The following is a 52,817-nucleotide window of genomic DNA, read 5'->3' on the forward strand; positions in this document are numbered from 1 at the left end:
GCTCGTAAGTCTCGTTGCCGGCGTTCTTGACGCCGCGCGCCCGCGTGCTGCGGCCGTTGTAGGCGGTTTTCAGCTCGTTCCAGTCGAAGCCCTTGACCTTGGCGCCATCCTCGCCCCGGTCGCCTTCGATCAGCACCACCGGCAGATTGGACACCTGGGCGAAGTTGCGCGCCCGTGCCGCCAGCGAGGACTTGGACGGGTCGAAGCCCTCGTAGTCTCGCCGCCCGCACAGCTTCCACAGGAATTCGATCAGCGTCGATTTGCCGGCGCCGGGTTCCCCCACGACCTCGAGGAACGGGAAGCTCTTCTGCTTGACCCCTTCGCCCTCCCGGATCTGCTCGGCGAACAGGCTGCCCAGCCAGAAGGCGAGGGCCACGATGGCCTTGGCGCCGAAGGCACGCCACAGCAGCTCTAGCCAGTCGTGGCGGAATGCCTTAAGGTCTGTGTTCAGCGAGAGCCCAGCCGAGCCGCCGATGGTCTTGATGGACAGGCGCCCCACGTCGAAGAAGTCCTCGTCGTTGAGCGCGTGGAGCTTGCCGCCCTTGACTGCTACGTCCGCGTAGACATAGCAGCCGTGCTCCTTGGTGTACCCCACGAAGTCGATGGTCTGCACGCTCTTGATGCGGTGCATCTGCTCCTTCAGATAGCTGTCCAGCTGCCCGTTGGAACCGGTGTAGAAGGCGCCCGGTGCCACGGCCAGCAGCCGCTTCTTGAACTCGGTGGCGGACGCGACCTGGGAGCTGGTGAAGGTGTTCTTCACCGGTTGCGAGTCGTGGGGGAACGCGACGCGGAAGTAGTACCAGGCTTCGTCGGTCACGGCGTTTGCCTGGTAGTAGAGAACGGTCGGCAGGCATGTGGCGATGTTGGTGACCACGCCGGCCTTGAGCATGGCCTCGTCGCGCAGTTCCGCCTCGCTCATGTCGGCGTGCGCGCTGCGCACGGCGTCCATCTCACGGTTCAGCGCTTCCAGATCGACCTTGAACCAGTACAGCTTGCTGTCGAAGTCGAAAGCGAATTGGCTCATGCCGGTGCGACCGTAGATGAGCCGCGCCTTCTCGGCCGCGCTGGGGGCGGCCAGCAGGTCGCCCAGGTAGCGGTACTCTTCCAGGTCCTGCGCGGATAGCTTGCCGAGCTGGTGCAGATCGTTCCAGTCGCGCTTCTTCGCGCCGACCTGTTTGGGTAGCGCGATAGAAGCTTCCCAGCCGGCGTCGCGGCTGCGCTTGAGCCACTGCCTGGCGTACCGCGTCCCAGCATGGTCCGCATCCAGGGCCCACACCAGCTTCGGGCGTGCGCGGCCAGCGGCGGCACACTGCTCGGCCAGCGCGGCCAGTGCTGTGCCCGGGTAGTTGTTGCAGGACAGCGCCGCCACCGCCGGCACGCCGTGGTGCCCGAGCGCGATCGCGTCGAAGATGCCCTCCACGATCCACAGCTCGGCTGCGCCGGATGTTTCCAGCACCGGCGGCTGCCACCACATGCCGCCGTAGCTGCCATGGAATGTCCCCTTGCGCGCGCCGAAGCGGTGCGGCTGGTCGATGATCCGCTCCCAATAGATGCCGGCGCCCAGCGCGAACCGCACGGTGGCGCTGCCGATCTTCAGATCGTGGCTATAGAAGCTCTCCTGGGTGTACCAGCCACGCACCTTGTCCAGGTCGAAGCCACGGCCGTCGCGCATGTAGGCGTCAGCGGCGGCTTTCGGGCTTTCGGGCGTTGACTGGTGGCGGTCGCTCCAGCTCTCGAACAGATCCGGGTACAGGTCCTTGATGTGGAGCTCGGCCCCGCAGTGGTTCAGGCGGTTGCAGCGCACGACCCACGGTGCATCGCCAAAAGCCCACAGCGTCTTCTTGCCGCAGGACGGGCACTTGCCGTCCTCCAGCTTTTCGCCGCCGCGCTTCTGCTTGAAGGCGTAGTCGCGCAGCAGGCGGCTGGTGACTTCGCTGTGCAGGGATGGGTTCATGCGCATCGGCTCCAGACGGGATCAGGCCACGCCGTCTAGGCGTTGTTGCTGGAGGCCCGGTGCGAGCGAGTCCAGGTCTTTCAGGGGCATGCCGAGCAGGCGGGACACATGCCGCAGGTTGGCGTACAGCTCTGCGGCCACACCGGGCGAGCGGATGGCCGCGAGTTCCATGACCAGCGTGCCCCGGTAGCGCAGGGCGGCCAGGTGTTGCGGTACGGTCAGCGTGGCCACCTTGCGCGGCGGCTGCCGGCCTTCGAGAACGTCGAGAGCCCAGCAGCGGAAGGCCTTGGCGCGTTCGGTGCGGGCCAGCATGCCGAGGAGGTAGCAGCCGCGGGGGCTGAAGATGCGAACCTGCTGGCGGCCGCCGGCGGTGTCCAGCTCGACGAGCTGGGTCATCTCGGCGGTGAACTCGTCGGCGTTGCGGCTGAAGAGATTCTGGATATCCGCAGCCGGATTCCTGTAACCAAGGGCATTTGCAACCTGCAAGCCCCTTAGCCAAGGTACGTTGTGAATATCCACTACATCAAACTCGATGTTTTCGAAGGTGAGGACGGCGGTTTCAGAGAGATTTGGCATAGCAGTAGGCAACAGGTGTCCCTCACGCCCGAAAGGGGCATGAGCAGGGCGGTCAAACGCAAAAGGGGAGTTAGGCCGCTAGGTCGGCAGCAAGTCCAGTTGGCGCTCGTCGCGTGGCCCTGGGCGAGGCTTTCCTAGAGGCAGGTAGGCCTTCGGGTTCGGCTTCATGCTGGGCGCGATGGTGTGGACCGGGGAGAGCAGCATCTTGCACGTATACGCACAGTCCACGTTTGGGCATTGCACGTACAGTTCGCGTGAAAGCAACGACACGGCTCGGCTGCTGCGAATGTGGAGCCGAGCCTCGCAATGTGGACAGGTCATCTTCATTTGCAGAATCTCCCGCACTCGCCCAAGCCCTCACGGGCGCATTCGCAGTGCATGCCGACTTCGCCGAGTGTGGCGACGGCGTCGAGGTACTTGCGCGTGATCAGGACATAGCCAACAGCCGACACCAGACCATCCAGCTTGTCGATCACCACCCCCTGATTGCCACTCAGGAAGCGGCTGACGTTGGAATCGTCCCAACCGATGGCACGTTGCACATCCATGCGACCGGGGCCGGTGAGCGCTTCACGCAATGTCTGTTCAATGCGCACGGGCTTTCGCATCGCATCACTCCGCAACGGCATCTGCATGCGGATGCGAGTAGGCATCCATATGCTGAGCACTATCAGGGCCAAGTCCGATGTCACGCTCGTATGCCGCCATGCCGCGGAGGAACATCAAACGAGTGAATGCCGCGCGGGAGCGGAATTCCGCAGCGCCGTAGCGATCGGTCTTGGCCAGCTCCGTGGGCGTGAGTCGGATGGCCACGGGCACCGTGTCCGGCTGGCGCGGCGCGCGCAGGGCAGGAGGCTTGGTAGGCATACGATATGATTGAGTTTCGTTAGTGTGTGCTGATGATGATAGTCTCCAATTTGGAGACTTCTTTGATAAGAGTCAACCGAAATGGAGACTGTAGGCGAGCGTCTGAAGGCCGAAAGATTGCGTCTCGGTCTGACTCAGGCCGCATTCGGCGAGGCGCTAGGTGTCGCGAAGAACGTGCAAAGCCGGTACGAGAGAGGGGACCGTTCCCCTGATCCGGTGTACTTGGCAGCGATCGCCAGATCCGGCGTCGATGTGCTCTACGTCCTGACGGGCAAACGGCTTCCGGATAACGCAATCACTCTGGACGCCGCTCGCGTTGCGGCCGGCCAGGCCTACAAGGCCGCTCAAGCCCTGGGCGGCGACTTGTCCGTCGAAAAGTTCGAGAAGCTCTTCCTTACCCTGTGCGATACCACGGCAGCAAGAGAAGAAGCGAAAGCAACGGCAACGCCCGAGCCCTTTGTGAAGGGAGTCCACAAGCGCGTGCAGGTCATCGCCGGCGGATCGCACAACGTCCAAATCAGCGGCAGCGAAGTGGTTCATGGCGATGTGCGTAGTCCACTCACCGTCGACATGAGCAAGAAGAAGCGGACTTAGACCCAGCATAGAGAAAAAAGGGTCTGCAAATGCGGGACTGCAAATGCGGGCCCATTTTCTCTGTGCCGCGCGAACGAGATATCCGGGATATCTGATCTGGAAAAAATTTCATCCAGATTCGGAATTGGCTGATTATTTTTGCATGCTTCCTGTTCTAGGTTCGGAGTGCCATGCGATTCCCGAATACCCACGTTAGATTCGTCTGACAGGTTTGAGAGTCGGCTGGCTTCCGTCACTGGCCCTGTCTCCAGGGCATAGATATAGGTCAAAGCATGAAGAAGATATTCAAGTGGATAGGTATCGCAGCGGTTGTGATGATTGTGCTCGTGGCGATTTTCAGCGGTGAGCAGAAGACCAGCACGGCAGACCCTGCTGCAGCGAGCGGGACTACGACGCCGACCGAGCCGCCAGTACAGGTTACGGCCAATGAGTTGCTGAAGGCTTACAAGGAAAACGAGATTGCCGCCAACCAGAAGTACAAAGGTAAGCAACTGATCCTCAATGCTCGCATCAGCAGCATCGAGGCGGGTATGGGCGAAGAGCCGTACCTGGTGCTGACAGCGGGGAACGAGTTCGAATTCAGCAGACCGCAGGCCCACCTTGCCAAAGGTCAGGAAGCCGCTGCGGCAACGCTCAAGAAAGGTCAGCAGGTCAAGCTTGAGTGCATTGGCAATAGCGAAGTGGCGGGCACACCAATGCTCAAAGACTGCCGCGTTCAATCATCATAGAGGGGATGGGCATGCGATGTCGGCGCGCCAGCGCCCCGGCTGCGCCAACCGACAGGACAGGGCCCCTCAGATTGAGGAGCCCTTTGTCTTTGACACGATAGCCTGTGTCAAGCCGTCAGCCTTGATGCCGCCCCACCCAGTACGCTTGCCAGTCCGCGAGCGTCGTCCACAACGCAGCGCGCAGCTGCACCTCAGTCAGCGCCTGCAAATCGTTGGTCTTGAATCGAGAGCGGCAAAGGTCCTGGGTCGATGGCTTCAGCCCTGGACAGATTTCCCACATACGAAGAATTTGCCGCACCATGGCGCAGCGCGGCAGGTTCTCGCCACGGCGGCACGCCAGCCAGCTGACGAGGTAGGAGCGGGCGCTCCAGTACTGAGCGTGTGTCAGCGCTTCTTCCTCCCGCACATCGCTCAGGCCCCTGCCGTTGAGGTGTCGCGTCAGCGACTGCCAGATGGTGGCTGCGCCGACCAGGTCATCCTCGGCCATCTCGATTTCGAGGGCGATACTCGTTAAATCTCTACGCTCTTCAAGCGACATGGGGTTCTTGTCGTCTGGCGTCTGAGATACCGTCGAAGCGGGCGAGACGGGCGAAGCGCGATGAACGACCAGGGTGCCGATCTGGATGTTCCCGTCACCGCGCCCGATGCATTGTTTGATCTTGCTATTTCTATCCCCACCAGCCACCGTCGTACCTCAACCGCAGGAGAAATTTGCACGGTACCGGGCACACGTCGCTGGGTAAGTAGGATGAGTCGGATTTGCTGCGTGGATCGCGCAGAACCGATGCCAAGCGGTGCGTTTATCGCCACAAGGTAAAGTCCAGCGACGATCCGCCTGCCGTCAGCAGCCTCGGTCGTGTTGAAGATTCATTCTTCGGCGCGAAAAGGGTATCTGGGCCGGGCCGCTGGTGCCCCAGAAAGGCTGGGGACGAAGGTCTCATCTCAACCCTTTCTCGGCCGTTCGGCCTGGTGAGCGGGGCAGGCCGCAATGGTTGAGCAACCGTGCGGCCGAGCCACAGCGGTCCAAATCAGGCTGGGGGAAAGGCCACTTCCTGGTCGACTCACCTCAGAGTACTGCAATCCCAGTCGCCGACACTTGGCAGTGCGGGCCAAGTCGTCCTCTGGCGCGCGACATAGGCACCAACAGTCTGCCGCGTACCAGAATTTATGTCCTGCCGTTCGCCAAGACCGGACGTTATCGCTCAGATCGAAGAACCATAGTAACTCTTCCAGCGGCATTCGATTCGACACCAGGTCAGCGTGCGGAAAGGAACAGACCACCGTATCTCCGTTTGCGAAATTGGTTGATAGCACAAGCCGGGGGGGAGCTATGAAGCAGACGCAGCGTCAATGCATAGTTTGCGGAGAGTCAAAGCCGCTAGATTCTGTGCATTTCGGTAGAACAAATGGGGTTTTCAGGAACCAGTGCAGGGTATGTCGCCGCGAAATGAGCCGACAATGGGCTTTAGATAACCCAGAAGCGGTCCGCGAAAAATGGCGCCGCCAAAATGCGAAGCGGGCTAATGCAGGGCCAAAGTGGACTAGCGCACAGATCGCTGAGATTCGGCGCAAGTTGAAGGACCGCTGCTACTACTGTGGGATTAGTCTGAACGGCGAGGGAGAGATCGATCACATGGTGTCTCTGGAGTGCGGAGGGACAAATGCTGCGGAGAATCTTACCTTGGCATGCATACCATGTAACCGTCAGAAAGGAGCGCGCAGCGCCGAAGAATTCTTGCTTTGGCTGAGGGCGGATGGCCGTCGTGTACGCCGCTTCACGCTGTAACAGCTTTCGCCTCCTTTGGAGGCGAGTGAGCTAAGGCGCAGTCGATGCTGGATTTGCTGAACTGCGCCAATTGGTCCGCCTTGAAATGCAACGCGAGAGGGAATGGGCCTGGCCTCAACTGGTCTCTTCTCTTCGGACTCGTATCAGGGTCCGAACACCACCTGGCACCGCCTCCTCTGCAAGCTCAAAGAGCTGTGATTTGATCACCAGCGCCTTCAAACTTTCCTCCCCATAGCGCGTCTTACGATCCGCCAAAGCGTCCGGCTCCTTTCCGCGCGCAATGGCAGCTGCATAGGAAAGGTCGGTCCATCCGTCCGCGCGACGGGGGGTGGCTGCAATTTCAAGCAGTAAGTCAATCAACCGGCTACCCTGCAGCCACATGAGCTCGAATGCCGCCCGACCCTCGGTGGAACCGAGAAACGTGGCAAAAGACAGACCGGCTTCGCGCGTGGTGTCAAGTATGGACTTCAGGCGATCATGCATTGCCTTAATCCTCTCAAGTTGCTCGTCCAGACGGACAGAAGTTTCCGTCATTCGCTCGAAGGACTCCGGCTGCCAGTGGGGAAGGAAATGATGCGCAAGATCGTTACGTTCCCTTGCGAGCAATGCCAGATCTGCTTCCAGGGGCGCTCGGTTTTCTGGCGCGATCTCGATCTGGAACCTCGTGCTGACCCAGGGATGGGTTGTGTTCGGTGAATTTTGCTCGTCCCGAACCTCGGACGGACTCGTCAGAACCTCATCGCGGAACCGCTTCAGCAGGCCACCCATCGACGTGGTCCTGAGTTCCTCCTGGCGAGCCTCGAGTCGGGAGCCAGCGTCCGCGAGCGTACCCTCAATCCTGGCGATTCCAAGGATAGATTTCAGCAGATGCTCAATCTGCTGGTTCAGAAGGAGATTTCTTCCTACCTTTCGGAGAACTTCGTCCTTTAGCGCCTGCGGGGCATTTTTCTCTGCTTCGTCCATCTGCCGTGTGTCGTCGAGTTTCTATCGATGGGCCAGCGACCGTGCATCAAGGATGTCCTTCGTCCTGACCGTATTTCGCCGAGATCAGGGCCAATTCTAGCGACAAAGCCCACAGGTTCATCCCGCTGCCGAAACCAAGTGAGTGCTTCTGACGGAACCCGGCCATTGGATCAGGTCCCCCCGAAATCGAAGAGGAAGCGAATTTCAATCCGGCCCGGTGTTCAATTCCTCCAATTCCCCAGGCTTTATCTCCAACTCCAGGCTGGTCGTATAGCCCCGCTCCGTCAGGAGGTGCGTGACCTTGGTGATCGTCCAGCCGGTATTGTCGATCTGCGGCTTCCACCCAGACACCACCGCCGGCAGCTCGGGAAACAAGTCCGGCCGGCCACGCGCCAGCGTGATGCTGAAATTCGCCACGCCGCGCTGCATGCGGGCCCACTCGGCGCGCGCGGCGCGCTCGGCATTGGCCTTCGTGGCGTAAGTGTGGCGCAGAACCTTCACGTTGTCCGGATTCGGATACGTGGCGACCGTAGGCTTCAGCTTGGCCTTCTTCTTCGGCCCCTTGGTGGGCGCGGGCGCTTCCTTCGCCGCAACGGCGTTGGAGGCGTCGATCACCACCTCTCCCTTCTTGGCGAGCCGCGTGTCCTGGTAGAACGCCTTGACCCCGTTGTAATTGTCCCGGTCGGCCACCATGAAACTGTGCGTGTCGCCACTGGCCCTCGTGATGAGCACGGTGGGCAGGGCGATGCCCGAAGCGCTGAGCGCCTCGCCGGCCTTGATGAAGAGCAGCTTGCCCTGCTTCACCGTGGCAATCGCGTCATAGTCCTTTGCCAGCCGCGTGAGCAGGTTGGCATCCGACTCCCCGGTCTGGTCAAGGTGCCCAATCAACTGGTCGGCCAGCTGCTGGGCGATCACCGCCGCGAGCTGGTTGCGGCTGGCGATTGCGCGCACCAGGGCGCCGATGGTCTTGTCGCGGAAGCTGCGCTCCTTCCGTGTGGTCAAGTCGGTGCCCAGGTCGGCGCTGCGTGCGCGAAGCGTCAGCCGGTCGGGTGGGCCGCTGTGCTCGATCTCGTCCACCTTGAAGATCCCCTTGTCGACCACGCCGGCGTCGCTCCATCCGAGTGCCAGGGACAGCCGCACGCCCTTCTCGGGCAGGTCCAGCATGCCGTCATGGTCGTCCAGCTCGATATCGAGCTGGTCGGCCTCGAAGCCGCGATTGTCGGTCAGGGTGAGCGACATGAGTCGGCCCTGGAAGCGCGACGTGATGTTGTTCCCGTTCTGCACCAGTTGGTAGACAGGGCGGGGCTCGCGGCCGGTGGTGGTGCGCGGCTCGGCGCGGACTGCGGCGAACGTCATTCGGCGTCACCCTCTGCCACGCCGTCGCCAATCAGGGCTTCGGCTTCGTCGTCCACCCGTACCAGCTTCAGGGTGAACTCGATACGCCGGGCCTTGCCGTCCTGGAAGAGGTAGGTACGCGTGACCTGCAGATTCTCGATCACGAAGAGCCCGTAGTACCGACCTGTGCCCTCAATCAGCACATGGGCCTCACCGCTGTCGCCGAGCTTGCGCAGATCCTCGATCGTGTCGTCGCCGCCCGTCAGCTCCGGGGCCAGCACGCCGGTGAGCGTGATCAGTTCGTCGTCCGGTCCAAGGAACTGCCGGGCCGGCCGGCGACCAGTCCGGCTATTGGCCGGGTGCCGCCAGGCAATCTGCTGCTGGAAGTCCTGGTAGGGCGCCGTGTCCAGGCTGAACACGAATTGCCCGAGGGCCATCATCATGGTGTCAATCCCTGTCGGTAAGGCTGGACCGTTGGCGCGCGCCACGCTGGGCGTCGAGCTGGCGGATCTTCTCTTCGACGAGCCGGGCAACCTCTCGCTCGTCCATGCCGGGTGCCGCGTAGACGTTAATGGTGATCGGCGCCGCCGGTGCCACTGCCTGGTAGGTTGCTCCTGCTGCCGGTGCGCCAAGGGGCGGCCGGGTATCGAACTTCACCGCGGCGGCTGCCGGCGCCGTGCCGATTGCCACGCCGGCGCCGACCCCGGCGAGCGCCTGCGTCACGCGCGCGATGGCATCCATCGGCCCGCGCTGGCCACGCGAGAGGCCCTGCTCAAGCCCAGCCATGGTGAATCCGCCCAGCTCAGCGAATACGCGGCTGGGCGAGCGGATCCCCAGCTTCTCCTTGAACCAGGTCACGACCGAGCCGGCGGCGCCTGTGACGGTCTCCCGCACCCGCGCCAGCCCGCTGGTAATCCCATTGGCGAATCCCGCCATCACCTGGGCACCGGCGTCGTAGAACGCAGTGGCGAGCCGCAATGGCATGCCGAGCACCGTGCCGATGGCCTGGCCGATCTTCTGGCCCATGCTCTGCGCCGCGCCGCCGATGTCGTCCACTGGGGCAATCAACCGCGTGAACCATGCCCAGAGGTTGGACAGCAGCGGCCCCACGACCTGCCAAACCACCCCGAGGGCAGCGCTGACACCGGGGATGGCCTGTACGGCGGAGACAATGGCGGAAGCCAGGCGCCACGCCGCCGTCACAGCACGCGTAAAGCTGTTGGCAAAACCGGTGGCTACCGGCCCCAGGGCGCTGGCGATGCCGCTGGCCAGGCCCGCGAAGAAGGCCCGGATCGGGGCCCAATACTTGTAGACCAGCGCCGCGGCCGTGGCGAAGGCAGCTACCGCCGCCAGGATGGGCCAGGAGAAGGGCAGCAGCGCCAGCCCGCGCACGACGTTGAAGAGGGCACCGGCCCGGCTGGCCGCGCCTGCCAGCAGGCCGCCAAACCGCCCCGCGGCACCGGTGGCCGCGCTGAAGATCGGCGCGAGCCGTGCGCCGGCGCCGCCGAGCAGCTGGGCGCTGCGCGAAAGGAGGGTGGTGGCGGTGGCTGCGCGGTTGAGCGACGGCACCAGGGCGGCGAGCCGGATACCCATCATCTGCAGCCCATAGCGGGTGATGACCAACGGACCCAGCGCCGCCGCTATGGCCAGCGTGAGCGCGCCCATGGCGGCGAGCAGCACGCCGGCCGCCGCGGCGCCCTTCATGATCCCTCCGACCAGCGCCGGATGGGCCTGCGCGAACCCGTTGAAGCGGCTGACCAGGTTGCCGACGGTATCCATCAGCCCGACGATGGTCGAGCGCAGCGCCTCCCCGGCGGCACTGCTGCCATTGAACAGCTGGTTCTGCAGCCGCTGCCAGCGGGCAGAGATGGTTTCCTGGCGCGCCGCGAATTCGCGTGCCATCGATCCTTCGGCGCCTCGTCCGTTGGCAAGTTCGAGCTGGCGGCGCAGCTCCTCCGGCTTGTCGACCAGCTTGGCGAGCGTGTCGGAATGCTCCATCCCGACCAGTTCGACCATCACGCCGATGCGCTTGTCCTTCGGCAGCTTCTGCACCGCCTCGATCACCTGGAAGAGGGTTTCGGTGGCGTCGGTGGCCATGCCCTTCTGGATGGCGGCGCTGGACAGGCCGATCTCCTGCACCGCGGCCTGGAATTTTTTGGTGCCCTTCTCGGCAGCGGCGAACTTCTGGACGATGGCATTGACTGCCGTGGCGGCCGTCTCCGGCCGCTCGCCGAGCGTGAGCAGCGTCGACGCGAGCGCGGCCGCGTCCGCCGAGGACATTTTCACCGTTGACACCACGCCGGAGATCCGGTTAAGCACGCCGATGATGTCGCCGCCCTTACTGATGGCGTTGTCGTCCAGGTAGTTGATCGAATCGGCGAGCGCCTGGATCTGGTTGATGGGGATGCGGAAGTTCTTCGCCACCTTTCCCATGCTTTCCGCAATCTCGTCCGGCACGGCGTCGAAGGCTGTCGCCATCATGGCAACCGTCCGGGTGTAGGCGATCAGTTCCTCGCGCGGCACTTCCATACGCGCGCCAGCGGTCACCATCTCCGCGATGGCGGTGGTTGGGATCGGCAGTTCTTCACCCAGCAGCTTGATCTGCCGCGCCATGTCGTAGTAGACCGCCGTGAGCCTGCCGCCGTCGTCGCGGGCGCCTTCCACCTGGCGAGCGATGCCAAGCATGGCGTCCTCAAAGGACACGTAGTCCTTCACCGCCTTGGCGATAGGCGTGAGGGCAACACCGCCGGCTGCGGATGCCGACACACCGGCGCCGAGCATGGCGTTTCGGGCGGCCATGCCCTTCGCGTACCCGGACTGCACAGCGGCCAGGCGCTGCTGGTGCTCGCCTACCGCCTTCAGCCGTGCTTCCTGCTGAGCCAGCGCCTGGCCTGCCGCTGCAACCTTGTCGCGCAGGTCGCGCTGGGCCTGGCCGAGGCTCGTGGTGCTGACTCCCGCCAACTGCAGGCGGCCGCGCACACCTTCCAGGCTCTGCTGCAGCTCGGCTCCGCGCTGCTTGAGCGCCCGCGCTTCCTTGACAGCTGCGTTGAAGTTTCGCGTCATGGCGGCCAATGGGCGCTCCGTGGAGGCCATCTCCTGTGCCAGTGCCTTGACCCGCGTCTGCGCGGACCGCAGCTGGTTGTCGGCGATCGCCGCGTCCCTAGACAGCTTGCGGAAGCTGTCGATGTTGGCCTGCGTGCGATTCAGCTCCTTCAGCTGGTCGCGCGCGGCCTTCACCGTGCGCGCCAGCTCGGTGCTGCTGCCCATGGCATTGCGGAACGGCTGGGTAAGGCGGTCCACCGCCTGCAGGACGACCTCGAGTCTCAGATTGCGTGGCACGCTCATTCGTCGGTTCCGCTTCGTTCCCGGGCGCGCTCGCGCCACGCCATCAGTTCGGCCACCCCCATTTCAAACAGTCGCTCCGGTGGCCAATGAAAGATCACTGCAACGTCGGCGATGGCGTCTTCGACTCGGGCGGGAAGCCCTCGGCCTTCGCCGCCTTCGGCAGCAAAAAACCGCTCACCGCTGTAGCCAGCTGCGTCATGTCGGCAGGATCGAGCTGGCTCACGTCGTGCGCCGTCAGCGTCGGTGTGGTGATGCGCGGCAGCACTGCGTGCAGCGCGGTCACCTCCATGCGCATCAGGTCGATCAGGCTGCAGCCGCGCAGCTCGCCGGCGGCAGGCTTGCGCACCGTGATGGACGTGATGACCTCGTTGCCGCGTGTGATGGGGGTGTCGAGGGTGATGGTTTCGGATTTGGCTTCGTTCATGGTGGTTCTCGAAAGGGAAGGGATTACCGGCGCCGAAAGCGCCGGCGGCATGCCGTCACAGACCCATCGCGCGGCGCTGCTCGGCCAGGCGATCGACGCCGAACACGATCTCGATGAAGTTGACGTGGTCGATCTCGATCCACACCTCGCCGTTGATCGTCAGCTTGAAGTAGGTCAGCGACGACTTGACCTTGAACTGGCTGCTGTCGCCGACCTTGCCGGTGCCGAAGTCGAGTTCGGTATGCCGGCCGCGCACGACCACCTCGACGGCATCGGTGTCGCCGGTGTCGTCGCGCTGATAGGCACCGGCGAAGCGCACCATTGCCGCAGCGGCCTGTGTGACCCCGTACTGCTTCAGGATCTCGCGCATGATGCTGCCGTAGGTCGTCTCCAGCTCGAGCTTCTCATTGCCAAGGTCCAGATCGACAGGGCCGTTCATGCCGCCGGCGCGGTATTCCTCCAGCTTGCGCGTCAGCTTCGGCAGGGTGACTTCCTCGCATTCGCCGACGTGGCTCACGCCGTCGGCGAAGACGTTGAAGTTCTTGAGTTTGCGTGGCATTGCCATGGTGGTTTCCTCTCTTGAATGCCCGCTATCAGCCGTTCACCGACGCGGCGAAGTCCATCAGGTAGCGGTCGGTGATGCGCTGGCGCAGCTGCAGGTTTTCCAGCGGCGGAACCGGCGTGTAGTCGTAGTCGATCCACAACTTGCCGGCCTTGAGCGTGTCCTTGGTGTTGATGCCGGCATCGACCCAGGCGCTGCCGCCCATCAGGTAGCCGAGGCGGGTCCATTCCCGGAACTTGGCGTTGAGGCCTTCCACGATGTCGCGTGCCAGGGAAGGCGTGAGCGGCAGGTCGATGGCCCAGGCATGCGCCTCGGCCATCGTGTCGGCCAGGATCTGCGCGGTACGGGTGGCGCTCTCGAAGGCGAACAGCGGTTCCGAGCTGCAGGTACGCGAGCCCCAGAAACGGAAGCCCTCGAAGTTGATCAGGGTGGTGACCTCGTTGCTGTTGAGGTAACCGGCATCGGTCGCCGGATCCTGCAGGTCCCAGTAGATGTCCTTCGAGACGCCGGTCACACCGTTGACCGGGACGTTGGAGATCGTCTTGTGCCAGCCCACCGACTCGTCCAGCTTGGCGCGCAGGCCGAGCGCGCGCGCGGTTGCCCACAGGTTGCGCTCGGTGTTGTTGGCAGTGTCCCAGCCCACGAAGTCCGGCCACAGCAGCATCAGCTCGCGTTGCCCGAAGTTGTCACGGTAGGTGGCCGCCTCTTCCTTGGTCGCACAGCCATGCGCACTGACATAGCCGAAGGCGCGCAACTTCTGGCAGATCGAAGCGAGCGCCGTGGCGACCTCCAGCTTGTCCAGTCCCGGCACGGCGAGAATACGGGGCGTGACGCCGAAGCGCGTCTTTGCGGCCAGCAGCGCCTTCATGCCGGTGTACCGGCCGGCGGGGTTGGTGGTGCCGATCAGGTTGCTGGTGGTCTCGGCTTCGGTGGCGCCCTCGGCAACGCGAACGACGACCGTCATGGGGTTGGCCTGATCGGTGATGGCCTCCAGGCTGGGGCGCAGCGTGCCGTGGGTGCCGGCCTTGCCGATGGCCGCCTGCGGGTTGGTCAGCAAGACGGGAGTGTCGAGGGGAAACGCCGTGGCATCGGCGTCGTCGGCGACGGTCACCAGGCCCGGAATGGCCGTGGCGATGGTGCGGATTGGGCGGGTGCCATCGTTGACCTCGATGACACGTACGCCGTGGTGGTAGTCGGTTGCCATGCAGTCCTCCGGGAGATTTGGCAGACGATCGAAAGCATCGTCCCGGTAGGATGCCGCGCACGCGCGTGGCGGTCTGCCGCGGGCTGTTGTCGACCGCAGCGGTACAACGAAAAGGTGAGAGCGGTGCGCGCTCCCGCCCTCTTGAGCGGTGGCCTACGCGTTTTCCGGGGCGCTATCCGTTCGGGCACTGACCAGGATCTCTGCCTCGATCGCGGCCTCATCTGGCGGTGCAGGCCAGGCGATCCCCAGGGGGAAAGTCGGAGCCAGCGCCAGGTGTTGCAGCTGAAGCCGAAACGACAGCCACGCCTCGTGGATCGCTCTTGGCACGGCGTCGAGCGTCCCGGCGGCGTAAGCGTCTGCCCTGCCCGCTATTGCTTCGTTTGCCCGCGCCAGGAGGCTGTCATACCCGGCACGCGCTGCAGCCTTCGCTGCTTCCTCGGCCTGGACGGTGGCAGTGATCGCTTCTACATTCGGTTCCTCGGGCCAGTCAGAGACGATGGGGAAGTCGGGCGAGTTCACAACCCGCACCAGGTCGAGCTGGTATGCGGACCAGGCTTTGAACAGGGCGGTTTCTACCGCGTTCAGCAGTCCGGCGGCATGGGCATCGGCCTTGCCTGCATTCGCTTCCCTTGCGATTGCCATGAGGCGGTCGAACTCCGCCATCGCCGCCGCGCGGGTACGCTCCGCGACTAGTGCAGTGTCCAGCGCCCAGCCGTCGGTAGTCCAGCGGTGCAGTTCGGACGGCCGAGGGTCGGGCGTAAGGCCCGCTTCCTGCGGGGTGATCCCAGGCACCCCCAACTCCGCCGGCTCGCCATTCTCAGTGCGGTACAGGACGATGCCGCGGTAGTCCGGCAGCATGACCCACGCGCCGTCGCAGAAGAACGGCCATTCGTATCGATTGCGCTCCGGCAGCGGAGCGAGCGACGTGAATGCCGGCTGCAGCCAGGCTTTGGGGTCGCGCGGGTCCGGGTCGGCGAGCGCGCTGCTGATGTACTGACCGGTGTGGCTGTCGTAGTGGTGGAGCATCATTTGCTTGTTCTCCCTTAGAAGGCGCGAATCATGGCGAGCGCAGAAATTGTGCGAACGCGCACTTCTGCGCCGCCGTCTGCGTTGATCGTGATGGCGTGGAAGTGCCCCCCGGCCCAGCCGATGCCTACGTTGTGACCGTGCGACCCGTCTCCGGCGATCGAGATGCCGGTGTATGCGCCATACGTGCCGCGCTGACCGTACTGCGTCAGGTCAAGCCAGCTCGCGCCGGATGCCGCGCCCTGGCCGTCCGGATTCGAAGCCGGGGGCGGCACGTCATAGGTGTGCGCGTGAGTGGGATCGTGAACGCCATGGCCGTGCCAACCCTGGGCATCCGTCCAGGCGCTGTGGTTATGATCGCCAAACCAGGACGATGACGCGCCGTGGCTATGCGACTGGTTCTGCGGCGCCTGGTAGCTCCCGATCTTGCGGCCCGCATCGACGCCCCGGCCGTCATCCCAGAAGCGCAGGCCCTCGCCGCGGTACTCGGGAATGCGGAAGGTATTTTGTCCGTCGCCGGTGGAGAAGGCGCCCCACATGCCGGCCTGCCACTCCGCTTCGCTGACCAGGTTCCCGCTGGCCTGGGCATAGGTCCACAGCTCGGGGTAAGCCGACCGATTCAGCAATGCCCCGTTCAGTTTCAGGCACCCGGCCCGCGCGGTGGCCCGCGGCTCGATGATGATTTGGCCGATCGCGGCGTTGAGCAGGGTCGACATGACCCAGGCAGTCGTGGCGAGCTTGCGGGTGCAGTCGCCCGCCGGCGGCGTGTCGGCAGTCGCGTACCCTGTGACCTGCAGCTTGGCGCTGCTGCCATCGTCGACGGTGGAACCGATCTGCAGCGTGCCATAGTGAAAGCCCGGCGCCGTGCCAGCCGAATACAGGTTCCATTTGTTGGGACCGGCCGCCATCTGGAACAAGGCGGCAGAGATTCGCGTCGCGCCGGCATTCGAGTAGTCGCGTGCGATGTACGCGTCGTAGTTCGTGAGCGACGCCTGCGCGCCAAGGATCGGTCCGGCCGCGTTGAACCCGGCGACCTGGTTGGCGGTGAAGGGTGCGTCCTTAAGCCGCGGAACGGAGTGATAGCCGTAGACGCCGGCCGTCGCCAGTTCGTTGAACTCGGTGTTGTTGTAGACGCCGTACTGTGTTGTTGTGCCGCCGGCAATGGTGGTGCCCAGGCGCAACGCCACCGCGCTCGATGTGGCCGGCCCGAGGGACATGTAGCCGTCCGCGTGGAACGTGTACAAGTCCGTGTAGGCGCCTGGCGTAGCCACCGAGTCAAAGCCGATGCGCAGAAGGTGCGCATCCATGAGCAGCCGTGCGTTCCGCACGTTGACCGTGCGGTCGATGAGCTGCACCACAGGCGCATAGGACTCCACCGCAAGGCCGCCGGCCTTCCCGCTGTTGGAGCCGTCCAGTACCCGCATGGTAGGCGTGTTGATGTCATCCCAGCCGGAAGTTTGCATGCCAACCACGCCGCCTGCCTTGTCGAACTTCTTGCCCAGTTCGGTGAGAACGGTGGTAGCGAAGTTCGGGTCGTTTCCAAGCGCCGCTGCCAGCTCCTTGAGGGTGTCCAGAGCGCCCGGCGACGAATCGACCAGGTCAGCCATAGCCGCCATCACGTACTCGGTGCTGGCGATTTGCCTGGTGCTGGTGCCCCTGGCCGCGGTCGGGACAGTCGGCGTGCCGCCGAAGGCAGGGCTGTCGAGCAGTGCCAGGTCCTGCCATGCCTGCCACGCGCTTCCCGTGCGCCGGCGAAAGACGATCCGATTCGACTGATAGGGGGAGAACAACTGCAAGCCGGCGGTGCCGTACACGCGATGCAGCAAGACGCCAGGGCCGAGGCTCATCGGCACATTTGTCGCCGCGCCCGGCACATAGAGCAGGCCGCCGGGCACCGTCACATCGTCCATATCGGTGATTGTGCCTTCGGTGCCTGTGCCGCCGAAACCCAGGAGTTTGAGGCGTGCCAGCAGCTTTTTCGCGGTGACCGCGCGGGCGTCGTCCGTGCCTTGGTCGACTTCGGTCTGGGTGGCGATTTCCAACAGGCCGGTGCGCGCTTCCGTGGCCATACGGGCCGACAGGTTCGCCGGCGTGACGGCGCGCGTCGTGTCAGTGCCGGTCTGCGCCTCGGCGTCGGTGGCCAGCTCGACCAGGCCGGTGCGCGTGGCCGTGGCGGTGCGCGATGCCAGCCCCGCCGGCGTCACGGCGCGGGTGGCGTCTGTTCCGGCCTGCGTTTCGGCGTTGTCGGCCAACTCCACCACGCCCTTCACCGTGGTGGTCGCGGGAGGATTGAGGAAGCCGGCATCCCCGAACACAAGGGCTGCCGCGTCGATGGTGGTGAACAGGATGTCTGCGGCCAGCAGCAGCATCGCTGCCGGCGACTTCTCCATGACCGGCGTGTCCTGGCTGTACGTGCCGAGCAGCACGCCGTTGTCCAGGTACAGGCCGAAGCCGTACATCTGGTACTGGTCCGCCGATTCGTCCTGAATGGTCACGTGGACCGTATCGGGTGCCACGTTCTCACCGCCGATGCTGGTCAGTCGCTTGCGCTCGTTGGGCATGACCAGCATGTCGACGTCATGTGCGAACGGAGCGGTGGCAATGCCCACTGCGACGACCGTGCGGGTAACGGTGCCGACGTTGCCCGGGCCAACCAGGGCAGCCCGGCCGGCGTTGGTGAGTTTGATGAGATTGCCAGCCATGTCAGGTATCGGAAAGGGACAGTCGGACATACAGGGCGGCACGTGCGGCCGCGCCGATGGCAACGGCCCCCTGGCGCTGGTAGCCCTGCGTGAAGATGTAGTGCGAGCGCACCGGCTTGGCGCGGTCGATCTCGGCGATGACATCGCCGATGAATTCGGCGGTGGCGCTCTCGCCCTCGCGGTCGCTGACTGCCATCACCACCTCAAAGGTGTGCGGCACTCCGGGCGGGTTCATCTCCCACCATTCGCGGATGACGATGTTGGCGCCGAAGGCGGCGACCACGCTGCGCACTGCACCGGCGGTACCGCGCTTGCGGGCGATCTGGATCGCGGCCTTCACCCGCGCCCGCTTGACCTGTTCGGGCCAATAGTCCTTCCAGGCGTCGACGCCAAGGTGCCAGGCGAGCCACGGCAACAGCGCCGCCGGGCAGGTATCCGGGTTCATCAGCGTGCGCAGCGGCGCCGGGACGTCGCCGAGCCGACCCATTACCTCGGCCAGATTGCGCTCCAGTCGCGTGGCGTTGGGTGGCAGAAGATCAGCCATAGACGCCCCCGTGCTGGATATCCACGAGGATGCAATACGGCGCCTGCGTGCGCGTGACTGGAATGCTTGCGGTTGGCTCCAGCAGCTCGACGCGCTCTACCCCATCGATGTGCAGCGCCGCGTAGATGCCGGAAAGCGTCGGCTCCATGCCAAGGCGGTGGATCGCCGCGTTGTAGGCCAGCAGGCGCTTCCTGGCCTCTTCGATCACGACGGTGGAGTCGGGCCCCGGAAAGGTGTAGAGCCTGGCGCGGGCGCGGTAGGTGACGATCTCGGCCGACCGGACCAGCACATGGTCGGTGAGCGGCCGCACATCGTCGGCGCCGAGCACCGATTCAACGGCAGCGAGCAGCGCGGCATCGGCGGTGCCGTCGCCGTCGCGGGAAAGCACCGTGACCACTACCGTGCCAGGCGTTGGGCTGGTGGCAGAGGCATCCAGTACGCGCCCGTCTGCGCCCAGCGCGTGGGATTTGTACGCGCCCTCCGGGCCGGCCACCGAGAACCCCTGCGGCGCCAGCTGGGTCCGCTTGCGCAGATCCTCGTCGCGCTCCATGACGGCCGGCATGTCGTTCTCGGGATCAGCCGGCGTGATGGTGAGGCGCGCGATCCCAAAGAGGGCGGCCAGGTGCTCCAGGTCGGCACCCATGGCCTTTGCGAGCATCACGGCGCGGGCGGCGTCGTTGACGCGCTGGCGCAGGACCAGCTCGCGATAGGTGCTGGACTGCAGCGCTTTGGTCAGTGGCTCGGATTCCAGCGTGAGGGTGGTTGCAATCTCAGGCTGCTGCGCGGCGGGGAAGAGCGCCACCAGTTCAGCCTTGCGCTGCGCGAACAGGGTCTCATAGTCGAGCGCCTCCACCACATCGGGGGAGGGAAGGCGGGACAGATCGATCGGGGTCGCGCTCATGCGTGGCCTCCGCGCAAGGGGACGCGCAGGTTGGCGGCCTGGGCGCGCGGTCCGTCCACGCGCTGGGCCTCGATGTCGATAAAGAGGGAGCCGTCGGCGCCGGCGTCGAACGAGACGCGCGTGACACGAAGTCGGGGTTCCCAGCGGACCAGCGCCATGACCGACGCCGACATGGCGCGCAGCAAGGTGGCACGGTGCAGCGGCTGGTCGACCAGGTGGGGCAGCAGCGAGCCATAGTCGCGCCGCATCACGCGGGTGCCGATCGGCGTGGTCAGGATGTCGCGCACCGACTGCAGGATGTGCTCGCGGTCGGCCAGCGCCCGCCCGGTGGCGACGTTCATCCCGAGATAGCTCACCGGGTTCCCTCCGTCCAATCACCGCCGCGCAGCACGCCGCCGTGGTCGTGGTCATCGACGACGACGCCGTTGGAGGAAAGTTCGCCATCGGTGTGGGTGACGTTGCCGCGGATCTGCGTGCCAGCGCCGCTGCTGCCTCCCTGGCCGGACATGCCGGCCTGGTAGGTGAAGAGACCCTCGACGGTGACCTTGCCCTTGAAGGTGGTATCGGGGCAGTCCACCACCACGGTCTGGCCGGCCTGTAGCAGAACTGTCTGCACCCCCTCGATCTCCAGCGCCCCGCTGACGTGGTTGTAGCGGGTGGTCGCGCCGTCCGGGTAGAGTGTGACGGTTTCGTCGGCACTGTGGCTCGGAACATCATGCGCCGCGGACGGTATCCCAGCGACAATGATGCCGTTGGCGACATCGCCGCTGGGGCAAAGCATGATGACCTGTTCCCCTACGGTGGGCGGGTTCCATGTGCGCGTGGCGCCTGCGCGGCGCTCCACCCACGGCAGCCATGCCGTGGTGATGCCGCCGGTCGCAATGCGCACGCGCGGCGGCGTGCTGGTATCGACCTCGGCAATGGTGCCGAGCCGAATCAGGTTCTCGATCAGGCGGGCGAGTTCGGTGGTGGAGTCCATGCCCGCCAGCGTGCCGTGCGCGCGCGAGGCAGTCACGCAGCGGGTGTTGTGGCGGCAACCGGCACAACAGGCGGTGTCAGCCGGCGATATGCGCGAGGACGAGGTCGGTGATGCGATCCACGTCAGCGTCGTCAAATCCCAGTAGCTCGCGCTGCGGGTAGGTGACCTCGAGGCCGGCCCGGTTGACACGGTCGCGCAGCCCGAACTGGTGTACCGCGGCGATGCGCTGGGTGCGGCCGATAAAGGTCACGACAGCGGCGTCCGGGCTTGACTGCGCCTTGAGGAAACGGGTGGTGCGCAGGCGCGCGAACATGGCGCGACGCACGCGCCCGGGTCGCAGCCGTAGCCGCAGCTGCGGCTTGCGGGGTTCATAGGCCGACCCGTCCGGATTGCGCTGCTCGGCGATGCGGGTGCCCTGGCGGCGCCGCAGTTCCGCCGCGACAGCTCGTGCAAGGGCGCGCCGCGCCGGCGCCTCCAGATTCTGCAGCAGGGCGCCAGCCCATGCCTCCAGGGCGCGGAAGTCGCTCATGGCGCTGCTGGCCGCCAGGTGGACGGATCGTCGTCCTCGTTGACTGGCTCCGGGTGATGCTCGACGTGGTAGCCGGTCCCGGCCACGCGCACTGTGACTCGCTCGGTCAGAGGCAGCTTCAGTGCCAGGTCGACGGTGGTGTGGTTCAGGATATCGACCTCGAACCTCACCCCGTCCTCGCGCTGGGTGGGGCTGAAGAACAGCTCGGGCTGATTGACGCGCAGCCAGGCCAGCACCGGCACCATGATTGCATCGGAGCCGGCCGCAAAGTCAGTCACGATCAGCGTCAGCGTGTACCGGTACTCGAAGGACAGCGTCCTGGCGCCGGTGGCCACCAGCCGGCCTTCATCCACGAACACGTGCAGCTTCTCCGGGTTGCGCGCGAGATCCGGTACCGCCGCGGTCAGCGCCTCGCGCAGGCTGTTGGGCTTCATCATGGCACTGGCGCCTCGCCGATGATGGTCACGCCCTGGTCGCGCAGGATCTGCTGCAGGGCGCTCAGCTGCTCGGCGTCGGCGAGGCTGCTGGTGTAGTTGCCGGCAACGGTGGCGGCGACGGTAGAGAGCGCAATGCCCGAGGGGGCCGCATCAGCATCGCCGGGATCTGGATCGAGCAGGGCGCCGGTGGCGGCGGCGTCGTGCAGGCGCACAAAGCCGACAGGCACAGTGCAGGCGGCATCAGCCTGAACAGGGACATAGCGCGGAACCTCCTTGATGATGGTGTCGCCCTTGACCTGGATGGTCTGGACGCGGTCGACATAGCGGGTGACGGTGACGACGCTGCCAGTTGCGTTCCTGAGCTGTACCCGCAGGCCTGCGGCGGCCGCTTCCGCGTCATCGCCGCGCTTGACGGCTTTGCGGTAGCGATCGGTCATCCAGGCGCCCGTGCCGGCAACCGCCAGCAGCAGCACGACGCCCGCGAGAACGAGAGCCAGGGTTCGGTTCATACAGGCTCCTTTTCTTCGGCGTCGTAGCGCGCGAAGGCGCGTGCCAGTTTCACGTCGTACAGGTTGTCCCTGTAGGCCGGGCCGTTGTAGAGGCTGGCGAAGGTGGGCCATTTGCGGGCCTTGAGCGCTTTGTGCAGCACCGGGTCCGTCAGGACGAAGCGCACGAACGCGTCGAGCTGCGCGCCTTCGCCCTCGCGCATGCACAGGGAGAACGCCTGCACACTCGAATGCCCGAGACGCTCCCAGTGGTAGCCCATCACCTGGAACAGCCCCCAGCTGGCAGAGGCGAGGGCGCAGGCTTCATCGATGTCGGCGGCGCGGGCCAGCCGCATGTGCTCGGCGGCGCCGCCGGCATAGCCCCCGCGCGCGCCATTGACCAGGTTCGGGTACTGCCGTGCCAGCGCGTCGGCGTCGTGGCCGGCCGCACGCAGCTGCCGGTACATGACGTGCCGCTCGAACAGGATCACCGGGCGCCCGTCGGGCAGGAAGCCGCTGCCCCGGCTTTCGACCTCGTTGACGGCGCGCACCGCCGCGAGGGGCACGCCCAGCTTGTCCGCGGCGCGCTGGAGGTCGGCGGCGGTCAGGTGCCGCGGCTCCCGGGTGTCTTGCTGCAGCGCCTGCAGCGTCTTCGGGCCGGCGAGGCCGTCGACCACCAGGCCGTAGCGCGCCTGTGCCGCCCGCACTGCGGCAAGCGTCGCCGTGTCGAAATCGCCCGTCAGTTCAAGCCCCGCGCCACGCTCGCGCAGCAGGCGCTGCAGCTCGCGCACGCCGGCGCCCACGTCACCTGGTCGCAGGATAGTCATCGCAGGATCTCCGCAGGAATCGAACGAGCCAGGAGCAGCCGCCATCGGTCTCGGTCATGCGGAACAGCTCCACCACATTGCCGCGCACCGCATACACCGCCAGGCACAGCACCGCGGTGATGCCGCTTTGCGCGAGCATCGCCCAGTCGTAGCGGCCGAACAGCACACCGATGGGAACGGCGCCCGCCAGCACGATCAGCAGGTAGGCCAGCCGCGAAGCCCACGGACGGTAGGCAGCCCCCGCGCGCCGGAACAGCAGCAGGCGGATGGCGATCAGCGCGCACAGCGCCGCCTGGATCAGGAAGAGGATCGTCATTTGTTGCCTCCTTGTCCGTTGTTGCGAAAAAGCCCGACCAGCCAGTCCCCGTGGCCGGCCACGCGGATCAGCAGCATCAGCAGCTTGACCATCACCGCCGAGGCCACCAGCGCGCCGACGCCATGGCTTACCTCGGCTTCAGTGGGCAGGGCCTTGGCAATCAGCGCGGCGGCCAGCGGCGCCGCGAGGCAGCCGGCCACGATGGACAGCACCAGGAAGGCCAGTTTCTTGGCGGTCGACATGTCGTCGGAATTGAGCGCGAACACCGCAGCGCCAGCGAAGGCGCCGAGCACCGTTGCCGCATCCACGCCTGGCAGCAGGGTGATGGCGCCAATGCCGGTGACGGCAATGGCGGCGGTGGTGCCGGTGGAAATGGGTTCAGCCATAGTCGATTCCTTGGGGGTCAATCCCACAGTTGCACGCGCTGCACGGCTGGCTGTGGAGAGGTGTCGGGCAGGTCGATGACCGTGCCATGAGGGAGGACCGGGCCGAGATCGGACAGGCCGGGATTGGCTTCCAGCACTGCCTCGGTGACGCCGGCGGTGCGGCCGTAGACGCGCTGGCAGATGGCATCGACGGTGTCGCCTTGCAGGGCTCGCACGCGCATCAGATCAGCTCCACGGTGGTGCGGGTGATGCCGAGCAGGTCGCTGATGGCCCACCGCGCATCGCGGCGCAGGTCTTCCACGGCCTGCAGTAGCGCCTCGGCAGCCTTGTCGCCGGCGGCCGTGGCGTCGTAGTCTCGGTACCGCTCGATCAGCCCTGCGCGCGCCTGGCAATGCAGCGCGCGCAGGTACCGGTGCAGGTTGGTCGACTTGCCGTCGATCTGCGCAGACGGTACCGCCAGCAGCGTGGCGTGCCCGGCCGCCTGCTGAGTCGTCTTCCAGTCGGCCAGCTCCGCGTTGACCGACAGCGCCGCCTCGATCAGCGCCGCGCGCAGGCGATCCGGTGTCACAGTGCCGTCCTGGCGCATGGCGGCCAATGCCTGGTCGACGTCGATGTCCGGGAAGAAGCCATCGTTGGCGATCAGGTTCTGGCCGGCAGCGGCGGGGGCGGTGGCGATGAAGGAAGACATGGATTCACTGGTGGTGGAGGCGGTGGACGGGGCAGCCAGCTGGGTTGGCCGGCGCGAGGCCGGTACGCCCTTCGGATGCCCCGTGCCGCCTGATGCGCGGGGTCACGCTCGGTGTCATCCCCGGCCGTCGCCCTCCTTGGCGCCGGCCTGGGCTGCATTCTTGATCTCGCGTTCGAGACGCTCGATGTCTTTTTTCACGCCGGCCTTGTCGTGCAGCTCCAGCGCGCGGCGCAGATTGGCCAGCACGAACTCGCGCCGGTCCTGCTTGCGATCGTCCTGCGTCGCGTCCACCAGGGCGGCATGCGCATAGCCCACCGCCTTGTGCAGCTTGGCGCGCACTTCGTCGGGCATGTCCTGGTCGTTGACCAGCGTGCCCACCTCGCCGAGGGCGTCCACGTCGACGGGCTGCCCGGCTTCGACCGCCTTCAGCGTCATTGCCGCGTATTCCTCGGCGATCAGGCAGGCCGTGGTGCGCTGGTACTGGTCCGGCATCACCAGGCCGTGCCGGATGGCGTATCGCGCCAGCGGCAGGGCGCCGGCGAAGTCGCCCACGTCGATGTGCCAGACCATCACGGTCATGAAGACCTCGTCCTGTACGCCGGCATCGGCTTCCAGCACGCCCTGCACCCAGGCCGCATAGGCCGGCAGCATCCCGCGCTTGGCGTCGGCCTTGCGCTCGATCGACTGGATCTGCTTGAGCTGGCGCTTGTGCTCGGCCAGCTGCGCCAGCATCAGCTCATGCCCGGAGGCGTGGCGCAGCGGGTTGGCGGTCTCGGCTGCGACTGCCGCCCGCTGGGCGCTCACGCGCAGGAAGTGGTTGCGGGCGGGGCTCGTCATGCCTGGGCCACCTCGATGTTCTCGGCCATCGCGGCGCAGGCCAGGTCCTCGATCACATAGGCGTCGTTGCTCGACTCGTAGTTCTCGATGCGGTCGCGCTTGGCGTTGTCCACGATCGTGCGGCGGCGCGAGCCTTCCTGGTAGTAGATCGACAGATTGTCCAGACGCGTCACCAGCAGCGCGTCGGGTGGGAAGTAGGGCACCCGCACGGCCGGCAGGTTGCCGATGCGCTTCTGGCTCATGATGATGTCGGTGGCCAGCTTCTGCGTGGGGTCGCGATCCTTGTTCAGCAGCGGGAAGTACTTGTCCGCCAGCAGCTGCCGGCCACACACCACCACCAGGTCGGGATCCTCGGCGTACCACGGCGCGATCAGGTGGCTGCACAGGTCGAACACCAGGGCGTCCAGGCTGGCGTAGTCGCGTGTGGCATCCGTGTCGGGGCCGCCGACCACGATCGTGCCGGCTGCCTTGCCTTCGACCATCACGCGCTCCGCCGCTTCTTCGCGCAGGTGCTGCAGCCAGCCCTTGTTGACGTCCTGCAGCATCGGGTTGGCGGCGCGGTTGGAGGTGGCCGCGCGGCTCAGGCCGTTGAAGCCGATCATGATGCGGTCCAGCGCCTGGCGGCGCAGGATGGCGTCGCGGATGCGGGTCTGGAAGTCGGGGAACTTGGCCCAGGCATCCAGCATGCGGTAGGTGATGTGGGTGTCCGAGTTGGTCTGCTCGCAACGATAGCCGCGGTCGTCCAGCGCCGCGATATCGCTGGTCTGGCGATCCTGGGCCGAGGTGTCGGTGGTGCTGGCCACCGGGCCGGATACGCCCAGGCCGACCTTGTCGCCTTCCTGCTCGGTCACGCCATAGACGTTGATCCTGCCGAGGAAATCGCTGGACTCCTGTACTTTGGTTTCCAGCTTCTGCTGGACGCTCGGTTGAACGCTGAACTTGCGGTCCACGCGCTCGACGCCGTTGATCTCGGCGATTTTGGCTTCGTATGCCGCGTACAGGCGGCGGGTATCGTTGCGCATTGAGTTGGCTCCGGGGTAGGTTGGTGTGTCGCTGTTCGGGGGCCGGCTCAGCAGTCGGTTTCGATCACCGCGCCGTCGCCGCCGGTGGCGGGCGGGCGGCGGCTGAAGTCCTCCGTCTTCTCCAGCGTGCCCCTGAGCGCGCTGAACGCTTCCTTGCCCTGGGTCTGTTCCGCCTGCAGCGCATCCAGGCGCTTCGTGACGCCGTCGATGGCCTTGGTGAAGGTCTCGCCCAGCGTCTGCACTTCCTTGGCAATGGCCTGGACGGCTTCCTGCGTGTCGGCATGGCGGGCGTCGTTGCCGGCGTCGGACTTGTCCTGGCGCGCGAACAGCTTCTTGATGCTGGCGGCAAAGCCGGCGGTGGGCACGGTGGCGGTTGGTTCGGTGGGGAAGTCAAGCTCAACTGCCACCGCTTCGGAGAACAGGTTGCTCGGATCCTGCTTGCGCTCGGCCAGCGGGTTGTTCTTGGCCCTGGCGCTGAACTGCAGCATTTCGCAGCCCAGGCTTGCCGGGTTGTCGGTGACGGCCAGGCCAACCAGGTAGGCCTCGCCCGAATCCGCGAAATCGGGATTCACTTCCATCGAGCAGAAGACCTTCTGCCGGGCCTTGTTGAAAGCGATCAGGTCTGGGGTGGGGTCGAGCTGCGCATACAGGCGCAGCCTGCCGCCTTCCTCTTCGGTCTTGAGTGCCAGCACGTCGCCATACGCCCTGAACGGGCCATCGGGCACGATGCCGCGGATGTGCTCCAGGTTGATGCGGGCGCCGTAGGTGTCGGGGTCATAGCTGGCGGCCATCTGCACCAGCATCTCGCGGTCGATCACGCGGCCGTCGCTGGTCGCGCCTTCGGTGGCGATGCGGAAATACTTCGGGTTCTTGCCGGCCATGGTGTCCTCGTTTGGCGGGGTTCGGTGGTGGTGTTGCCATCTTCGGCGCGGTGTCACGCGCGGGGCAATGCCGGGCTGTTGTAGGCATCCCGGGCACAACACAGGCGGCGTGGCACGCGCGCGCGCGGACGGTAGCGTTGCGGCATGACTACGCTTCCCCCTATCGCCCTGCTCTCGTTCGATCCAGAAATGGAGCCGCGTCGCATTGCGCGCGGGCTCTACTGGCAGGGGTATCGGGTGGCGCGCATCGCGGAGATGCTGGGCGTCAAGCCGGCCACCGTGCACAGCTGGAAGCGCCGCGAAGGTTGGGACAAAGCCGATGCCGTGGAGCGCATCGGCACCAGCATCGAGGCGCGCATGGCGCGGCTGGTATTGAAGGAGGCCAAGGAGGGGAAGGACTACAAGGAAATCGATCTGCTGGGCCGGCAGATCGAGCGCCTGGCGCGCGTGCGCCGATATGAGGGCAGTGGCAATGAAGCGGATCTGAACCCGAAGGTGGCCAACCGCAATCACGGGCCGCGCAAGCCGCCCGAGCGTAATGCCATCGACGAAGAGCAGCAGGAGCAGCTGGTCGACGCCTTCATGGATTCGATGTTCGACTACCAGCGCGTCTGGTACGAGGCGGGCCTGGTCGAGCGGATCCGCAACATTCTGAAGAGCCGACAGATCGGCGCGACCTGGTTCTTTGCGCGCGAAGCCTTTATCGACGCGCTGACTACCGGCCGCAACCAGATCTTCCTGTCGGCCAGCAAGGCGCAGGCGCATGTCTTCAAGCACTACATCATCCAGTTCGCCAAGGACGCCGCCGGCGTCGAGCTGAAGGGCGATCCGATCGTGCTGCCCAATGGCGCCACGCTGTACTTCCTCGGCACCAACGCCCGTACCGCCCAGAGCTACCACGGCAACCTATATCTGGACGAGTACTTCTGGATCCAACGCTTCCAGGAACTGCGCAAGGTGGCCTCCGGCATGGCTATCCATGCGAAGTGGCGGCAGACCTATTTCTCGACGCCTTCAAGCCTTGCGCATGAGGCGTATCCGTTCTGGTCCGGTTCGCTGTTCAACCGCGGCCGGAAGAAGGCTCAGCACGTGCAGGTCGACTTGAGCCACGCGATTCTGCGGGCTGGTCGGCATTGCGCTGACGGGCAGTGGCGCCAGATCGTGACCGTCGAGGACGCGGTGCGCGGTGGCTGCAACCTGTTCGACCTGGAGCAGCTGCGCCGCGAGTACAGCGACGCGGACTTCGAGAACTTGCTGATGTGCGGGTTCATTGACGACACGGCGTCGGTGTTCCCGCTGTCGATGCTGATGCGCTGCATGGTGGATAGCTGGGAGGTGTGGGGTGACTTCCGTCACTGGTCGTCGCGGCCGCTTGGCGACCGCGAAGTCTGGGTCGGCTATGACCCCAATGGTGGGGGCGGGGATAGCGCTGCGCTGGTCGTCGTGGCGCCGCCACTGGTGCCCGGTGGCAAGTTCCGGGTGCTGGAGAAACACCAGTTCCGAGGCATCGACTACGAAGAGCAGGCGGGTGCAATCCTCAAGGTCTGCGATCGCTACAACGTGACCTACATCGGCATCGACCGAACAGGTGTGGGTGATGCCGTCTACAAGGTGGTGCTCAAGGCGCGCCCGGATGCGCAGGGCTTCACCTACTCGGTCGACGTGAAGACCGGACTGGTGCTCAAGGCTACCGATGTCATCAGCAAGGGCCGGCTGGAATTCGACGCCGGCTGGACTGACTTCGCCGCGTCGTTCATGTCCATCCGCAAGACCACCACCGCCGCGGGCGGCCGCGTCACCTATCAGGCCGGCCGCTCGGAGGAAACCAGCCACGCCGATCTGGCCTGGGCGTGCATGCACGCGCTGGCCCACGAACCGATCGAAGGCGTGACCACCACCAACACCAGCATCATGGAGTTCTCATGACCCGCAAGAAACCGAGCCGCGGCGCGGCTGTTGCAAACCATGTCGATGCCGCGCCGGCTCCGACTGCCCCCGCGGCCTCGGTCGAGGCGTTCAGCTTCGGCGATCCGGTTGCCGTGCTCGACCGCCGCGAGCTGCTCGACTATGTGGAGTGCATGCGCGTGGGCGACTGGTACGAGCCGCCGCTGCCGTGGGATGGCCTGGCGCGCAGCTTCCGGGCGGCCGTGCATAACAGCTCGCCCATCTATGTGAAACGCAACATCCTGGTCTCGACCTTCATCCCGCACAAGCTGCTGTCGCGCTCGGCGTTTGCGCGCTGGGTGCAGGACTTCCTGGTGTTCGGCAACGGCTATCTGGAGCGACGCGACAACGTGCTGGGCCGGCCGCTGGGCCTCGAGCCGGCCATGGCCAAGTACGTGCGCCGCGGCGTGGATCTGGAGACCTACCATTTCGTACAGAACTGGCAGGACAAGCACACTTTCAAGCGGGGCAGCATCTTCCATCTGCTGGAGCCTGACATCAACCAGGAGGTGTACGGGCTGCCCGAATACCTGTCGGCGCTCAATGCCACTTGGCTCAACGAGGCGGCCACGCTCTTCCGGCGGCGCTACTACAAGAACGGCAGCCACGCCGGTTTCATCCTGTACATGACCGACGCCGCCCAGAAGCAGGAGGACGTGGACGCGCTGCGCAAGGCGCTCAAGGAATCCAAGGGGCCAGGCAATTTCCGCAACCTATTCATGTACGCGCCTGCGGGGAAGAAGGACGGCATCCAGTTGCTACCCGTGTCGGAGGTGGCAGCAAAGGATGAATTCTGGAACATCAAGAACGTGACGCGTGACGACCAGCTTGCCGCACATCGCGTACCCCCGCAGCTGATGGGCATTATCCCCAACAATACTGGGGGATTTGGCGATGCGCAGCAGGCTGCAATTGTTTTCGCGCGAAACGAAATTGAGCCGCTACAAGAGCGGCTCAAGGAAGTTAATAATTGGCTGGCGGAGGAGGTGGTAAGATTTTCCCCGTACGCTCTTTGATATTATTTCGGCATTGATTCTTCGATTTTTTTGACAGCAGTACTCACGTCGATAACCTTTTTTGCAACAGCATCCAAAATAGGCGGGTATTGTGTTAGTGAGAGACCAATCCAAGCCAAGTGCTTTGCGAGGATTTCCCGCGAAACTTCCTCATCGTCTTCAAGAACAATATAGGATTTTAGCAGGATTGATTGGGTGACAGGTGAAATCTCAAATGAGCAATAAGGCATCTGCCAGTTTGCCGATAGAATGACATGGGACATTTCGTGCATGTCTTCCTGCTTAATCACAGTGCCGAGCCATGCCAGAAATATGATGCCGCCGGTGATCACGGCGACATCTAATCTATATCTTTTATCTCCAACGGGCAATTGGATCATCAAATCGTTTGAGTCGGTCGGGAGTTCCCCTACAGTGGACAGCCACTCCCTAACAGCAATCTCGTTCTTGCTGAATTGGCCTTCTTGTGTCATCAGTGAAAATTCCGTGCTGAGTGCTTCTTGTAAGATGTAGCTTGCATCGCCTCGGCTCTTAGTTCCGCGATATCTATCGCGGTTGCAGAAGACTGTCTAAGGGGCCTCGACACATCGAGCGCAGTAAGAGTCTTTTTGATTCCTTCAGCGAATGTGCTGTAGGTTTGCAATAGATCGCGATAGCTAATCATTTCTGAGCGAACACTCGCATAAACAGAATCCTCCGCCAACATCCATTGCTCCTTTCCGACTTCCGCCCTCAGTAGCTTGGAAGGTATGTGAGCAAATTCATCAAACTCTCTTTGTAGCTGCAGCCAGGTAGTGTGATGTTTTCCCGCATCTTCCAGTTCTCGCTGAGCCCTCTTCTCTAATGAACTCCAGAGCAAAGTCTTTTTCTCAGGGAGGGCGTCATCAGGAATTCCGTGTATCCCTTCATGTAGAAGAAATTGGGAGCGTATATTCCAATCGAAATCCACCTCGAGCGCGAAGACCCAAGGTTGGTCAAGGGCCTCATAGACAGATACGGCGCCTGACTTCAATTTCGCAATGAGGCGGTGGTCAGCAGGCGAAGCAATAAACCTAACAGCCTCTACATCATCGTCTACATCGCTTTCATAAAACAAGTGAAGGCGACCTTGGTTCTGATGAGTAAAAATTTTCGGCCCATCAAAATCAAATAAGGTTTCTTCGATGCGTAGTTCCGGATCTGAAAAGATCTCGGTAGGAACTCCATGGATTTCCCACATCTTCAAGCCCCGTCTGTGTTCGTAACGCGAAAGAGCGTCTCGCGCTGGGTCTCAACGAAAGGCCACCATGTCAAGTGGCCCGGGAGGGAAGGAGTCGGTGCAATCACTCCATGATCGGCGTTGAGAGTCGCCACTGCAATCAGATCGCCGATGTTGCGCGCCGACAGAACGCGACGCGCATGATCGCACTCTGAAAAAGTTCTGAAGACAGAAAGCCCATGGCGCATGCACGCGGCCTCCCCCATAGCGTTGCGAGCGCGGCCACGTTCCGCCTGGCTGCGGACTTGGTCGGAAGTTATCGGTTCCTGTTTCACAAGCATGAAGACTTCCCCATCACATTCTTTTGCCCGGGGGAACGGGCAATCCTCCGGCAGTTCTGCCGCGAAGCTCTTCTTCTTATCGTCCAAAGTGTTGGCTCGCCTCGTGTCAATTTCGGACATGGGTCTATGCATTCATATCATGGTAGCACGCAACATAACCTCCTCCTGCGCGCGGTTGAGACCCCGCCTCACCTGCCCGCTTCATTGAGTGGTTTTTATGCACCTGGAAGGGTGCCGCCGAACCGCGCTAGAGCTGGGGCCGCGGGCAGCCAGCGGGGTGCAGCGATCTCGCAGATTTATGCACCTTGGCTATGCAGCAGCCAGGTTACTGGGCCGGGGCGTATGACTGCTCTGAACTTGTGCGCTATTCGCCTCTCATGACGTCTTCGGCAAGTTGAGAACCGGGAGGGGGCGGTAAAAAGGTAACCTCGGTAACCTCCGTCGAAAATCGGCGCTAACTCTTTGATTTATAAGGCGGTGGGTGGTTACCTCAAAAAGGTAATCTGAGGTAACCAAAAAGGTAACCTTTCTCTAACTCATTGATTTTATTGAAGATCGATTTCTATGAAGGTTACCTTTGAAAGAGGTAATTTGGTTACCTGAAAGTTACCTCAATGTTACCTTTTTGCCGAAACCCGCAATCCCTTATCTGGCAAGGCTTTGCGGGGGATTTCCTGTATCAGGTTACCAAGGTTACCTTTTTCCCGACCCCCCACGAATTTTAGCGGCATCCCGGGATACACTGTGTTTTTATACAGTAGTCGTCCCTGGCGAATGAATGACATCCCGACACTCACGGCAGTATTCCTTGGACGCAAGACGCAGTCGATGGCATCCGACCAGAGCCACCCATCCCGCCACCACGGTCGATCGCCGGTGCGTGCTACGTACCAGCGAAACCGCACACAGAATTCCCGTGCTGCTATGGATCGCAAGGCTTCACAGCATCGTCCGGCCGCAGATCTGATGCTCGCGGGCTTTTCAGTGGGCGGGCATGCTGCGACAGAATTGAAGGGTGAGCCGTGCCTTTAGGAAGAGCGCCGCCGCCGGGCAGAAGACGAGTGCTCAACTCGTCTGGCCGCGCAGGCGCGCCTCGATGCATGCGCGCACGATGGCTGATTGTGTCACTGAGCAGCGACGATACCCCCCAGGGCAAGGGTCATGGCAGGTTATGCGTTAGTGGTAAATTGAAGACGAATCAGAATATGTCCAAAAGGAATAGTGATGAGAGCAGGCAAGTGCAGGCTAACGGGGGACCACGGCATTTACCTGAAGTCCCATCTCATACCAGCGGCGCTCACACGTTCGGAAAAAGGGGTTCCCTTTATTGAAGCGGGCAACGGATTGCCACCAAAGAGGTCGTGGAACAGTTGGTACGACAAGGAGTTAGTAGTCCAGAAGGGTGAGCGAATCCTGACGAATCACGACACATGGGCGATAGAGTTCATGCGCAAGCATCGCCTTGTGTGGAGCGGCTGGGGTGAAGCAGATATGCTCGAACCATCGCCGCTGGCAGACACCAGTGTAACTATGGTTGATCAAGAACGGGGGCATGCAATCCACGTCATCAAGGGGGTGGACAGCCAGGCCCTCCGACTGTTCTTTATGAGCTTATTGTGGCGTGCAGCCGCGACGCGGAGACCCGAATTCTCGGATGTCTCGCTGCCAGTTGCCGACCTAGAAAGGTTGCGCCGCATCTTGGTCGACGAGGAAACCGATAGTTTCGATTTCTACCCTGTTGTCCTGATACAGCTGAGCACTCGCGGGCCATTCCATAATCAGGCTCCGATAAAGATCCTTCAGGAACACTCATTTGTGGGTGGGCCGGCAAGACTTGAGGTCTTTCGATTCTATTTCGATGGTCTAATAGCACATATCTATCTGCCGAACGATAACCCGGAAGCCATAACAACGCTGAGATCGATCTGCCTCGGAAACGGGAAAAACGAACTGATAGTTACAGCGATCGAGTTCGAAAAATCGTTCCAGTTTGACAACATGCGAAAGCTGATTGCGGAGACCCACGCCCTGTGGCCGGAGAAGGCAGTACGGTTACTTGACGCCGATGGCAAACGCTCACGATAGCGACACAAAAACAATCTACCGTCCGCCACCATGAAAATACCTTCTCGTTCGGAACAGGAAGTCTTTGCCGACTTGACGGCTCTCTGCCAACGGCCGGGATACGTTTATGCCGTGGCGCACCTCTGCTTCCGGGACAATGTCATCCTCTACTCAGGAAACATGAAGGAGGCCGATTTGAGGAAGATGTATTCACCCTCGCGGCTAATTCGTACCGAGATCAACACGCTGCTCGGCCTGATGATCAAAGCTGAGATTGACTGGACTTTGCCGGCGCCGACGACGCTACAGACATATGTAGATGAAAGCGAGCGACTCTTGAGTGAGTTGCACGACTGCCTGACTGGTGAGTTCTTTTCCGGGCTAACGCCCGAGGCCCTGCAAAGCGGAACTTTCGATCCCTTCGATCGTGGCGCTGTCTTGCGGGAGCCCATCTTTTACAGTGGGGAGGCAGCTTATAACTTTCAGTATCTCGACCTGGCCGCCCGAAAGTACGCTCCTGATGCGCCATGGCTCTTAGCAAATCGTGGATTCACGATGGAACAGGCTGCGCGCATAGCTAAGGCGATGGAAGAAGTCCATGCCGACCGAATGTACGCCATACGGGAGCAGCTCAGAAGGCAACATCCTGATGAGTGGACCATGCTGCCTGTTTTTGCATGCGCAGTGGGCGAAGTGGCGACAAAGGCGATCCTCGAACCAGAGCTCGTGGCGCGCGTCCTAGATGCTTTTTCAGCGCTACCTACCGAGCGTAACACCGGATTTAACGCGCTGCACGACTTCAACGTCCTTGCAGCCACTCCACTATTGCGCATGCCGAGCGGTGAATATTTGTCGCTCCAGTCATACACGTTTTCCGAAGCAATCTATGACGCCCCCTTCTACTGGATGGCGCAAGACAAAGCCTACCTGCCGACGCTGACCAAGAATCGAGGCGACTTTACTGAAAACTTCGTCGCCGAGCGACTCAGTCTTGTTTTTGGCCCGCAGCACGTGTTCTTGAATGTCGACGTCTTCGAAAACAAGTCGACGAAGGCGTCTGATATCGATGTGCTCGTCGTTTGGGGCAATCGAGTCATCATCGTTCAAGCGAAGTCGAAGCGCCTCACGTTGGAGGCTAGAAAAGGAAACGACCAGGTTATTCGCGATGATTTCAAGAAGGCGGTGCAGGCCGCATATGAGCAAGGGGCTACCTGCGCAAAATGTCTCTTTGATCCGCGCTACAAATTTGTTTCACCAGACGGACGTGAAGTCGAGCTGCCCCCCGACATTAAGGAGGTGTATCTACTTTGCGTTGTTAGCGACCATTACCAAGCTCTCAGCTTTCAAGCCCGCCAGTTCTTGAAGGCCGAGAGCATTGATCGAGTACAGGCGCCATTGGTGATGGACGTGTTTGCTGTGGATGCGATGACGGAGATGCTGCAGTCCCCATTGCAGTTCCTCAGCTATATCAATCGCAGAGCAAACTACGCCGAGCAAGTCATGGCGTCGCAGGAATTGACGATTCTCGGCTATCACCTTGCGAAGAATCTGTGGGTAGAGTCGGACGTTGGCCTTATGCACCTCGACGATGATTTTTCAGCTGGACTGGACGTCGCTATGGCGGTCCGGCGAGCGGGTGTGGCAGGCGCATCAACGCCCGATGGCGTCCTAACGCGCTTCGAAAGAACAACGATCGGAAGAATCGTCCGAGAGATCGAGGCGCGGCCGGAAGCGGCCACTATCGACCTCGGTTTCTTTCTTCTGGCAATGAGCGAGAAGGCTATTGATCAGATGAGTCGCGTGGTGGACAGGTTAGCTGCCAGGACGCGCGCCGATGGAAAGGCACATGACGTTACGTTCGCTTGTAAGGAAGGGCCTGGACTTACCTTCCATTGCACCGACGAGTCGGCACATATCGCCGGTCCGCGTTTGGACTCCTACTGCCGTCGCCGTAAGTACAAACAACATGCTGAAAAGTGGTTTGGGCTTTGCATGGCGTCCAGAGGGCCCGAGGTAAGGTTCGGTGTCTCCCTGACCTACCCCTGGATCGAGGATCTGAAAATGACGGCGGAGACGAAGGACATGCTCGCACCCATGCCGATTGACCAAGCAATTTCTGCTGTCCTGAGTGGGCGTAGACGGGTGGAAAAGGTCGGCCGAAATGACCCATGTCCTTGCGGCAGCGGCCAGAAATACAAGAAGTGCTGCATCGACTAGGCAGTCGAGCGCCGTTACCCTGTGGCGTCGCCAAGATTTCAACTCAGCAACTGCTGCCCATCAGTTGCACGCCGATTGCAGCGTGGCGCTCTGGTCCAGCGGAATGACTGCCGCTGTTTGGCCAGAGCAGTAGTCCGCCCAGTCGCTCATCATCTTGCGCCGGCGCTCGAGCATGTCGCCCCTGCGGTAGGCCGCTTCGCTCTCGTTCTGGATGGCGTGCGCCAGCGCATTCTCTGCGAGTGAATCCGCATACTCGGTGCAGTCGGCTATCCAATCTCGGAAGGTCGAGCGGAAACCGTGCACGGTGATGTGGCTGTAGCCCATACGCTCAAGCACCTTCAGCATTGCCATGTTCGAGAGAGGCTTTCCTCTCTTCCGGCCCGGATATAACCATCCGTCTCGCGCGCCAGGCAGCGCTGCCTCAACTAGCTCGACGAGGCGATCGGTCATCGGCACGCGCAGCGGGAGTTCCATTTTCATGCGCTCGCCGGGCACGGTCCAGACGCGATGGCGCATGGCAAACTCCTCGGGTCGCGCGAACTGAACCTCCTGCGTTCGCACGACAGTCAGAATCAAGTGTTCGAGCATACGGGCCGCCGTCCCGCGCTGTTCGCGCAATTGCTTCATGAACTCCGGGATCTCCTGCCACGGCAGAGCGGGGTGGTGCTTGATCTTTTTGCGGCGGTTCTGCTTCGGTAGCAGTTTGTCGAGGTGGCCGCGCCAGCGAGCAGGGTTTTGTCCTTCGCGGTGTCCGAATGCCTTTTCGGCATCGAGTATGCATTCCAGGCGGCCGCGCAGCCTGAACGCTGTCTCGCGCTTCTTAATCCAGATCGGCTGCAGCACCTGAACAATCATCGCCGTGTCGATGACGCGCACATCCTGGTCGCCAATGATCGGGGACGCGTACGTGGCGAGTGTGTTCGTCCACTGCTGCGCATGTTTCTTGTTCTTCCAGCCGGCACGATGCTTGGCGATGTAGTCGGCCGCTGCAGTTTTGAACAGGCGCGGTCCGGCTGTGTCGAGGGCACGCTTCCGATGCTCGGCATTTCGTGCTTCGATCGGATCGATCCCATCACGAAGAAGATCGCGGCATTTTGCGGCCTCAGCGCGCGCAGCTGCCAGCGATACTGACGACAGGGGGCCTAACCCCATTTCGCGCGATCGGCCGCGCAGCGTGAATTTGAATATCCAGGACCGCGAGCCCGTCTCGGAAATCTGGAAGTAGAGATTGCCTCCATCCGGGTAACGTCCCGGCTCATCCAGCTTGCCGATCTTGAGTGCAGTAAGCCGATGCAGCTGCCGTGTCGCCATTTCCCACCCCCGTTCTCACCCCTATTCGATGGGCGGATTGTGTCGGAGCGGTCTGGAGTCGGCAAGAAGAAAAATACCCCCAAAACCGCGCCGTTATTGGGTTTCCGGGTAGTTCTTGGGACGGCATCGGAACGCCGTGGAATGAGGAATGGCGGAAGCGGTGAGATTCGAACTCACGGATGGGTCACCCCATCGGCAGTTTTCAAGACTGCTGCCTTAAACCACTCGGCCACGCTTCCGGAAAGTGCGGGCATTGTAGCGCGAAAGGACGGTCCTTCGGCGCCTCGTTGCCATCGACCTGACGGTCAGGCCGCGCATTATACAAGGCCCGCGTGCAACGGGGTGGTCTTGCGGCGCGGCAAGGCGGCATGCGTAAACTTCCTGCCACACCGCTGCCCGCGGCTGTCGGCGTCTGTCTGACACAGCGGAACCTTCACATGTGCCCGCCGCTCATATTGGAGTGCACGGGATCGCGGCGTGTGCCGCCGGTGTGTGCCCCGAACCCTGCTTCGACTGGCAACAGAGGAGAACTCAATATGCGAATGCAAAGAAAGAAATGGCTGATCCTGCCGGCAGCCACCGCGGTGGCGGTGCTGGCTGGCTGTGCTGCGCCGTATAACGGTGGCTACAGCAATACCGGATACAACACGGCGCCGCCTCCCGGCTACCAGACACCCAACACCACGCAGGCGCCGGCCGGTTCGGTGTACTACGGCCGCGTGGAATCGATCGAGCCGATCACCTCCACGCAGGGCAGCTCGGGCCTGCTGGGCACGGTCATCGGCGGTGCCGCCGGCGGCCTGCTGGGCCACCAGATCGGCGGCGGGCGCGGGCAGACCGCGGCCACCATCGGTGGTGCCGTGGTGGGCGCAGTGGCAGGCAACCAGATCGAGAAGCGCGTGGGCAGCAATACGCAGACCGCGTATCGCGTCAACGTGCGCCTGGACGATGGGCGCGTCGCGACCGTGACGCAGTCGAACCTGGGCAACCTGCAAGTCGGCATGCGCGCACGCGTGGCCAACGATATGGCGACGCCGTATTGAGGCTGACTCCCGTTCGGAACGACAAAGGCCACGCGATTGCGTGGCCTTTGTCTTTTGGGACACTTCTGCGGTCCAAAACTCAGTCCTTCAGGAACATCTCCTGTAGATCATTCAGGAAACGCCGCCCCAGTTCCGTCGGGCGGATGGTCGTCAGGTCGGCTTCCAGCAGTCCCTTCCTTTCGGCCTCGGCGAGTTGCTTGCTGATGGTGTGCAACGGCAGCCCGGTGTAGTCCTGGAAGCTCGATGCGGGCACGCCATCGGTGAGGCGCAGCGCATTAAGCATGAACTCGAACGGCAACTCGTCCGCGCTCACGTCGCGCGCTTCCTGCACGGCGTTGCCCGCAAGCGCTTGCGCCATGTAGGTGGCCGGATGCTTGTGCCGCATCTGGCGCAGGATGCGGTGCGGGAACGACAGCTTGCCATGCGCGCCCGCGCCGATGCCGAGGTAGTCGCCGAAACGCCAGTAGTTGAGGTTATGGCGCGCCTCGCGATGCGGCTTTGCATAGGCCGACGTCTCGTAGTGGCGATAGCCCGCCCCGGCCGTGCGTGCCTCGATCAGGTCCTGCATCTCGTACGCGCTGTCGTCGTCCGGCAGCGCGGGCGGAAACCTGGCGAACAGCGTGTTCGGCTCCAGCGTCAGGTGATACAGCGACAGGTGCGTGGTGCCGTACGACAGCGCGGTCTCCAGGTCTTGCCGGCATTCGTCCAGCGTCTGCCCGGGCAGGGCGTACATCACGTCGAGGTTGATGTTGTCGAAACTCGCCTGCGCGATATCGATCGCTTTGCGCGCCTCGGCCCCGCCATGGATGCGGCCGAGCGCCTGCAGGTGCCGGTCGTTGAAGCTCTGGATGCCGATCGACAGCCGGTTGATGCCGCTGGCGCGGTAGCTGGCGAACTTGTCGGCTTCGAAGGTGCCGGGGTTGGCCTCCATCGTGATCTCGGCGTCGGCATCGAGCGGCAGCAAGGCGCGGATATCGGACAGCAGCCGGTCCATGCCGGCGGCCGACAGCAGGCTGGGCGTGCCACCGCCGATAAAGACGGTATGAACAGGACGGCCCCACACCAGCGGCAGCGACTGCTCCAGGTCCGCGCGCAGCGCATCCAGGTAGGCGTCTTCCGGGATCTCGTGGTTATCCGCGCCTGGTGCCGCGTGCGAATTGAAATCGCAATACGGGCATTTGCGCACGCACCACGGGATATGCACGTACAGCGACAGCGGCGGCGAGCCCGGCAGGCTGATCTGCCCGGGCTTGAGCCATAGCTGCTTGCTGTCGACGGGAGACGCGGCGGACGGCGCGCTGCCGGCCGGAATGATCGGGATCATCGGCCGTTGCGCTGCGCGGCGTCGGCCTGCAGCCGGGCCACCAGTGCACGCAGTGCCTGCGCGCGGTGGCTGACCGCGTTCTTCTCTTCTGCCGACAGTTCGGCGGCAGTCTTGCCCAGCCCCGGCAGCAGGAAATGCGGATCGTAGCCAAAGCCGCCAGCGCCGCGGGGCGCGTCGACGACCTCGCCATGCCACACGCCTTCGGCGATCAGCGGGCAGGGATCCTCGGCATGGCGTACGAATACCAGCACGCAGTAGTAGTACGCGTGACGGTCCAGCTTGCCGGCCAGTTGCGACACCAGGTACGCGTTGTTGGCCGCATCCGACTTGGGCTTGCCTGCCATCTGCGCATAGCGCGCCGAATAGACGCCGGGCGCGCCGCCGAGCGCGCGCGCGCTGATGCCGGAATCATCGGCCAGCGCGGGCAGGCCGGACAGCCGGCTGGCATGGCGCGCCTTGGCCAGCGCGTTCTCGACAAAGGTGACGAAGGGCTCTTCGGCCTCCGGGATGCCCAGTTCGCCCTGCGGCACCACATCGAAGCCGAGCGGTGCCAGCAGCGTGCCGAACTCGCGCAGCTTGCCGGGATTGTTGGAGGCCAGTACCAGTCGTTGCATGGTCGGATCCTGCTTCAGGCCAGGCCGAGCGCTTCGCGCTGGTGTTGCACCAGGCGGACGATGCCGGTTTCCGCCAGGCGGGTCATGGCGTCGAGGTCGGCGCGGCTGAAAGGCACGCCTTCGGCCGTGCCCTGTACCTCGACAAAGCCGCCGCTGCCGGTCATGACCACGTTCATGTCGGTGTCGCAGTTGCTGTCCTCGGCGTAGTCCAGGTCGAGCACCGGCACGCCGTCGACCATGCCGACCGAGACCGCGGCCACGTGGTCGCGGATCGGGCTGGCGGCAATCAGGCCGTCGCGCAGCATCGTGGCGACCGCGTCGTGCGCGGCCACAAAGGCGCCGGTGATGGCCGCGGTGCGGGTGCCGCCGTCGGCCTGCAGCACGTCGCAGTCGAGGTGGATGGTGTATTCGCCCAGCGCCGCCAGGTCGAACACCGAGCGCATGGCACGGCCGATCAGGCGCTGTATTTCCTGCGTGCGGCCGGTTTGCTTGCCGCGCGCGGCCTCCCGGTCCGAGCGTGTGTGGGTGGCGCGGGGCAGCATGCCGTATTCGGCCGTGACCCAGCCTTCACCGCTGCCTTTCTTGTGCGGCGGCACCTTGGCCAGCACGCTGGCGGTGCAGAGCACCTTGGTATCGCCAAAGGCACAGAGGACGGAGCCCTCGGCGTGGCGGGTGTAGTGGCGGATAAGGCTGATGGAACGCAGCGCATCGGCTGCGCGGCCGCTGGGTCGCATGGGATGTTCGGGTTGGAATCGGGGGAGAGACCGCGATTCTACCGCCGCCGGCCCGCGCATGCTGCATATCGGCGCGCGGCGAAGGACAAAGGCCTGCGGCGGACCCGGTCAGCGCATCAGGTTGCTGGTCTTGTCGATGGCCGCGCGGATCTCGGCGATCGAGCGCTCGATCTCTTCCTCGGACAGCAGGTCACTCTCCGAACCGGTGCGGTCCAGGATCGACGTGGTGAACGCATTCAGCGGCAGCGTATCGGTCATCACCGAATCGGGCCCGGTGGCGTTGTTGTCGAGCTCCCACATCATGGCGATGCCGGTGGTGTTGTCGGCACCTTCGCCCGCGTTCTGCAGCGCCAGCTCGATCAGTGCCGGCACCGCCTGCACCACCGACAGCCGCGACAGCTTGTCGACCAGCGCCTGCTCGTCCAGCGGTCCCCACAGGCCGTCGGAGCAGAGCAGGGCGACGTCGCCGGGCTCCAGCCGCACCGGGCCGCCCAGGTCGATCAGCGGCAGGTTGGGCGAGCCCAGGCAGTTGTAGAGCTTGTTGCGCTCGGGGTGGTTGGCCACGTGCATCGGCAGCACGCGTTCCTGCTGCAGCAGGTTCTCGATCTTGGAATGGTCGCGCGTGCGCGTCAGCAGGCGGCCCTTGCGCAACAGGTAGTAGCGCGAATCACCGGCGTGTGCCCAGTAGACCTGGCCGTGCTGGACCAGGCAGCAGACCACTGTGGTACGCGGCACATCGGCCATCCGGTTGGCTTCCGCGTAGCGGTGGATTTCGCGGTGCGCCAGCATGATGGTGTCCTGCAGGAACTCCGCGGGGTTTCGTACCGCCGGGCGCGCCTGGGTCTGGAACTGCCGCGCCAGCGTCTGCAGCGCCTGTTGCGCCGCGACTTCGCCATGCGCGTGGCCGCCGAGCCCGTCGGCCAGCACCATCAGCAGCGCGTCGCGCGTGAAGCAATAGCCCATGCGGTCCTGGTTGACGCGGCGGCCGCCTTTCCTGCTTTCCTGGTAGACAGAGAATCGCATGTTGGCTTTGGAAATTCAGTAAGGTGCGCGCCACACGGCGGGCGCGATTTGTGATTTATTCTACGCTCGCGCCGGGGGCCGGCTCGTCGCGGCGGCGCAGCAGCGTAAGGAAGCGCGATGCGGGGGCAGGGCGCTCGGCCGGGGCCGGCGGCGCGGCCGTCGGCAATGCCTGCTCGCTCAGCGCGTTGGTCTGTTCGCGCAACTCCTTCTGCAGCCGGAACACACTCTGCGGCCGCTCCGACGGCGCCAGCCGCAGGCACCATTCGACCAGGTCGACCAGGCCGTTGGTATAGCTGCTGCGCAGCCGCACCAGCGCCTCGCCCATGCGGTCTTCTTTCTCGCGCTGGTTGGCTTCCTGCGGCGGCATGCCGGCCATGCAGGCATAGAGCGTGGCGCCCAGGCTGTAGATATCGGTCCAGGGACCCAGGTCGGAATGCTTGCCGTACAGTTCGGGCGCGGCGAAGCCGGGCGTGTACATCGGCTGGAAGCGCGCCGCTTCCATGGTCAGCGTCTGCCGCGCGGCGCCGAAATCCAGCAGGATCGGCGACTCGTCCTCGCGCAAATAGATGTTGCCGGGCTTGATGTCCAGGTGCAGCAGCTTGTGGATATGCACTTCACGCAGGCCGCTCATCAGGTCGTGGAAGACCTTGCGCATGAAATGCTCGCGCAGCACCTTGGCGCGGCCCTGCTGCCGGGCCGCCAGCACGTGCTCCTGCAGCGTCTTGCCCAGCTCGTAGTTCATCACCATGTAGACCGTGGCGTTCTCGCGGAAGAAGTTCACCACGCGCACCACGCTGGGATGGGAAATGCGGGCCAGCGAGCGGCCCTCTTCAAAGAAATACTTCAGGCCGAGCCGGAATGCCGCGGCGTTTTCCTCGGGCACCACGGGGATCAGTTCGCCCGGGTTGCGCCGCGCCAGCGACGACGGCAGGTACTCCTTGATCGCGACCGGCGCGCCGGTTTCATCGGTGGCCAGGTAGACGAAACTGAACCCCCCGCTGGCCAACTTCTTTACAATACGATAGTTGGACAACAGCGTGCCGACGGGCAGCGGTGCACTCTTCGGTTGTGTCGTGCCCTTGGACTCTGTCATGGGAATAGGGGCCGGATTTGCCTCCGCGGATTTGCCAACGGATTGTCCGGGCTAATCGGTCACTTGTAAAGAACACAAATACGGGCATTGTTGCCCTCCTTTCAACGTTTTGAGAGCGCTCCCGGATCCGGTTGCGGGAGGCTCGAGGAGGGTGGCTGCGGGCCGCCAGCGCCCCAGGGCCGCCTCCATTCACGAGAACATCCAATGATCCACAGCATGACAGGCTATGGCCTGGCGACGCGCCAGGCGCCACTGACCAACGCACAGGGCGAGCCGAGCGGGCGCACCGCCTCCGTTTCGGTGGAATTCCGCACTGTCAATTCGCGTTTCCTCGACCTGTTGTTCCGGGCCCCGGAAGAGTGCCGCGCCTTTGAGCCGGCGCTGCGCGAGATGCTGATGGCCGAGCTGTCGCGCGGCAAGCTGGAATGCCGCATCAACCTGCAGCGCACCGATTCGGGCGGCGCCACGCTGGCGCTCAACGATGGCCTGCTGGCGCAGATCCGCGCGCTGGAGACCACTGTGGCTGGCACCTTCCCCAGCGCCGGCACCCTGCGCATGGGCGAGATCCTGCGCTGGCCGGGCGTGCTGGTCGAGCCCGAGCTGTCGCAGGAGGCGCTGCGCGATGCCGTGACCGGCGCCGCACGCGACGCGCTGGACCAGTTGCTGGAGGCGCGCCGTCGCGAGGGCGAGGCGCTCAAGGCGGTGCTGATGGAGCGCGTCGATGCCATGCTGGCGATCGTTGAGCGCCTGACGCCGGCGATCCCGCAACTGATCGCGCACCACCAGCAGAAGCTGACCGAGCGCCTGCAAGAAGCGTTCAACCTGGCCGCGCCCACCGGCATGCCGTCGATGAGCCGCGACGAGATTGCCGAGCGCATCCGCCAGGAAGCCACCGTCTACGGAATCCGCATCGACATCGCAGAAGAACTGTCGCGGCTGCAGGCACACCTGAACGAGACCCGCCATATCCTGAAGAAGGGTGGGCAGGTCGGCAAGCGCCTCGACTTCATGATGCAGGAGCTGAACCGCGAGGCCAACACGCTCGGTTCCAAGGCCGCCGCCAAGGAACTGGCCGATGCCTCGATGGAGCTCAAGCTGTTGATCGAGCAGATGCGCGAGCAGGTCCAGAACCTCGAATAACGCAGCAAAGCATCGGCATCACCCCAGGAATCACCCCGAAGTCACCGAATCATCATCATGAGCCAAACGTCTCAAACCGCGCCGCATCCTTCCATCGACACCGTCTACCCTGGCAACCTGTTCATGGTCGTGGCACCGTCGGGAGCCGGCAAGTCGACGCTGGTCAACGCGCTGCTGGCGCAGGACCCGGCCATCCGCCTGTCGATCTCGCATACCACGCGCGCGCCGCGCCCGGGCGAGCAGAACGGCCGCGAATACCACTTCGTCAGCGTCGACGACTTCCGCGCCGCGCGTGACCGCGGCGAATTCCTGGAGTGGGCCGAGGTCCATGGCAACTACTACGCGACCTCGCGCGTGTGGATCGAGCAGCAGATGGCGCAAGGCAACGACGTGCTGCTCGAGATCGACTGGCAGGGCGCGCAACAGGTGCACCAGCGCTTCTCCAACGCGATGGAGATTTTCATCCTGCCGCCGTCGCTGACCGCGTTGGAAGAGCGCCTGAAGAAGCGCGGCCAGGACGAGCCCAACGTGATCGTGCGCCGCCTGCTGGCGGCGGGCAGCGAGATGTCGCATGCATCGGAGTCGGACTACGTCATCATCAACGAGGTTTTCGACAATGCGCTGGAAGAGCTGCGCAACGTGGTGCGGGCTACCCGTCTGCGCTTTTCGTCGCAAAAAGCACGGCACGCGGAGCTGTTCATCGAGCTCGGGATTCACTGAGCCAATGCACGTGAGCGGCGGCGCCGCCGGCGTTTTTCGCCGCGTGCTGTAAAATAGCAACCCAACACAAGGTTTTGTCCCAAGGTGGATTTGATATGGCGCGTATTACCGTCGAAGATTGTCTGAAACACATCCCGAACCGTTTCGAGCTCGCCCTGGCGGCCACGTACCGTGCGCGCCAGCTGGTGCAGGGCCACACGCCCAAGGTCGAGGCCAAGGACAAGCCGACCGTGGTGGCACTGCGCGAGATCGCGTCGGGCCAGGTCGGCATCGAGATGCTGAAGAAGGTCCCGACCTGATCGACCCGATCGAGCGGCCGGCCCATGGCTCATCCTTGCAACGTGCCAGCATATTTCCAGGCTCTCCAGCCGGATTCCAGGGGCCGCCGCCATGCCATCGCCGCATCTGCCCTCCCAGCCTTCCTCTCCGCCATCGCCCGCGGCCGGCGCGCACGGCGATGCGGCGCCGCCCACGGCGCGTAAGCGCACCATCCCGGGCCAGTCTTCCGTGAACGCGCGCACCGGCGCTCCCAATCTTCCCGATCCGCTCGGCGACGATGTCGTCGGGGAGCGTGCCGTCGCGCCCGCGCTGGCGCCGGGCAAGGCGAGGGCGCCCGCGGTGCAGGACGAGCTGGCGGCAGTGCAGGAAGCGGCGCCTCCAGTCGCGGACAGCCTCTTTATCGATGCAGTGCTGGCGCAGTCATACCGGCACTTCTTCGGCCCGACCTCGCAGCCGGCGGTACCGCCGCGCCAGCAGGTCATTTCCATCACCCGGCTGATGGAAAGGCTTGCGTACCTGAAGGCGCCCGACCTGGCGCGCGTACGCGAGGCCTTCCAGTTTTCCGACGAGGCCCACCTGGGCCAGTACCGCCAGAGCGGCGAGCCCTACATCACCCATCCGGTGGCGGTGGCCGAGCTGTGCGCGGACTGGAAGCTGGACGTGCAGTCCATCATGGCGGCGCTGCTGCACGACGTGATGGAAGACCAGGGCATCACCAAGAGCGAGCTGGCCGAGAAATTCGGTCCCAAGGTCGCCGAACTGGTCGATGGCCTGACCAAGCTGGACAAGCTCGAATTCCAGAGCCGCGAGCAGGCGCAGGCGGAAAGCTTCCGCAAGATGCTGCTGGCGATGGCGCGCGACGTGCGCGTGATCCTGGTGAAGCTGGCCGACCGCACGCACAACATGCGCACGCTCGACTTCGTGCCGCCGGAGAAGCGCCGCCGCATTGCGCTGGAGACCATGGAGATCTATGCGCCGATTGCGCACCGTCTCGGTCTCAACACGATCTACCGCGAGCTGCAGGAACTGTCGTTCAAGGTCGGCTCCCCGTTCCGTTACGCCACGCTGGAAAAAGCGGTCAAGGCCGCGCGCGGCAACCGGCGCGAGGTGGTCAAGCGTATCCTCGAGGCCGCGCAGAAGGGGCTGGCCGATGCCGGCATCGTGGCCGAACTGTCCGGCCGCGAAAAAACACTGTACAGCATCTACCGCAAGATGCACGACAAGCAGCTGTCGTTCTCGCAGGTGCTGGACGTGTACGGTTTCCGCGTGGTGGTGGAAACGCAGATGCACTGCTACATGGCGATGGGCGCGCTTCACGGCTTGTACAAGCCGATGCCCGGCAAGTTCAAGGACTACATCGCGATCCCCAAGATCAACGGCTACCAGTCGCTGCACACCACGCTGGTGGGTCCGTTCGGCACGCCGGTCGAGTTCCAGATCCGCACGCGCGATATGCACCAGATCGCCGAGGCCGGCGTGGCCGCGCACTGGATGTACAAGCACCAGGCCGACCACGCCAACGATATCCAGCAGCAGGCGCACCAGTGGCTGCAGTCGCTGCTCGATATCCAGAGCCAGACCGGCGATTCGCAGGAATTCCTGGAGCACGTCAAGATCGACCTGTTCCCGGATGCGGTCTACGTGTTCACGCCCAAGGGCCATATCCGCGCGCTGCCGCGCGGCGCCACCGCGCTGGACTTTGCCTACGCGGTGCACAGCGACCTGGGCAACCAGTGCGTCGCGGTCAAGATCAACAACGAGCTGCTGCCGCTGCGCACCGAACTCAAGAGCGGCGATATCGTCGAGGTGGTGACGGCGCCATACTCCAAGCCGAATCCGGCGTGGCTGTCGTTCGTGCGCACCGGCAAGGCGCGCGCGGCGATTCGCCATTACCTGAAGACCACCAAGCTGGACGAAGCGATCCAGCTCGGCGAGCGGCTGCTGGAACAATCCGCGCGCCAGCTCGGCATCGAACTGAAGGCCGTGCCGCAGTCGGTGTGGGACCGCATGATCCAGTGGACCGGCAACAAGCAGCGCGAAGACATCTTCGCCGACCTGGCGCTGGGCCGGCGCGTGCCTGCGGTGGTGGCCAAGCGCATGGAGATCCTGCTGCAGGAGCTGTCCGGCGACGTCGACAGCGCGCTGCTGGCGGCGGTGCAGACCTTTGCCGGCGAAGAAGCGCCCGCGGTGCCGATCACCGGCGACGAAGGCATGTCGATGATCTTCTCGGCATGCTGCCGCCCGATCCCCGGCGATTCGATCGTCGGCTACCTGGGCAAGGGCGAAGGGCTGCAGATCCACGTGCAGGACTGCAAGATCGCCAAGCGCCTGCACAGCAAGGATCCGGAGCACTGGATCGACGTGATGTGGGCCAAGAAGACCACGCGTGCCTTCGACGTGTCGATCAAGGTGATGGTGCGCAACGTCAAGGGCATCGTCGCGCGCGTCGCTGCGGACCTGACCGCGGCCGATGCCAACGTCGCGCACGTGGCGATGGAACAGCAAGACGGCAGCCACCAGGAAGCCACCTACATGCAGTTCATCATCCAGGTCCAGAACCGCCTGCACCTGGCCAACGTGATGCGCGGGCTGCGCCGCAACCCCGACGTCATCCGCATCTTCCGCGACCGCAATGACGGCTAGGCGGGCCTTTTAGGACTGCCCTGGCGTCGCTGTGCGGCTGTGCCGTACTACTACTTGTACGGTCTGTGGCCGCACGCCTGGCCAGGGCCGCCTAAAAGGCCCGCCCACTATTGTCTCTTTGGCGGGTAGCTGACTTCCAGGATATCGATCTGCTCGACCCCGGCTGGCGTGCGCAGCGGCACGGTGTCGCCCTCGCGTGCCTTGATCAGCGCCTTGGCGATCGGTGAGATCCAGCTGACGCGGTTGCTGTCCAGGTCCACTTCGTCCATGCCCACGATGGTGATGGTGGTCTCTTCGCCGGCGCGGTTGGCGTAGGTGACGGTGGCGCCGAAAAAGATCTGGTCGTTGTCGCCCTGCAATGAGGGATCGACCACCTCTGCCTTGTCCAGGCGGCGCGTCAGGAAGCGGATGCGGCGGTCGATCTCGCGCAGGCGTTTCTTGCCGTAGAGGTAGTCACCGTTCTCGGAGCGGTCACCATTGGATGCCGCCCACGAGACGATCTGCACCACATCGGGCCGGTCGACGTCGATCAGCTGCATCAGCTCAGTGCGCAGACGGTTGTAGCCCTCGGCGGTGATGTAGTTCTTGGTGCCAGGTGGCAGCGGCGTTGCGCCTTCGGGGAGGTCGTCGTCCTCGTCGCCAGAGGACTCTTTGACAAATGCCTTGTTCATGGTCCGGATCACATCTTCGGGTTCTCATTATAGAAAAACGCCGCGGGCAGGCCCGCGCTCGTAAAAAGATGAGAAAAAAGTGTCGATGGGGGTTCACAAATCTGAAATCTCAGATATAATCTCCTTTCTCGAGTGCGGCTGTAGCTCAGTTGGATAGAGTACTTGGCTACGAACCAAGGGGTCGTGGGTTCGAATCCTGCCAGCCGCGCCACCTATGCAGCAAGAAAAGGGCTTCCGGAAACGGAAGCCCTTTTTGTTTTTCTGCCTCCCTTTTTCTGCCTTCCCCATTGCTTGTAGTCCTCGCCCCGGCGGTGGCATTTTGCTGCGCCACGGCTTGCGCGCGTCCTTGTCGCCTCCTAGGCTCGACTCAAGGGCAGAGCAAGCCGAACCCGGAGCAATGCGCATGGAAAACGACTGGCGCGTCGAGCAGTACCGTGACATGGACGTTTACGTCCTGGTGTCGCCGCAAGGCCAGGGCAGTATCGGCCGCTGGGGCTATGAAGTCCGCGTGGCCCAGGAAGGCGTCGATCCCGCCGATGCGGGCGATACCGAAGTGCTGGTGAGTGGCTCGCAGCAGTTCGCCACGCGCCATGCGGCGGAGGTGGCGGCATTTGGCGCCGGCTATGCATTGGTGGACCGCTTGCTCGGGCCGCCGCCCGAGTGATGCCCACGCGCGTCACTTGCGTGTCGTTGCGCTCTTGGCAATGGCATATATCACGGCATGATCTATGGCCGTTGACCTGGATCATTTTTGATTCGACGCGGTATTCCTACGCTGGATGTGGAAGCGAGCGACGTCTTGCTCGCCATCGCAGCAGAAGGAGTGCCGCGCCATGCCGGAATTTGAAGGCTACAAGGTCGTCTATGAAGTGATTGCGTTGCCCAAGCGCAAGTGGGCCATCCTGATCGAGATCGCTCGCCGTAGCGATGGCATCGTTGTCGCCGGGCGGCATAACCCGTTCCCCAACCACGCGTTCGGCACCAAGCTCGAGGCGCTCGACCAGATCAACCGCTACATCGAGGCACTGCTCGCCGCGCACGAGGCCGATGGCAATGCCAGGCAGCGCGCATGATCGCGGCAGCGATTTCGCGATGAGCAGAGAAAAGACTTGCCGGATGTGTGTATCTACTGCATAATCTATTTCTTCGGACGCGGGGTGGAGCAGTTGGCAGCTCGTCGGGCTCATAACCCGAAGGTCGCAGGTTCAAGTCCTGCCCCCGCAACCAACGCCTTTCGCGGCATTCGCCGCAACCCTTCAAGGCGTTGTTCTCAAGGCCGACCGGCCTGATTCATTCCCTGCTTCGAACTGAGTCTGCGAACCGCCGCGATGATCTCACGCGTGGTGCTTGCTCGCCGTCAGGCCGGCAATCGTTGCGCCGCCTGCAGGAAAGTATCGCGCACCAATGCCTGGTCTTCGCGCTCGGCCGCTTCCGCGCGCTCACGCAACCGCTTGGCCAGCACCGCCAGCGTGCCTTGTGCCTGCGGACCGCCTGCCGCCTGGCATTTGGCCACCGCCTCGCGCATCACGGCATCGAGCTCGGCGCCGACATCGGCACCATCGAAGGCGCTCACCGACAGGGCTGAAATTCGTTCCAGATAGAGATTGACCAGCGCTTCGTCGTGTAGCGGTTCGGACATGTCTTCTCCTTGGCGATGACGGGAACACAAAAACCATTGTAGTGGAGCTGGCGCCTGCGCAAGCTCAAACAATAATGATTCTTGTTCGAGCGATATCAGGGTTCACATACAATACGCGTTCACGACGCGTCCGTCAGGCGCGCGCGCTTTCCCCATTCTTGCCCAAAGGTTGTCGCCACCATGTTGCTGCAGATTCCAGACGTACTTTCCAAGGTCCAGGTGGCGCAGGTCCGGCAGATCATCGACGCCGCGCCGTGGGCCGATGGCAATGAAACCTCGGGCTACCAGTCGGCGCTGGCCAAGCGCAACCTGCAACTGCCCGAGGGCTCGCCCGCGGCGCGCCAGGTTGGCGACCTGATCCAGGATGCGCTGGGCAACAATGCGGTGTTCTTCTCGGCGGCACTGCCGCTGAAGGTATATCCGCCGCTGTTCAACCGCTACGAGGGCGGGCACACCTTTGCCAACCATGTCGACAACGCGATCCGCTATCTGCGCGGCACCAGCTTCCGCATCCGCAGCGACCTGTCTGCAACGTTGTTCCTGACCGAACCGGACCAGTACGACGGCGGCGAACTGGTGATCGAGGATACCTACGGCCAGCAACGCGTGAAGCTGCCTGCCGGGCATATGGTGCTGTACCCGGCCACCAGCATCCACCACGTGACGCCGGTCACGCGCGGCGCGCGGGTGTCGTCGTTCTTCTGGATCCAGAGCATGGTGCGCGACGACGGCCAGCGTGCGCTGCTGTTCGAGATGGACGGGCGCATCCGCCAGACAGCGCAGGAACTCGGCCAGTCGCATGAAGCCGTGATCGGCCTGACCGGCGTCTATCACAACCTGCTGCGCCGCTGGGCGGACGCCTGAGCGCTGCCAGCGCCCGGCGCCGGGATAACCGGCGGGGCGCTGCGTCGATGCAGGGAAGGGCGCAGCTATTCGTCGCGCCGTCGTCGCATCTGCAACTGCTCGATCGGGGAAGGCTGGATGCGGCGCCGTGCCGGCCGCAGGGCACGGTTCGGCCACAGCACGTAGTTGGTGTGCGGGTCCAGCGGCTTGCCGAGGTACGAGACCCAGACCTGCACGCCGTGCTCGGTCTCGGCGATCACGGCCGCGACGGCACGCGCCGCGGCGGAAGGGGACTTGAGCAATTCCGCCAGGGCTTCGACGCCCTGCACGACATGGTGCTTTACCCCTGAAAACCATGCGTACTGACGCATGGCGGACAACAAACGCTTGGTCATGAACGCGACTCTGGTGTGGTTGGAAGTGCGAATGAGACTGCTTCCCGTCCGATTTGTTCAACGGAAGCTTGCGGACGCCAGTATGACTGTGCGTGCGCTCCCACGCATTCGGTGCGTACCCTGAGTCCGGCGCTTTTACCGGAGAGTGGTGGTGGCGTCACGCGACGTGCGCCGGCTCGGGGGCCAAGGCAGAGAGTACCATTGCCAGCCGGTCGAGCGCCGGATCGATGTCGAGCAGGTCGATGGCGCCAAAGCCGAGCAGCAGGCCGGCGCAGGTTGGAGGCGGGGTGGCGTAGAAGGGGTCGAGCGTGGCCAGTTCCAGGTCCGCGAGGCGTGCCATCGCCACCAGCGCGTCGGTAGCCACCGGCACGCGCAGCCGCGCCGACTGGTGAAAGCCCGCGATTGCCGGCAGGGCTTCGAGCCAGGGTGACAGGTCGCTGTGCAGCCGCGCCAGCAGCCGCGCGCGCCGCTGCGCATGGCGCGCGTGCGAACGCCGGATATGGCGCAGCAGGTGTCCCTCCGACAGGAATCGCGCCAGCGCTTGCTGGATCAGCGTCGGGGTGTACCAGTCCATCAGGTGCTTGACCTTGCGTGCCGCCGGCATCAGCCATGGCGGCACCACCAGGTAGCCGCCGCGCAGGTTGGCCAGCAGCGTCTTGGAAAACGTGCCCAGGTACACCACGCGCCCGTTGCGGTCCAGCGTCTGCAGCGCGTCCAGCGCTTGCCCGCCATAGCGGAACTCGCTGTCGTAGTCGTCCTCCAGGATCACTGCGTGGCGGCGCGCGGCCCAGTCGAGCAGTGCCTGCCGCCGCGCCAGGCTCATCGGCACGCCCAGCGGCGACTGGTGCGACGGCGTGACGAAGACCAGCGTCGCCTCGCCGGGCAGTGCCTCCACCACCAGTCCTTCGCCGTCAACCGGCACCGGCACCACACGCGCGCCCAGTCCCTGGAACAGCGCGCGCGCCATCGGGTAGCCGGGATCCTCCATGGCCACCACGGCGCCCGGCCCCAGCAGCAGCCGGGCGGCCAGGTCGATACCCTGCTGCGCGCCTGCAGTGACCAGGATATCCGTGGGAGCGCTCTGCACGCCGCGGGTGAAGGCGATATGGGTGGCAATGGCCTGTCGCAGCGGCATCTCGCCACATGGATCCGCGGGCCCGGGCGGGCGCTGCCGTTCCGCTGCCAGTGCCGCGCGCACGCAGCGCGACCAGGCTTCATGCGGGAAGCGCGTGGTGTCGGCCTGGCCCGGCTGGAACGCATAGCGCGCACCGCCTGCCGGCCCGAGGAAGGGCGTCTCCACCGCCATCCAGCGCTGCACCGCCGGCGGCAGTACCGGCGCGGCGGCGATGCGAACCGGCTTGCGCGCCAGCCCCTCGGCGACATAAGTGCCGTCCCCCACGCGGGCGTGCAACCAGCCTTCGGCAACCAGCCGTTCATAGGCCGTGGTCACGGTTTTGCGCGCGACGCCCAGTTGCGTGCCGAGCAGCCTTGTGGGCGGCATGCGCGCGCCGGCATCCAGGCGCCCGGCCTGGATGCCGGCGCGGATCTGGTGAACGATCTGCGCGGTAAGGTCGCCGGCGTGGTCCAGCGCGAGATGGAACTCCATGGTTGTGGCCCTGAAATTGGTCTACCGATTTTGCCGCAAATTGGCGGTGTACGGAGCCAAT

General features: G+C 63.9%; 59 protein-coding genes and 3 tRNA genes (1 of these 62 cut by a window edge). 17 read left to right on the forward strand and 45 right to left on the reverse strand.

The window, feature by feature from the left end; translation table 11 throughout:
- The 5 genes from ACIP1U_RS02930 to ACIP1U_RS02950 form a co-directional block, all read right to left on the reverse strand.
- Positions 1-1,954 carry the 5' portion of a toprim domain-containing protein gene (locus tag ACIP1U_RS02930; RefSeq protein WP_400311487.1) on the reverse strand. Its footprint begins 758 nt before the window's first position, so 1,954 of the gene's 2,712 nt are visible here — the first part of the coding sequence; the start codon lies at positions 1,952-1,954; the stop codon falls past the left edge of the window.
- Between the two features lie 21 nt (positions 1,955-1,975).
- Positions 1,976-2,530: a Bro-N domain-containing protein gene (locus ACIP1U_RS02935; RefSeq protein ID WP_400311490.1), complete on the reverse strand. Its 555-nt coding sequence runs from the start codon at positions 2,528-2,530 to the stop codon at positions 1,976-1,978.
- Positions 2,531-2,608: 78 nt separating this feature from the next.
- Positions 2,609-2,857 carry an ogr/Delta-like zinc finger family protein gene (locus ACIP1U_RS02940; RefSeq protein ID WP_400311492.1) on the reverse strand — a complete coding sequence of 83 codons (249 nt, stop codon included), beginning with the start codon at positions 2,855-2,857 and terminating at the stop codon, positions 2,609-2,611.
- Positions 2,854-3,138, reverse strand: a complete 285-nt coding sequence (locus tag ACIP1U_RS02945) for a DNA-binding protein (protein ID WP_400311495.1) — start codon at positions 3,136-3,138, stop codon at positions 2,854-2,856. The genes ACIP1U_RS02940 and ACIP1U_RS02945 overlap by 4 nt, the downstream gene beginning before the upstream one ends.
- A gap of 4 nt (positions 3,139-3,142) precedes the next feature.
- The gene (locus tag ACIP1U_RS02950) at positions 3,143-3,397 is read right to left on the reverse strand and encodes a hypothetical protein (RefSeq protein ID WP_400311497.1); all 255 of its coding nucleotides are present in this window, start codon (positions 3,395-3,397) and stop codon (positions 3,143-3,145) included.
- 81 nt (positions 3,398-3,478) lie between these two features.
- Between ACIP1U_RS02950 and ACIP1U_RS02955 the strand changes: the two genes are divergently transcribed.
- Positions 3,479-3,991, forward strand: a complete 513-nt coding sequence (locus ACIP1U_RS02955) for a helix-turn-helix domain-containing protein (protein WP_400311500.1) — start codon at positions 3,479-3,481, stop codon at positions 3,989-3,991.
- Between the two features lie 272 nt (positions 3,992-4,263).
- Positions 4,264-4,719, forward strand: coding sequence for a hypothetical protein (locus tag ACIP1U_RS02960; RefSeq protein WP_400311502.1), 456 nt, complete (start codon positions 4,264-4,266; stop codon positions 4,717-4,719).
- A gap of 115 nt (positions 4,720-4,834) precedes the next feature.
- Here ACIP1U_RS02960 and ACIP1U_RS02965 read toward each other — a convergent pair whose 3' ends face one another.
- Positions 4,835-5,257, reverse strand: a complete 423-nt coding sequence (locus tag ACIP1U_RS02965; RefSeq protein WP_400311505.1) for a hypothetical protein — start codon at positions 5,255-5,257, stop codon at positions 4,835-4,837.
- A gap of 909 nt (positions 5,258-6,166) precedes the next feature.
- Between ACIP1U_RS02965 and ACIP1U_RS02970 the strand changes: the two genes are divergently transcribed.
- Complete coding sequence (locus ACIP1U_RS02970) at positions 6,167-6,505, forward strand: HNH endonuclease (protein ID WP_400311507.1); 339 nt, start codon at positions 6,167-6,169, stop codon at positions 6,503-6,505.
- Positions 6,506-6,619: 114 nt separating this feature from the next.
- Here ACIP1U_RS02970 and ACIP1U_RS02975 read toward each other — a convergent pair whose 3' ends face one another.
- The 25 genes from ACIP1U_RS02975 to ACIP1U_RS03095 form a co-directional block, all read right to left on the reverse strand.
- The gene (locus ACIP1U_RS02975; RefSeq protein WP_400311510.1) at positions 6,620-7,468 is read right to left on the reverse strand and encodes a hypothetical protein; all 849 of its coding nucleotides are present in this window, start codon (positions 7,466-7,468) and stop codon (positions 6,620-6,622) included.
- 204 nt (positions 7,469-7,672) lie between these two features.
- Positions 7,673-8,824: a phage late control D family protein gene (locus ACIP1U_RS02980; protein ID WP_400311513.1), complete on the reverse strand. Its 1,152-nt coding sequence runs from the start codon at positions 8,822-8,824 to the stop codon at positions 7,673-7,675.
- Positions 8,821-9,246, reverse strand: a complete 426-nt coding sequence (locus ACIP1U_RS02985) for a phage tail protein (protein WP_400311515.1) — start codon at positions 9,244-9,246, stop codon at positions 8,821-8,823. Before ACIP1U_RS02985 ends, ACIP1U_RS02980 begins: the two co-directional genes overlap by 4 nt.
- 4 nt (positions 9,247-9,250) lie before the next feature.
- A complete protein-coding gene (locus tag ACIP1U_RS02990) occupies positions 9,251-12,148 on the reverse strand; it encodes a phage tail tape measure protein (protein ID WP_400311518.1) in 2,898 nt (965 codons plus the stop codon).
- Positions 12,145-12,210 (reverse strand): GpE family phage tail protein, encoded by a 66-nt coding sequence (locus tag ACIP1U_RS02995; RefSeq protein WP_400311772.1) that lies wholly within the window; start codon positions 12,208-12,210, stop codon positions 12,145-12,147. Before ACIP1U_RS02995 ends, ACIP1U_RS02990 begins: the two co-directional genes overlap by 4 nt.
- Positions 12,211-12,242: 32 nt before the next feature.
- Positions 12,243-12,572, reverse strand: coding sequence for a phage tail assembly protein (locus ACIP1U_RS03000; protein ID WP_400311520.1), 330 nt, complete (start codon positions 12,570-12,572; stop codon positions 12,243-12,245).
- Positions 12,573-12,627: 55 nt separating this feature from the next.
- Complete coding sequence (locus tag ACIP1U_RS03005) at positions 12,628-13,137, reverse strand: phage major tail tube protein (protein WP_400311523.1); 510 nt, start codon at positions 13,135-13,137, stop codon at positions 12,628-12,630.
- A 28-nt stretch (positions 13,138-13,165) separates the two neighbouring features.
- On the reverse strand, positions 13,166-14,338 hold the full coding sequence (locus tag ACIP1U_RS03010; RefSeq protein ID WP_400311526.1) for a phage tail sheath protein: 1,173 nt from the start codon (positions 14,336-14,338) through the stop codon (positions 13,166-13,168).
- Positions 14,339-14,491: 153 nt separating this feature from the next.
- Positions 14,492-15,367, reverse strand: coding sequence for a tail fiber assembly protein (locus tag ACIP1U_RS03015; RefSeq protein WP_400311529.1), 876 nt, complete (start codon positions 15,365-15,367; stop codon positions 14,492-14,494).
- A gap of 14 nt (positions 15,368-15,381) precedes the next feature.
- A complete protein-coding gene (locus tag ACIP1U_RS03020) occupies positions 15,382-18,066 on the reverse strand; it encodes a hypothetical protein (protein WP_400311775.1) in 2,685 nt (894 codons plus the stop codon).
- 1 nt (position 18,067) lies between these two features.
- Positions 18,068-18,610: a phage tail protein I gene (locus ACIP1U_RS03025; RefSeq protein ID WP_400311532.1), complete on the reverse strand. Its 543-nt coding sequence runs from the start codon at positions 18,608-18,610 to the stop codon at positions 18,068-18,070.
- Complete coding sequence (locus ACIP1U_RS03030) at positions 18,603-19,511, reverse strand: baseplate J/gp47 family protein (RefSeq protein ID WP_400311534.1); 909 nt, start codon at positions 19,509-19,511, stop codon at positions 18,603-18,605. Before ACIP1U_RS03030 ends, ACIP1U_RS03025 begins: the two co-directional genes overlap by 8 nt.
- Complete coding sequence (locus tag ACIP1U_RS03035) at positions 19,508-19,852, reverse strand: GPW/gp25 family protein (RefSeq protein ID WP_400311777.1); 345 nt, start codon at positions 19,850-19,852, stop codon at positions 19,508-19,510. The genes ACIP1U_RS03030 and ACIP1U_RS03035 overlap by 4 nt, the downstream gene beginning before the upstream one ends.
- 11 nt (positions 19,853-19,863) lie before the next feature.
- Complete coding sequence (locus ACIP1U_RS03040; RefSeq protein ID WP_400311537.1) at positions 19,864-20,526, reverse strand: phage baseplate assembly protein V; 663 nt, start codon at positions 20,524-20,526, stop codon at positions 19,864-19,866.
- Between the two features lie 40 nt (positions 20,527-20,566).
- Complete coding sequence (locus ACIP1U_RS03045) at positions 20,567-21,019, reverse strand: phage virion morphogenesis protein (protein ID WP_400311540.1); 453 nt, start codon at positions 21,017-21,019, stop codon at positions 20,567-20,569.
- The gene (locus ACIP1U_RS03050) at positions 21,016-21,456 is read right to left on the reverse strand and encodes a phage tail protein (RefSeq protein WP_400311543.1); all 441 of its coding nucleotides are present in this window, start codon (positions 21,454-21,456) and stop codon (positions 21,016-21,018) included. The genes ACIP1U_RS03045 and ACIP1U_RS03050 overlap by 4 nt, the downstream gene beginning before the upstream one ends.
- Positions 21,453-21,965 (reverse strand): hypothetical protein, encoded by a 513-nt coding sequence (locus ACIP1U_RS03055; RefSeq protein ID WP_400311546.1) that lies wholly within the window; start codon positions 21,963-21,965, stop codon positions 21,453-21,455. Before ACIP1U_RS03055 ends, ACIP1U_RS03050 begins: the two co-directional genes overlap by 4 nt.
- Positions 21,962-22,768: an N-acetylmuramidase domain-containing protein gene (locus ACIP1U_RS03060; protein WP_400311549.1), complete on the reverse strand. Its 807-nt coding sequence runs from the start codon at positions 22,766-22,768 to the stop codon at positions 21,962-21,964. Before ACIP1U_RS03060 ends, ACIP1U_RS03055 begins: the two co-directional genes overlap by 4 nt.
- Entirely contained in the window at positions 22,746-23,084 is a 339-nt protein-coding gene (locus ACIP1U_RS03065) for a phage holin family protein (protein ID WP_400311551.1), read from the reverse strand. Before ACIP1U_RS03065 ends, ACIP1U_RS03060 begins: the two co-directional genes overlap by 23 nt.
- The gene (locus ACIP1U_RS03070) at positions 23,081-23,470 is read right to left on the reverse strand and encodes a putative holin (protein ID WP_400311554.1); all 390 of its coding nucleotides are present in this window, start codon (positions 23,468-23,470) and stop codon (positions 23,081-23,083) included. The genes ACIP1U_RS03065 and ACIP1U_RS03070 overlap by 4 nt, the downstream gene beginning before the upstream one ends.
- 17 nt (positions 23,471-23,487) lie before the next feature.
- On the reverse strand, positions 23,488-23,691 hold the full coding sequence (locus tag ACIP1U_RS03075; protein ID WP_209777605.1) for a tail protein X: 204 nt from the start codon (positions 23,689-23,691) through the stop codon (positions 23,488-23,490).
- The gene (locus ACIP1U_RS03080; protein ID WP_400311557.1) at positions 23,691-24,158 is read right to left on the reverse strand and encodes a head completion/stabilization protein; all 468 of its coding nucleotides are present in this window, start codon (positions 24,156-24,158) and stop codon (positions 23,691-23,693) included. Before ACIP1U_RS03080 ends, ACIP1U_RS03075 begins: the two co-directional genes overlap by 1 nt.
- Before the next feature lie 114 nt (positions 24,159-24,272).
- Entirely contained in the window at positions 24,273-24,995 is a 723-nt protein-coding gene (locus ACIP1U_RS03085; RefSeq protein WP_400311560.1) for a terminase endonuclease subunit, read from the reverse strand.
- A complete protein-coding gene (locus ACIP1U_RS03090; RefSeq protein ID WP_400311563.1) occupies positions 24,992-26,017 on the reverse strand; it encodes a phage major capsid protein, P2 family in 1,026 nt (341 codons plus the stop codon). The genes ACIP1U_RS03085 and ACIP1U_RS03090 overlap by 4 nt, the downstream gene beginning before the upstream one ends.
- 47 nt (positions 26,018-26,064) lie before the next feature.
- The gene (locus ACIP1U_RS03095) at positions 26,065-26,898 is read right to left on the reverse strand and encodes a GPO family capsid scaffolding protein (protein ID WP_400311565.1); all 834 of its coding nucleotides are present in this window, start codon (positions 26,896-26,898) and stop codon (positions 26,065-26,067) included.
- Positions 26,899-27,042: 144 nt separating this feature from the next.
- Here ACIP1U_RS03095 and ACIP1U_RS03100 point away from each other — a divergent pair, with 144 nt between their 5' ends.
- Together ACIP1U_RS03100 and ACIP1U_RS03105 are read left to right on the forward strand one after the other, a co-directional pair.
- A complete protein-coding gene (locus ACIP1U_RS03100; RefSeq protein WP_400311567.1) occupies positions 27,043-28,824 on the forward strand; it encodes a terminase ATPase subunit family protein in 1,782 nt (593 codons plus the stop codon).
- Entirely contained in the window at positions 28,821-29,858 is a 1,038-nt protein-coding gene (locus ACIP1U_RS03105) for a phage portal protein (RefSeq protein WP_400311570.1), read from the forward strand. Before ACIP1U_RS03100 ends, ACIP1U_RS03105 begins: the two co-directional genes overlap by 4 nt.
- Positions 29,859-29,860: 2 nt before the next feature.
- On the opposite strand, the gene ACIP1U_RS03110 is transcribed toward ACIP1U_RS03105, so the two are convergent.
- The 3 genes from ACIP1U_RS03110 to ACIP1U_RS03120 are packed head-to-tail and all read right to left on the reverse strand — an operon-like array spanning position 29,861 to position 31,517.
- Positions 29,861-30,331, reverse strand: a complete 471-nt coding sequence (locus ACIP1U_RS03110; RefSeq protein WP_400311572.1) for a hypothetical protein — start codon at positions 30,329-30,331, stop codon at positions 29,861-29,863.
- Positions 30,331-31,083, reverse strand: a complete 753-nt coding sequence (locus ACIP1U_RS03115) for a hypothetical protein (RefSeq protein WP_400311575.1) — start codon at positions 31,081-31,083, stop codon at positions 30,331-30,333. The genes ACIP1U_RS03110 and ACIP1U_RS03115 overlap by 1 nt, the downstream gene beginning before the upstream one ends.
- Positions 31,080-31,517: a hypothetical protein gene (locus ACIP1U_RS03120; RefSeq protein ID WP_400311577.1), complete on the reverse strand. Its 438-nt coding sequence runs from the start codon at positions 31,515-31,517 to the stop codon at positions 31,080-31,082. The genes ACIP1U_RS03115 and ACIP1U_RS03120 overlap by 4 nt, the downstream gene beginning before the upstream one ends.
- Positions 31,518-32,621: 1,104 nt before the next feature.
- Here ACIP1U_RS03120 and ACIP1U_RS03125 point away from each other — a divergent pair.
- Positions 32,622-33,482, forward strand: coding sequence for a hypothetical protein (locus ACIP1U_RS03125; RefSeq protein ID WP_400311580.1), 861 nt, complete (start codon positions 32,622-32,624; stop codon positions 33,480-33,482).
- Between the two features lie 159 nt (positions 33,483-33,641).
- On the forward strand, positions 33,642-35,678 hold the full coding sequence (locus ACIP1U_RS03130) for an SEC-C metal-binding domain-containing protein (RefSeq protein WP_400311583.1): 2,037 nt from the start codon (positions 33,642-33,644) through the stop codon (positions 35,676-35,678).
- A gap of 60 nt (positions 35,679-35,738) precedes the next feature.
- On the opposite strand, the gene ACIP1U_RS03135 is transcribed toward ACIP1U_RS03130, so the two are convergent.
- Both ACIP1U_RS03135 and ACIP1U_RS03140 read right to left on the reverse strand, forming a co-directional pair.
- Entirely contained in the window at positions 35,739-36,989 is a 1,251-nt protein-coding gene (locus tag ACIP1U_RS03135) for a tyrosine-type recombinase/integrase (RefSeq protein ID WP_400311585.1), read from the reverse strand.
- 149 nt (positions 36,990-37,138) lie between these two features.
- Positions 37,139-37,228, reverse strand: a tRNA-Ser gene (locus ACIP1U_RS03140).
- A 297-nt stretch (positions 37,229-37,525) separates the two neighbouring features.
- On the opposite strand from ACIP1U_RS03140, the gene ACIP1U_RS03145 reads away from it, so the two are divergent.
- Complete coding sequence (locus tag ACIP1U_RS03145; RefSeq protein ID WP_400311587.1) at positions 37,526-38,032, forward strand: glycine zipper 2TM domain-containing protein; 507 nt, start codon at positions 37,526-37,528, stop codon at positions 38,030-38,032.
- A gap of 79 nt (positions 38,033-38,111) precedes the next feature.
- On the opposite strand, the gene hemW is transcribed toward ACIP1U_RS03145, so the two are convergent.
- The 5 genes from hemW to ACIP1U_RS03170 all read right to left on the reverse strand — a co-directional run bounded on the left by hemW (position 38,112) and on the right by ACIP1U_RS03170 (position 42,820).
- Positions 38,112-39,356 (reverse strand): radical SAM family heme chaperone HemW, encoded by a 1,245-nt coding sequence (gene hemW / locus ACIP1U_RS03150; protein ID WP_400311589.1) that lies wholly within the window; start codon positions 39,354-39,356, stop codon positions 38,112-38,114.
- On the reverse strand, positions 39,353-39,970 hold the full coding sequence (gene rdgB, locus ACIP1U_RS03155) for an RdgB/HAM1 family non-canonical purine NTP pyrophosphatase (protein ID WP_400311590.1): 618 nt from the start codon (positions 39,968-39,970) through the stop codon (positions 39,353-39,355). Before rdgB ends, hemW begins: the two co-directional genes overlap by 4 nt.
- Before the next feature lie 14 nt (positions 39,971-39,984).
- The gene (rph, locus tag ACIP1U_RS03160) at positions 39,985-40,704 is read right to left on the reverse strand and encodes a ribonuclease PH (protein ID WP_400311592.1); all 720 of its coding nucleotides are present in this window, start codon (positions 40,702-40,704) and stop codon (positions 39,985-39,987) included.
- Positions 40,705-40,812: 108 nt separating this feature from the next.
- A complete protein-coding gene (locus ACIP1U_RS03165; RefSeq protein ID WP_400311595.1) occupies positions 40,813-41,727 on the reverse strand; it encodes a PP2C family protein-serine/threonine phosphatase in 915 nt (304 codons plus the stop codon).
- Between the two features lie 55 nt (positions 41,728-41,782).
- Entirely contained in the window at positions 41,783-42,820 is a 1,038-nt protein-coding gene (locus ACIP1U_RS03170) for a serine/threonine protein kinase (RefSeq protein WP_400311598.1), read from the reverse strand.
- Positions 42,821-43,024: 204 nt separating this feature from the next.
- Here ACIP1U_RS03170 and ACIP1U_RS03175 point away from each other — a divergent pair, with 204 nt between their 5' ends.
- The 4 genes from ACIP1U_RS03175 (at position 43,025) to ACIP1U_RS03190 (ending at position 47,602) form a co-directional block, all read left to right on the forward strand.
- Positions 43,025-43,960 carry a YicC/YloC family endoribonuclease gene (locus ACIP1U_RS03175; RefSeq protein ID WP_400311601.1) on the forward strand — a complete coding sequence of 312 codons (936 nt, stop codon included), beginning with the start codon at positions 43,025-43,027 and terminating at the stop codon, positions 43,958-43,960.
- A 57-nt stretch (positions 43,961-44,017) separates the two neighbouring features.
- Entirely contained in the window at positions 44,018-44,680 is a 663-nt protein-coding gene (gene gmk, locus ACIP1U_RS03180; RefSeq protein ID WP_400311603.1) for a guanylate kinase, read from the forward strand.
- A 95-nt stretch (positions 44,681-44,775) separates the two neighbouring features.
- Entirely contained in the window at positions 44,776-44,979 is a 204-nt protein-coding gene (gene rpoZ / locus ACIP1U_RS03185) for a DNA-directed RNA polymerase subunit omega (RefSeq protein ID WP_006578656.1), read from the forward strand.
- A gap of 91 nt (positions 44,980-45,070) precedes the next feature.
- Positions 45,071-47,602, forward strand: coding sequence for a RelA/SpoT family protein (locus tag ACIP1U_RS03190; RefSeq protein WP_400311611.1), 2,532 nt, complete (start codon positions 45,071-45,073; stop codon positions 47,600-47,602).
- Positions 47,603-47,709: 107 nt separating this feature from the next.
- On the opposite strand, the gene greB is transcribed toward ACIP1U_RS03190, so the two are convergent.
- Positions 47,710-48,273 (reverse strand): transcription elongation factor GreB, encoded by a 564-nt coding sequence (gene greB, locus ACIP1U_RS03195; protein ID WP_400311614.1) that lies wholly within the window; start codon positions 48,271-48,273, stop codon positions 47,710-47,712.
- 134 nt (positions 48,274-48,407) lie between these two features.
- On the opposite strand from greB, the gene ACIP1U_RS03200 reads away from it, so the two are divergent.
- From ACIP1U_RS03200 to ACIP1U_RS03215, 4 genes are all read left to right on the forward strand, one after another.
- Positions 48,408-48,484, forward strand: a tRNA-Arg gene (locus ACIP1U_RS03200).
- Between the two features lie 192 nt (positions 48,485-48,676).
- Complete coding sequence (locus tag ACIP1U_RS03205) at positions 48,677-48,937, forward strand: hypothetical protein (protein ID WP_400311617.1); 261 nt, start codon at positions 48,677-48,679, stop codon at positions 48,935-48,937.
- Between the two features lie 169 nt (positions 48,938-49,106).
- Positions 49,107-49,346: a hypothetical protein gene (locus ACIP1U_RS03210; protein WP_400311620.1), complete on the forward strand. Its 240-nt coding sequence runs from the start codon at positions 49,107-49,109 to the stop codon at positions 49,344-49,346.
- 78 nt (positions 49,347-49,424) lie between these two features.
- Positions 49,425-49,500, forward strand: a tRNA-Met gene (locus ACIP1U_RS03215).
- Positions 49,501-49,630: 130 nt separating this feature from the next.
- Here the strand turns inward: ACIP1U_RS03215 and ACIP1U_RS03220 are convergent.
- Positions 49,631-49,912: a hypothetical protein gene (locus ACIP1U_RS03220; RefSeq protein WP_400311622.1), complete on the reverse strand. Its 282-nt coding sequence runs from the start codon at positions 49,910-49,912 to the stop codon at positions 49,631-49,633.
- 180 nt (positions 49,913-50,092) lie between these two features.
- On the opposite strand from ACIP1U_RS03220, the gene ACIP1U_RS03225 reads away from it, so the two are divergent.
- Positions 50,093-50,776 carry a Fe2+-dependent dioxygenase gene (locus ACIP1U_RS03225; protein ID WP_400311624.1) on the forward strand — a complete coding sequence of 228 codons (684 nt, stop codon included), beginning with the start codon at positions 50,093-50,095 and terminating at the stop codon, positions 50,774-50,776.
- A gap of 65 nt (positions 50,777-50,841) precedes the next feature.
- Here the strand turns inward: ACIP1U_RS03225 and ACIP1U_RS03230 are convergent, their stop codons facing one another.
- Entirely contained in the window at positions 50,842-51,150 is a 309-nt protein-coding gene (locus ACIP1U_RS03230; RefSeq protein WP_116317469.1) for a hypothetical protein, read from the reverse strand.
- Between the two features lie 157 nt (positions 51,151-51,307).
- The gene (locus ACIP1U_RS03235; protein WP_400311627.1) at positions 51,308-52,756 is read right to left on the reverse strand and encodes a PLP-dependent aminotransferase family protein; all 1,449 of its coding nucleotides are present in this window, start codon (positions 52,754-52,756) and stop codon (positions 51,308-51,310) included.
- Positions 52,757-52,817: the final 61 nt, after the last annotated feature.

This window comes from Cupriavidus sp. NPDC089707, from assembly GCF_044748965.1.
Classification (GTDB): domain Bacteria; phylum Pseudomonadota; class Gammaproteobacteria; order Burkholderiales; family Burkholderiaceae; genus Cupriavidus.

What these genes read in the sequence shown, in the direction of transcription:
- ACIP1U_RS03030 (WP_400311534.1), bottom strand. Translation starts at nt 19,511, where the DNA reads ATGAGCGCGACCCCGATCGATCTGTCCCGCCTTCCCTCCCCCGATGTG.
- ACIP1U_RS03120 (WP_400311577.1), bottom strand. Translation starts at nt 31,517, where the DNA reads ATGTCCGAAATTGACACGAGGCGAGCCAACACTTTGGACGATAAGAAG.
- ACIP1U_RS03090 (WP_400311563.1), bottom strand. Translation starts at nt 26,017, where the DNA reads ATGCGCAACGATACCCGCCGCCTGTACGCGGCATACGAAGCCAAAATC.
- ACIP1U_RS03085 (WP_400311560.1), bottom strand. Translation starts at nt 24,995, where the DNA reads ATGACGAGCCCCGCCCGCAACCACTTCCTGCGCGTGAGCGCCCAGCGG.
- ACIP1U_RS02985 (WP_400311515.1), bottom strand. Translation starts at nt 9,246, where the DNA reads ATGATGATGGCCCTCGGGCAATTCGTGTTCAGCCTGGACACGGCGCCC.
- ACIP1U_RS03190 (WP_400311611.1), top strand. Translation starts at nt 45,071, where the DNA reads ATGCCATCGCCGCATCTGCCCTCCCAGCCTTCCTCTCCGCCATCGCCC.
- ACIP1U_RS03110 (WP_400311572.1), bottom strand. Translation starts at nt 30,331, where the DNA reads ATGACACAAGAAGGCCAATTCAGCAAGAACGAGATTGCTGTTAGGGAG.
- ACIP1U_RS03065 (WP_400311551.1), bottom strand. Translation starts at nt 23,084, where the DNA reads ATGACGATCCTCTTCCTGATCCAGGCGGCGCTGTGCGCGCTGATCGCC.
- ACIP1U_RS03095 (WP_400311565.1), bottom strand. Translation starts at nt 26,898, where the DNA reads ATGGCCGGCAAGAACCCGAAGTATTTCCGCATCGCCACCGAAGGCGCG.
- ACIP1U_RS03075 (WP_209777605.1), bottom strand. Translation starts at nt 23,691, where the DNA reads ATGCGCGTGCGAGCCCTGCAAGGCGACACCGTCGATGCCATCTGCCAG.
- ACIP1U_RS03165 (WP_400311595.1), bottom strand. Translation starts at nt 41,727, where the DNA reads ATGCGATTCTCTGTCTACCAGGAAAGCAGGAAAGGCGGCCGCCGCGTC.
- ACIP1U_RS03100 (WP_400311567.1), top strand. Translation starts at nt 27,043, where the DNA reads ATGACTACGCTTCCCCCTATCGCCCTGCTCTCGTTCGATCCAGAAATG.
- ACIP1U_RS03010 (WP_400311526.1), bottom strand. Translation starts at nt 14,338, where the DNA reads ATGGCAACCGACTACCACCACGGCGTACGTGTCATCGAGGTCAACGAT.
- ACIP1U_RS03125 (WP_400311580.1), top strand. Translation starts at nt 32,622, where the DNA reads ATGAGAGCAGGCAAGTGCAGGCTAACGGGGGACCACGGCATTTACCTG.
- ACIP1U_RS02980 (WP_400311513.1), bottom strand. Translation starts at nt 8,824, where the DNA reads ATGACGTTCGCCGCAGTCCGCGCCGAGCCGCGCACCACCACCGGCCGC.
- ACIP1U_RS03035 (WP_400311777.1), bottom strand. Translation starts at nt 19,852, where the DNA reads ATGAACGTCGCCACCGGGCGGGCGCTGGCCGACCGCGAGCACATCCTG.
- ACIP1U_RS03175 (WP_400311601.1), top strand. Translation starts at nt 43,025, where the DNA reads ATGATCCACAGCATGACAGGCTATGGCCTGGCGACGCGCCAGGCGCCA.
- ACIP1U_RS02960 (WP_400311502.1), top strand. Translation starts at nt 4,264, where the DNA reads ATGAAGAAGATATTCAAGTGGATAGGTATCGCAGCGGTTGTGATGATT.
- ACIP1U_RS03000 (WP_400311520.1), bottom strand. Translation starts at nt 12,572, where the DNA reads ATGAACGAAGCCAAATCCGAAACCATCACCCTCGACACCCCCATCACA.
- ACIP1U_RS02935 (WP_400311490.1), bottom strand. Translation starts at nt 2,530, where the DNA reads ATGCCAAATCTCTCTGAAACCGCCGTCCTCACCTTCGAAAACATCGAG.
- ACIP1U_RS03225 (WP_400311624.1), top strand. Translation starts at nt 50,093, where the DNA reads ATGTTGCTGCAGATTCCAGACGTACTTTCCAAGGTCCAGGTGGCGCAG.
- ACIP1U_RS03170 (WP_400311598.1), bottom strand. Translation starts at nt 42,820, where the DNA reads ATGACAGAGTCCAAGGGCACGACACAACCGAAGAGTGCACCGCTGCCC.
- ACIP1U_RS03025 (WP_400311532.1), bottom strand. Translation starts at nt 18,610, where the DNA reads ATGGCTGATCTTCTGCCACCCAACGCCACGCGACTGGAGCGCAATCTG.
- ACIP1U_RS03135 (WP_400311585.1), bottom strand. Translation starts at nt 36,989, where the DNA reads ATGGCGACACGGCAGCTGCATCGGCTTACTGCACTCAAGATCGGCAAG.
- ACIP1U_RS03205 (WP_400311617.1), top strand. Translation starts at nt 48,677, where the DNA reads ATGGAAAACGACTGGCGCGTCGAGCAGTACCGTGACATGGACGTTTAC.
- ACIP1U_RS03020 (WP_400311775.1), bottom strand. Translation starts at nt 18,066, where the DNA reads ATGGCTGGCAATCTCATCAAACTCACCAACGCCGGCCGGGCTGCCCTG.
- ACIP1U_RS03005 (WP_400311523.1), bottom strand. Translation starts at nt 13,137, where the DNA reads ATGGCAATGCCACGCAAACTCAAGAACTTCAACGTCTTCGCCGACGGC.
- gmk (WP_400311603.1), top strand. Translation starts at nt 44,018, where the DNA reads ATGAGCCAAACGTCTCAAACCGCGCCGCATCCTTCCATCGACACCGTC.
- ACIP1U_RS03145 (WP_400311587.1), top strand. Translation starts at nt 37,526, where the DNA reads ATGCGAATGCAAAGAAAGAAATGGCTGATCCTGCCGGCAGCCACCGCG.
- ACIP1U_RS02940 (WP_400311492.1), bottom strand. Translation starts at nt 2,857, where the DNA reads ATGAAGATGACCTGTCCACATTGCGAGGCTCGGCTCCACATTCGCAGC.
- ACIP1U_RS03210 (WP_400311620.1), top strand. Translation starts at nt 49,107, where the DNA reads ATGCCGGAATTTGAAGGCTACAAGGTCGTCTATGAAGTGATTGCGTTG.
- ACIP1U_RS03105 (WP_400311570.1), top strand. Translation starts at nt 28,821, where the DNA reads ATGACCCGCAAGAAACCGAGCCGCGGCGCGGCTGTTGCAAACCATGTC.
- ACIP1U_RS03050 (WP_400311543.1), bottom strand. Translation starts at nt 21,456, where the DNA reads ATGATGAAGCCCAACAGCCTGCGCGAGGCGCTGACCGCGGCGGTACCG.
- ACIP1U_RS02950 (WP_400311497.1), bottom strand. Translation starts at nt 3,397, where the DNA reads ATGCCTACCAAGCCTCCTGCCCTGCGCGCGCCGCGCCAGCCGGACACG.
- greB (WP_400311614.1), bottom strand. Translation starts at nt 48,273, where the DNA reads ATGAACAAGGCATTTGTCAAAGAGTCCTCTGGCGACGAGGACGACGAC.
- rpoZ (WP_006578656.1), top strand. Translation starts at nt 44,776, where the DNA reads ATGGCGCGTATTACCGTCGAAGATTGTCTGAAACACATCCCGAACCGT.
- rdgB (WP_400311590.1), bottom strand. Translation starts at nt 39,970, where the DNA reads ATGCAACGACTGGTACTGGCCTCCAACAATCCCGGCAAGCTGCGCGAG.
- ACIP1U_RS02945 (WP_400311495.1), bottom strand. Translation starts at nt 3,138, where the DNA reads ATGCGAAAGCCCGTGCGCATTGAACAGACATTGCGTGAAGCGCTCACC.
- ACIP1U_RS03045 (WP_400311540.1), bottom strand. Translation starts at nt 21,019, where the DNA reads ATGAGCGACTTCCGCGCCCTGGAGGCATGGGCTGGCGCCCTGCTGCAG.
- ACIP1U_RS02975 (WP_400311510.1), bottom strand. Translation starts at nt 7,468, where the DNA reads ATGGACGAAGCAGAGAAAAATGCCCCGCAGGCGCTAAAGGACGAAGTT.
- ACIP1U_RS03235 (WP_400311627.1), bottom strand. Translation starts at nt 52,756, where the DNA reads ATGGAGTTCCATCTCGCGCTGGACCACGCCGGCGACCTTACCGCGCAG.
- ACIP1U_RS03080 (WP_400311557.1), bottom strand. Translation starts at nt 24,158, where the DNA reads ATGTCTTCCTTCATCGCCACCGCCCCCGCCGCTGCCGGCCAGAACCTG.
- hemW (WP_400311589.1), bottom strand. Translation starts at nt 39,356, where the DNA reads ATGATCCCGATCATTCCGGCCGGCAGCGCGCCGTCCGCCGCGTCTCCC.
- ACIP1U_RS02965 (WP_400311505.1), bottom strand. Translation starts at nt 5,257, where the DNA reads ATGTCGCTTGAAGAGCGTAGAGATTTAACGAGTATCGCCCTCGAAATC.
- ACIP1U_RS03015 (WP_400311529.1), bottom strand. Translation starts at nt 15,367, where the DNA reads ATGATGCTCCACCACTACGACAGCCACACCGGTCAGTACATCAGCAGC.
- ACIP1U_RS03060 (WP_400311549.1), bottom strand. Translation starts at nt 22,768, where the DNA reads ATGACTATCCTGCGACCAGGTGACGTGGGCGCCGGCGTGCGCGAGCTG.
- ACIP1U_RS02970 (WP_400311507.1), top strand. Translation starts at nt 6,167, where the DNA reads ATGAGCCGACAATGGGCTTTAGATAACCCAGAAGCGGTCCGCGAAAAA.
- ACIP1U_RS03070 (WP_400311554.1), bottom strand. Translation starts at nt 23,470, where the DNA reads ATGGCTGAACCCATTTCCACCGGCACCACCGCCGCCATTGCCGTCACC.
- rph (WP_400311592.1), bottom strand. Translation starts at nt 40,704, where the DNA reads ATGCGACCCAGCGGCCGCGCAGCCGATGCGCTGCGTTCCATCAGCCTT.
- ACIP1U_RS02955 (WP_400311500.1), top strand. Translation starts at nt 3,479, where the DNA reads ATGGAGACTGTAGGCGAGCGTCTGAAGGCCGAAAGATTGCGTCTCGGT.
- ACIP1U_RS03055 (WP_400311546.1), bottom strand. Translation starts at nt 21,965, where the DNA reads ATGAACCGAACCCTGGCTCTCGTTCTCGCGGGCGTCGTGCTGCTGCTG.
- ACIP1U_RS03230 (WP_116317469.1), bottom strand. Translation starts at nt 51,150, where the DNA reads ATGACCAAGCGTTTGTTGTCCGCCATGCGTCAGTACGCATGGTTTTCA.
- ACIP1U_RS03130 (WP_400311583.1), top strand. Translation starts at nt 33,642, where the DNA reads ATGAAGGAGGCCGATTTGAGGAAGATGTATTCACCCTCGCGGCTAATT.
- ACIP1U_RS02990 (WP_400311518.1), bottom strand. Translation starts at nt 12,148, where the DNA reads ATGAGCGTGCCACGCAATCTGAGACTCGAGGTCGTCCTGCAGGCGGTG.
- ACIP1U_RS03220 (WP_400311622.1), bottom strand. Translation starts at nt 49,912, where the DNA reads ATGTCCGAACCGCTACACGACGAAGCGCTGGTCAATCTCTATCTGGAA.